Source organism: Pseudomonas sp. FP198, from assembly GCF_030687895.1.
Lineage (GTDB): Bacteria > Pseudomonadota > Gammaproteobacteria > Pseudomonadales > Pseudomonadaceae > Aquipseudomonas.
The window spans coordinates 5,075,001-5,130,893 of the sequence record NZ_CP117452.1 but is presented as its reverse complement, the minus strand read 5'-3'; the positions used below and the strand labels follow the sequence as shown (position 1 = coordinate 5,130,893).

General features: G+C 61.6%; 52 protein-coding genes (2 of these 52 running past the window's edge). 22 read left to right on the top strand and 30 right to left on the bottom strand.

The window, feature by feature from the left end:
- Together PSH78_RS23345 and PSH78_RS23340 are read left to right on the top strand one after the other, a co-directional pair.
- Positions 1-452: the 3' portion of a hypothetical protein gene (locus PSH78_RS23345; protein WP_305497085.1), read on the top strand. The gene continues 271 nt to the left of window position 1, outside the view; 452 of the gene's 723 nt are visible here — the last part of the coding sequence; its start codon lies beyond the left edge, outside the window; its stop codon occupies positions 450-452.
- Entirely contained in the window at positions 442-1,119 is a 678-nt protein-coding gene (locus PSH78_RS23340; RefSeq protein WP_305497084.1) for a hypothetical protein, read from the top strand. The genes PSH78_RS23345 and PSH78_RS23340 overlap by 11 nt, the downstream gene beginning before the upstream one ends.
- 37 nt (positions 1,120-1,156) lie before the next feature.
- Here PSH78_RS23340 and PSH78_RS23335 read toward each other — a convergent pair whose 3' ends face one another.
- The 14 genes from PSH78_RS23335 to PSH78_RS23270 form a co-directional block, all read right to left on the bottom strand.
- The gene (locus PSH78_RS23335) at positions 1,157-3,934 is read right to left on the bottom strand and encodes a hybrid sensor histidine kinase/response regulator (RefSeq protein ID WP_305497082.1); all 2,778 of its coding nucleotides are present in this window, start codon (positions 3,932-3,934) and stop codon (positions 1,157-1,159) included.
- A 99-nt stretch (positions 3,935-4,033) separates the two neighbouring features.
- A complete protein-coding gene (gene purD / locus PSH78_RS23330) occupies positions 4,034-5,329 on the bottom strand; it encodes a phosphoribosylamine--glycine ligase (RefSeq protein WP_305497081.1) in 1,296 nt (431 codons plus the stop codon).
- A 188-nt stretch (positions 5,330-5,517) separates the two neighbouring features.
- Complete coding sequence (gene purH, locus PSH78_RS23325; RefSeq protein ID WP_305497080.1) at positions 5,518-7,125, bottom strand: bifunctional phosphoribosylaminoimidazolecarboxamide formyltransferase/IMP cyclohydrolase; 1,608 nt, start codon at positions 7,123-7,125, stop codon at positions 5,518-5,520.
- An 83-nt stretch (positions 7,126-7,208) separates the two neighbouring features.
- Positions 7,209-7,529, bottom strand: a complete 321-nt coding sequence (gene fis, locus PSH78_RS23320) for a DNA-binding transcriptional regulator Fis (RefSeq protein ID WP_025211617.1) — start codon at positions 7,527-7,529, stop codon at positions 7,209-7,211.
- Positions 7,526-8,533 carry a tRNA dihydrouridine synthase DusB gene (gene dusB / locus PSH78_RS23315; RefSeq protein ID WP_305497079.1) on the bottom strand — a complete coding sequence of 336 codons (1,008 nt, stop codon included), beginning with the start codon at positions 8,531-8,533 and terminating at the stop codon, positions 7,526-7,528. Before dusB ends, fis begins: the two co-directional genes overlap by 4 nt.
- Before the next feature lie 184 nt (positions 8,534-8,717).
- Positions 8,718-9,947 carry a DUF3426 domain-containing protein gene (locus PSH78_RS23310; protein ID WP_305497078.1) on the bottom strand — a complete coding sequence of 410 codons (1,230 nt, stop codon included), beginning with the start codon at positions 9,945-9,947 and terminating at the stop codon, positions 8,718-8,720.
- A 30-nt stretch (positions 9,948-9,977) separates the two neighbouring features.
- On the bottom strand, positions 9,978-10,856 hold the full coding sequence (gene prmA / locus PSH78_RS23305; protein WP_305497077.1) for a 50S ribosomal protein L11 methyltransferase: 879 nt from the start codon (positions 10,854-10,856) through the stop codon (positions 9,978-9,980).
- 150 nt (positions 10,857-11,006) lie between these two features.
- Positions 11,007-12,365, bottom strand: a complete 1,359-nt coding sequence (gene accC / locus PSH78_RS23300) for an acetyl-CoA carboxylase biotin carboxylase subunit (protein WP_007971365.1) — start codon at positions 12,363-12,365, stop codon at positions 11,007-11,009.
- A gap of 17 nt (positions 12,366-12,382) precedes the next feature.
- Complete coding sequence (gene accB, locus PSH78_RS23295) at positions 12,383-12,847, bottom strand: acetyl-CoA carboxylase biotin carboxyl carrier protein (RefSeq protein ID WP_134922689.1); 465 nt, start codon at positions 12,845-12,847, stop codon at positions 12,383-12,385.
- Between the two features lie 48 nt (positions 12,848-12,895).
- Positions 12,896-13,348, bottom strand: coding sequence for a type II 3-dehydroquinate dehydratase (gene aroQ / locus PSH78_RS23290; protein ID WP_305497076.1), 453 nt, complete (start codon positions 13,346-13,348; stop codon positions 12,896-12,898).
- A gap of 260 nt (positions 13,349-13,608) precedes the next feature.
- On the bottom strand, positions 13,609-14,061 hold the full coding sequence (locus PSH78_RS23285; RefSeq protein WP_305497075.1) for a hypothetical protein: 453 nt from the start codon (positions 14,059-14,061) through the stop codon (positions 13,609-13,611).
- A complete protein-coding gene (locus PSH78_RS23280) occupies positions 14,039-14,422 on the bottom strand; it encodes a polymorphic toxin type 44 domain-containing protein (RefSeq protein WP_370871019.1) in 384 nt (127 codons plus the stop codon). Before PSH78_RS23280 ends, PSH78_RS23285 begins: the two co-directional genes overlap by 23 nt.
- Positions 14,423-14,646: 224 nt before the next feature.
- The gene (locus tag PSH78_RS26765) at positions 14,647-15,249 is read right to left on the bottom strand and encodes a methyl-accepting chemotaxis protein (protein WP_370871141.1); all 603 of its coding nucleotides are present in this window, start codon (positions 15,247-15,249) and stop codon (positions 14,647-14,649) included.
- 1,396 nt (positions 15,250-16,645) lie between these two features.
- Complete coding sequence (locus tag PSH78_RS23270) at positions 16,646-18,316, bottom strand: PleD family two-component system response regulator (protein WP_305497073.1); 1,671 nt, start codon at positions 18,314-18,316, stop codon at positions 16,646-16,648.
- 430 nt (positions 18,317-18,746) lie between these two features.
- Between PSH78_RS23270 and PSH78_RS23265 the strand changes: the two genes are divergently transcribed.
- The 6 genes from PSH78_RS23265 to PSH78_RS23240 all read left to right on the top strand — a co-directional run bounded on the left by PSH78_RS23265 (position 18,747) and on the right by PSH78_RS23240 (position 25,404).
- On the top strand, positions 18,747-19,814 hold the full coding sequence (locus tag PSH78_RS23265; RefSeq protein WP_305497072.1) for a DUF2333 family protein: 1,068 nt from the start codon (positions 18,747-18,749) through the stop codon (positions 19,812-19,814).
- Positions 19,815-19,817: 3 nt separating this feature from the next.
- Positions 19,818-20,375 carry an NUDIX hydrolase gene (locus PSH78_RS23260; RefSeq protein WP_305497071.1) on the top strand — a complete coding sequence of 186 codons (558 nt, stop codon included), beginning with the start codon at positions 19,818-19,820 and terminating at the stop codon, positions 20,373-20,375.
- A gap of 171 nt (positions 20,376-20,546) precedes the next feature.
- Positions 20,547-20,918: a translation initiation factor Sui1 gene (locus tag PSH78_RS23255; RefSeq protein WP_249876288.1), complete on the top strand. Its 372-nt coding sequence runs from the start codon at positions 20,547-20,549 to the stop codon at positions 20,916-20,918.
- A gap of 209 nt (positions 20,919-21,127) precedes the next feature.
- The gene (speA, locus tag PSH78_RS23250; protein ID WP_039593533.1) at positions 21,128-23,041 is read left to right on the top strand and encodes an arginine decarboxylase; all 1,914 of its coding nucleotides are present in this window, start codon (positions 21,128-21,130) and stop codon (positions 23,039-23,041) included.
- A 246-nt stretch (positions 23,042-23,287) separates the two neighbouring features.
- Positions 23,288-24,610 (top strand): type VI secretion system Vgr family protein, encoded by a 1,323-nt coding sequence (locus PSH78_RS23245; protein ID WP_305497068.1) that lies wholly within the window; start codon positions 23,288-23,290, stop codon positions 24,608-24,610.
- On the top strand, positions 24,607-25,404 hold the full coding sequence (locus PSH78_RS23240) for a DUF4123 domain-containing protein (RefSeq protein WP_305497067.1): 798 nt from the start codon (positions 24,607-24,609) through the stop codon (positions 25,402-25,404). The genes PSH78_RS23245 and PSH78_RS23240 overlap by 4 nt, the downstream gene beginning before the upstream one ends.
- 5 nt (positions 25,405-25,409) lie before the next feature.
- Here the strand turns inward: PSH78_RS23240 and PSH78_RS23235 are convergent, their stop codons facing one another.
- Together PSH78_RS23235 and PSH78_RS23230 are read right to left on the bottom strand one after the other, a co-directional pair.
- The gene (locus tag PSH78_RS23235; RefSeq protein ID WP_305497066.1) at positions 25,410-26,759 is read right to left on the bottom strand and encodes an MATE family efflux transporter; all 1,350 of its coding nucleotides are present in this window, start codon (positions 26,757-26,759) and stop codon (positions 25,410-25,412) included.
- A gap of 220 nt (positions 26,760-26,979) precedes the next feature.
- A complete protein-coding gene (locus PSH78_RS23230; protein WP_305497064.1) occupies positions 26,980-27,273 on the bottom strand; it encodes a hypothetical protein in 294 nt (97 codons plus the stop codon).
- A 163-nt stretch (positions 27,274-27,436) separates the two neighbouring features.
- Here PSH78_RS23230 and PSH78_RS23225 point away from each other — a divergent pair, with 163 nt between their 5' ends.
- From PSH78_RS23225 to PSH78_RS23210, 4 genes are read left to right on the top strand one after another with little or no spacing between them, the layout of a single operon-like run.
- Positions 27,437-27,742: a MazG-like family protein gene (locus PSH78_RS23225; protein ID WP_305497062.1), complete on the top strand. Its 306-nt coding sequence runs from the start codon at positions 27,437-27,439 to the stop codon at positions 27,740-27,742.
- Entirely contained in the window at positions 27,739-28,488 is a 750-nt protein-coding gene (locus tag PSH78_RS23220) for a methyltransferase (protein WP_305497060.1), read from the top strand. The genes PSH78_RS23225 and PSH78_RS23220 overlap by 4 nt, the downstream gene beginning before the upstream one ends.
- A gap of 24 nt (positions 28,489-28,512) precedes the next feature.
- Positions 28,513-29,121, top strand: coding sequence for a DUF4136 domain-containing protein (locus tag PSH78_RS23215; RefSeq protein ID WP_305497058.1), 609 nt, complete (start codon positions 28,513-28,515; stop codon positions 29,119-29,121).
- A gap of 20 nt (positions 29,122-29,141) precedes the next feature.
- On the top strand, positions 29,142-29,699 hold the full coding sequence (locus PSH78_RS23210) for a DUF4136 domain-containing protein (RefSeq protein WP_305497056.1): 558 nt from the start codon (positions 29,142-29,144) through the stop codon (positions 29,697-29,699).
- 117 nt (positions 29,700-29,816) lie between these two features.
- On the opposite strand, the gene PSH78_RS23205 is transcribed toward PSH78_RS23210, so the two are convergent.
- Both PSH78_RS23205 and PSH78_RS23200 read right to left on the bottom strand, forming a co-directional pair.
- A complete protein-coding gene (locus PSH78_RS23205) occupies positions 29,817-30,671 on the bottom strand; it encodes a MaoC family dehydratase (protein ID WP_305497054.1) in 855 nt (284 codons plus the stop codon).
- A gap of 2 nt (positions 30,672-30,673) precedes the next feature.
- A complete protein-coding gene (locus PSH78_RS23200; RefSeq protein ID WP_305497053.1) occupies positions 30,674-32,026 on the bottom strand; it encodes a 3-oxoacyl-ACP reductase in 1,353 nt (450 codons plus the stop codon).
- Between the two features lie 181 nt (positions 32,027-32,207).
- Here PSH78_RS23200 and PSH78_RS23195 point away from each other — a divergent pair, with 181 nt between their 5' ends.
- Positions 32,208-33,485 carry an acetyl-CoA C-acetyltransferase gene (locus PSH78_RS23195; RefSeq protein ID WP_305497051.1) on the top strand — a complete coding sequence of 426 codons (1,278 nt, stop codon included), beginning with the start codon at positions 32,208-32,210 and terminating at the stop codon, positions 33,483-33,485.
- Here PSH78_RS23195 and PSH78_RS23190 read toward each other — a convergent pair.
- Complete coding sequence (locus tag PSH78_RS23190) at positions 33,472-34,500, bottom strand: bile acid:sodium symporter family protein (protein WP_305497049.1); 1,029 nt, start codon at positions 34,498-34,500, stop codon at positions 33,472-33,474. The two genes, PSH78_RS23195 and PSH78_RS23190, sit on opposite strands and share 14 nt — an antisense overlap.
- Before the next feature lie 79 nt (positions 34,501-34,579).
- Between PSH78_RS23190 and PSH78_RS23185 the strand changes: the two genes are divergently transcribed.
- Positions 34,580-35,371, top strand: a complete 792-nt coding sequence (locus PSH78_RS23185; RefSeq protein ID WP_305497047.1) for a helix-turn-helix transcriptional regulator — start codon at positions 34,580-34,582, stop codon at positions 35,369-35,371.
- Positions 35,372-35,576: 205 nt separating this feature from the next.
- Entirely contained in the window at positions 35,577-36,470 is an 894-nt protein-coding gene (locus PSH78_RS23180; RefSeq protein ID WP_072410317.1) for a PA4780 family RIO1-like protein kinase, read from the top strand.
- A 283-nt stretch (positions 36,471-36,753) separates the two neighbouring features.
- On the opposite strand, the gene cueR is transcribed toward PSH78_RS23180, so the two are convergent.
- The 3 genes from cueR to PSH78_RS23165 all read right to left on the bottom strand — a co-directional run bounded on the left by cueR (position 36,754) and on the right by PSH78_RS23165 (position 40,118).
- Complete coding sequence (cueR, locus tag PSH78_RS23175; protein ID WP_305497044.1) at positions 36,754-37,143, bottom strand: Cu(I)-responsive transcriptional regulator; 390 nt, start codon at positions 37,141-37,143, stop codon at positions 36,754-36,756.
- Positions 37,140-39,533 (bottom strand): heavy metal translocating P-type ATPase, encoded by a 2,394-nt coding sequence (locus tag PSH78_RS23170; protein WP_305497042.1) that lies wholly within the window; start codon positions 39,531-39,533, stop codon positions 37,140-37,142. The genes cueR and PSH78_RS23170 overlap by 4 nt, the downstream gene beginning before the upstream one ends.
- 201 nt (positions 39,534-39,734) lie before the next feature.
- On the bottom strand, positions 39,735-40,118 hold the full coding sequence (locus tag PSH78_RS23165; protein ID WP_305497041.1) for a hypothetical protein: 384 nt from the start codon (positions 40,116-40,118) through the stop codon (positions 39,735-39,737).
- A gap of 148 nt (positions 40,119-40,266) precedes the next feature.
- Between PSH78_RS23165 and PSH78_RS23160 the strand changes: the two genes are divergently transcribed.
- Complete coding sequence (locus PSH78_RS23160; protein WP_305497039.1) at positions 40,267-40,464, top strand: heavy-metal-associated domain-containing protein; 198 nt, start codon at positions 40,267-40,269, stop codon at positions 40,462-40,464.
- Positions 40,465-40,558: 94 nt separating this feature from the next.
- Positions 40,559-41,761 (top strand): multidrug effflux MFS transporter, encoded by a 1,203-nt coding sequence (locus PSH78_RS23155; RefSeq protein ID WP_305497037.1) that lies wholly within the window; start codon positions 40,559-40,561, stop codon positions 41,759-41,761.
- Between the two features lies 1 nt (position 41,762).
- On the opposite strand, the gene PSH78_RS23150 is transcribed toward PSH78_RS23155, so the two are convergent.
- A complete protein-coding gene (locus PSH78_RS23150; protein ID WP_305497035.1) occupies positions 41,763-41,933 on the bottom strand; it encodes a hypothetical protein in 171 nt (56 codons plus the stop codon).
- 144 nt (positions 41,934-42,077) lie between these two features.
- Positions 42,078-43,091: a zinc-binding alcohol dehydrogenase family protein gene (locus tag PSH78_RS23145; RefSeq protein ID WP_305497033.1), complete on the bottom strand. Its 1,014-nt coding sequence runs from the start codon at positions 43,089-43,091 to the stop codon at positions 42,078-42,080.
- Between the two features lie 319 nt (positions 43,092-43,410).
- Here PSH78_RS23145 and PSH78_RS23140 point away from each other — a divergent pair, with 319 nt between their 5' ends.
- Positions 43,411-44,145, top strand: a complete 735-nt coding sequence (locus tag PSH78_RS23140; protein ID WP_305497032.1) for a helix-turn-helix transcriptional regulator — start codon at positions 43,411-43,413, stop codon at positions 44,143-44,145.
- A gap of 89 nt (positions 44,146-44,234) precedes the next feature.
- Complete coding sequence (locus PSH78_RS23135; protein ID WP_305497030.1) at positions 44,235-45,617, top strand: MFS transporter; 1,383 nt, start codon at positions 44,235-44,237, stop codon at positions 45,615-45,617.
- A gap of 117 nt (positions 45,618-45,734) precedes the next feature.
- Here PSH78_RS23135 and PSH78_RS23130 read toward each other — a convergent pair whose 3' ends face one another.
- Positions 45,735-46,688 (bottom strand): adenosine deaminase, encoded by a 954-nt coding sequence (locus PSH78_RS23130; RefSeq protein WP_305497029.1) that lies wholly within the window; start codon positions 46,686-46,688, stop codon positions 45,735-45,737.
- A 187-nt stretch (positions 46,689-46,875) separates the two neighbouring features.
- Between PSH78_RS23130 and PSH78_RS23125 the strand changes: the two genes are divergently transcribed.
- A complete protein-coding gene (locus tag PSH78_RS23125; RefSeq protein WP_305497028.1) occupies positions 46,876-47,967 on the top strand; it encodes a calcium:proton antiporter in 1,092 nt (363 codons plus the stop codon).
- Positions 47,968-48,085: 118 nt separating this feature from the next.
- Here the strand turns inward: PSH78_RS23125 and PSH78_RS23120 are convergent, their stop codons facing one another.
- From PSH78_RS23120 to PSH78_RS23100, 5 genes are all read right to left on the bottom strand, one after another.
- Entirely contained in the window at positions 48,086-49,444 is a 1,359-nt protein-coding gene (locus PSH78_RS23120) for an 8-oxoguanine deaminase (protein WP_305497026.1), read from the bottom strand.
- 172 nt (positions 49,445-49,616) lie between these two features.
- Entirely contained in the window at positions 49,617-50,303 is a 687-nt protein-coding gene (locus tag PSH78_RS23115) for an SDR family oxidoreductase (RefSeq protein ID WP_305497024.1), read from the bottom strand.
- 446 nt (positions 50,304-50,749) lie between these two features.
- Positions 50,750-51,343, bottom strand: coding sequence for a YigZ family protein (locus tag PSH78_RS23110; protein WP_305497022.1), 594 nt, complete (start codon positions 51,341-51,343; stop codon positions 50,750-50,752).
- A 6-nt stretch (positions 51,344-51,349) separates the two neighbouring features.
- Positions 51,350-52,000: a TetR/AcrR family transcriptional regulator gene (locus PSH78_RS23105; protein WP_305497021.1), complete on the bottom strand. Its 651-nt coding sequence runs from the start codon at positions 51,998-52,000 to the stop codon at positions 51,350-51,352.
- Between the two features lie 105 nt (positions 52,001-52,105).
- Complete coding sequence (locus PSH78_RS23100; protein WP_305497019.1) at positions 52,106-53,026, bottom strand: LysR family transcriptional regulator; 921 nt, start codon at positions 53,024-53,026, stop codon at positions 52,106-52,108.
- 121 nt (positions 53,027-53,147) lie between these two features.
- Between PSH78_RS23100 and PSH78_RS23095 the strand changes: the two genes are divergently transcribed.
- Both PSH78_RS23095 and PSH78_RS23090 read left to right on the top strand, forming a co-directional pair.
- Positions 53,148-54,497 carry an aspartate aminotransferase family protein gene (locus PSH78_RS23095; protein WP_305497018.1) on the top strand — a complete coding sequence of 450 codons (1,350 nt, stop codon included), beginning with the start codon at positions 53,148-53,150 and terminating at the stop codon, positions 54,495-54,497.
- Positions 54,498-54,560: 63 nt separating this feature from the next.
- Positions 54,561-55,893, top strand: partial view of a CoA-acylating methylmalonate-semialdehyde dehydrogenase gene (locus PSH78_RS23090; RefSeq protein WP_305497017.1) — the 5' portion only. It continues 161 nt past the right edge of the window; 1,333 of the gene's 1,494 nt are visible here — the first part of the coding sequence; its start codon is at positions 54,561-54,563; the stop codon falls past the right edge of the window.

Here is a 55,893-nt window from a genome sequence, read left to right as displayed (position 1 = left end):
GTCGGCTGGCGGGATCTATCGACCTCGCGGGCGCCGATGAAATCACTCGCTTGTTGAGCCGTATTGCGCAACTACCCGACACTCTGCCGGCCATCGAGCAGTTGCGCGAACAGGCCTGCAAGCGCAGCGAACCTGTACAGTTTCGTTCGACCGGTCAGGCTATAGGCAGGCTCTGCTTGCAAGTGATTCTGGCCCGACAAGGTCCGTTGCTGAGCAGCGTCTCCCTGAGCTATGAAACTACGCAACCGGCCGTTCAAAACCCGCTCGGGCAGTGCCTGTCCGTTGCCAACGTGGTGGGAAATCTTCAGTCCAGGTGCTTCCAGGCCCGCTTATCCCAAGAGCTATACAACCCTATGCGCAGTGCGATCGTACGAAAGCTCGGGGACAAGCCCGCGAAGCATGTTTTTGATGTTTCCGGCGACATTGAACAGGGACCCTGTAATGAATATTGAGCGCCTGCCAGCTGGCGAAGGTTTGCTTCACAGCAGCTCTGCGTCGAGGGCTGCCGTAGTGGGCTCAAGCATTGTGTCGTTCGAACGGGGGCTGTCTCCTCAGGATCGCGAAGACATTTATCTAAGCAACCTGTACGCGCAACTAGCCACCCGCTCGGCATACCGGGACGGCTTGGTAGGCAATTGGTTCGACTATTACAAGAATAAGCTCAGGTTTCTGGGGTGGGATACTGCGCGCCCTGTCCGACTCATGGAAGCTGGACAGGGATTGATGGCCGATAGCGTTTCCCGACAGCTGTCCCTGTCATTGGCCGGGCGCTTTTCGCAGCAGGCAAGTCAAGCGTTAGGGGCTTTGGAAAACAGCCCGGATGCGATTGAAATATTCGAAGGGGCCAGCCTGCGGCGCGATAGGGGTTTTTTCCAAGTGATTCCTTGTGTCCTGAAGTCTCCCGGAAAAATAGAGATCGCGCTCTACCACAAACAATTCAGTACTCGCAGGACCGTCTCGAAGTTTCTGTTCTGGCCCATGGAAGAAGTCGTCGCCACCAGTCTGGAGCAAATGGCACTCATCACCTTCAGTACGCTGCATTACGGGACGTTCAGGAAGAAAGTCGCGGCTGCGGTTTTGGATGAAACAGCGCGTAATATTCATGCATTGGAATTTTAATAGAGCTGCGAGCACCAGCCGATTGCCGTGCGACTCTTCAAGAAATATGCGTCGCGGTCTTGTTTTGATGATCACGCTGGGCCACCCAATGCTCGATCAGCTCGCGCAACTGTGACAGCTCCACCGGCTTGGCCATATGCCCGTCCATCCCGGCCTGGCGCGCGCGTTCCTTGTGTTCGGCCAGGATGTGCGCCGTCAGCGCGACCACCGGGGTGCGGGTCCGTTGGTTGCCGACTTCCCAGGCGCGTAGCTGCTGGGTGGCGGAGAAACCGTCGAGTATCGGCATCTCGCAATCCATCAGGACCAGGTCGTAGCGCTGCTCCTTCATGGCCTTGAGGGCTTCTTCGCCATTGCTGGCGGTATCGGGTTGCAGGTTGAGCTTGCCGAGCATGCCGCGGATGACTTTGGTGGAGATGCTGTTGTCTTCGGCTACCAGGATACGAAAGTCGCTGGGCACTTTCACCGGCAGGAGCGGGCCGGCATTCACCGGGGCAGTCGGAGCCTGGCCTTTATTGCGCTGGTTCAGTTCGTCCGCCAGGGTAGTCTTGAGCGTATAGCCGGCCACCGGTTTGGCGAGGATGCGCTTGACGCCACTGTTACGCGCCACGATCTTGCTCGGCGCGTTGCTGATACCGGTGAGCATGATCAACAGGATGTCGTGGTTCAGGCTCGGGTCTTCCTTGATCTTGGCCGCCAACTGCATGCCGGTCATGCCGGGCATGTTCTGGTCCAGCAGCACCACGTCGAAATAATCGCGCAGGTGCGCCTTGGTGCGCAGCAGCGCCAGGGCTTCCTTGCCCGACGGCACCGCACTGACGTTCAGGCCCCAGGCGCTGCACTGTTGCACCAGTACTTTGCGGCAGGTGTCGTTGTCGTCGACGACCAATACCCGCGCCCCTTGCAGCGGGCTGTCGAGGTCGGAAGTCGGGTGTTCGAGGCGGTCAGGGTCCAGTGGCAAGGTCAGCCACAAGGTGCTGCCCTGGCTGCTTCCACTCTTGATGCCGAACTCGCCGTGCATCAGCATGATCAACTGGCGGGCGATGACCAGGCCCAGGTTGCCCCCCAGTCGCGTGGCGGAGAGGAAATTCTTGCTGTGCAGCTCGGCGTGCATCAGCGTGTCGCGCTCCTCGGCGTCCATGGGCGAACCGCTGTCCTGCACCGCGATACGCAGGCGTGGCTGGTTGCTGCGTTCATCAAGGGCGACGACGATCAGCACTTCGCCCTCGTCGGTTTTCTTCAGGGCATTTTCCAGCAGGCTCAGCAGGGCCTGGCGCAGCCGCGTCGGATCACCACTGATGACACGTGGCACCTGGGGCTGGATAAAACTGATCAGCTCGACATTCTGCTGTTCAGCCTTGGCGCGGAAGATGCTCAGGCAGTCCTCGATCAGCGCATTCAGGTCGAATTGCACATCGTCCAGCTCGATCTGGCCCGATTCGAGACGGGAAATATCGAGGATTTCGTTGATCAGTGTGAGCAGTTCGTTGCCGGCGCTGTGGATCGTCTGCACGTAGTCACGCTGCTTGACCGACAATGGCGTGCCCAGCAGCAACTCGGTCATGCCCAGCACGCCGTTCATGGGGGTGCGGATCTCATGACTGATCTTGGCCAGGAACTCGGCCTTGGCGTTGATCTCGGCATTGCTTGCCGCCAGGTCGCGGCTGATGCTGAAGCGGCTCTCGTTGATCGACCGCTGGCGTTCGCCCAGGGCGACGCTCATCAACAGGCCGCTGATGCAGATGAAGACCAGCAGCGTGACGATCAGGCCTTGCGGCGCGACTTCCGTCAGCCCTTGCAAGGCCGGGAGGATAATCAGCGTGCCGAGGTTGAACACCACCATGGCGGCGACGAACAGGCGTGCCGGGCGGTAGCCTTTCTGCCAGTGCCAGGCGCTGACGAACAACATGCTCAGCCCGGCCAGCGCCACCAGTGCATAGGTGATGATGTTGAGCGGCAGCGTATTGACGAACAACAGCAGCAGGCTGCATAGCACGATGAAGACGATTTCCCCCACCAGCAGCCGGTTCAGCGGATGCTCGCCCAGCGGCGCGAAGAAACGAAAAGCGAACATCAAGCCGCAGGGCGCGGTCAGCAACAGCGCCAGGTACGCTCCCGGCGTCTGGATCGCCGGCCAGTCAGGCAGCCAGGCCCCGGCCAGGTTCAGCAAGAGGATCAGGCTGAGCATCAGCAGCCCTTCACAGGCTGCCAGCCACAGGCAACTGCGCGAGCGGGTATAGGCGTAACGGGTGAGGTTGTGCAGGATCAACATGGCGATGCAGCCGAACAGCAGGCCGTAGATCAGCGTCTGGTTCTGATTGGCCGCCGCCGTTATGGCCGGTTGCAGTGTGACGTAGGGGCGCAGTTCGTACCGGGAGGCCAATCGCAGGTAGACGTCGAGGGGCTTGTCACTGCGCGGCAGTGCCAGCATGAGATCACTGCTGGGAGCGGCCTGTTCGGTATCTGGCGTGGCATTGCCACTGATCTGTTGATCAATCAGCGTATCGCCGTCCAGCACATAAAGATTCAGGCGCGACAGGTCTGGTGCAAAGATGCGCAGAATCTGTTCATGCCGGTCAGGCGCCAGCCGGAAACGCAGCCATAATGCTCCGCCGGGTTCGGCCGCCTTGAGGTGGTCCAGGTCTATCGGGCTGAATTGATTGGTGTAGCGGGCGGAGCGGATATCGCTCAGCTTCAGGTTACCCTGTTCGTCGAGCAATATCGCCCAGCCACTGCCTGGCGCGGCCTGGGCCGGGAACATGCAGAGCAGTGTCAGCAGGGTAACGGTGAAGCCTATGGCAATCCTGAGCCAGCGCACGGCGAAATCCCTTCATAGGTTGATGCCAGATTATAACTATGCGCGGCGCCCCGGCAGCCAGGCAAGGGCCATGGGCCTCTGCCTGGCTGAACGGCCGGGTTATTCCTGGTTTTCGCCACGCTCACGGGCAATGGCTCGGTAGCCAATGTCGTTGCGGTAGAAGCAACCTTCCCAATCAATCTGTGCGGCAAGCCGGTAGGCCTGCTGCTGGGCAGCATCGACACTGGCGCCCATGGCCGTGGCGCAAAGCACGCGACCACCGGCGGTGACCACCTGTCCATCCTTCAATGCCGTGCCGGCGTGGAACACCTTGCCTTCCAATTGCGCGGCGGCGTCCAGGCCCTTGATGGCGCTGCCCTTGGCATAGTCGCCTGGATAACCACCCGCCGCCAGCACCACGCCAACGCTTGGACGCGGATCCCATTGGGCTTCAACCTTGTCCAGCGCCTGGGCCAGGGCCGCTTCGACCAGCAGCACCAGGCTCGATTGCAGGCGCAGCATTACCGGCTGGGTCTCAGGATCGCCGAAACGGCAGTTGAATTCGATGACTTTCGGGTTACCTGCCTTGTCGATCATCAGGCCGGCGTAGAGGAAACCGGTGTAGACGTTGCCTTCCTCGGCCATGCCGCGCACGGTCGGCCAGATCACCTGGTCCATCACGCGCTGGTGTACCTCGGCGGTGACTACCGGAGCGGGGGAGTAGGCGCCCATGCCGCCGGTGTTCGGGCCGCTGTCGCCGTCGCCGACACGTTTGTGGTCCTGGCTGGTGGCCATCGGCAAGACATTCCTGCCGTCGACCATGACGATGAAACTGGCTTCCTCGCCATCGAGGAATTCTTCGATGACAACCCGCGATCCGGCGTCACCAAAAGCGTTTCCGGCGAGCATGTCACGCACGGCGTCTTCGGCTTCGGCCAGGGTCATGGCAACGATCACGCCTTTGCCGGCGGCCAGGCCGTCGGCCTTGATCACGATCGGTGCGCCTTTTTCGCGCAGGTAAGCCAGTGCCGGTTCGATTTCGGTGAAGTTCTGGTAGTCGGCGGTCGGGATCTTGTGACGTGCCAGGAAATCCTTGGTAAACGCTTTCGAACCTTCCAGCTGTGCGGCCCCGGCGGTCGGGCCGAAGCAGTCCAGGCCGCGAGAGCGGAACAGGTCGACCACGCCAGCGACCAGCGGCACTTCCGGGCCGACGATAGTCAGCGAGACGTTCTTCTCGGCGAAGTCGGCCAGTTGCTCCAAGGCCAGTACGTCGATGGCAACGTTTTCGCACTTGGCTTCGATGGCGGTGCCGGCATTGCCCGGTGCGACAAAGACCTTCTGCACGCGCGGATCCTGAGCCACTTTCCAGGCCAGGGCGTGTTCACGGCCACCGCTGCCAATGATCAAAACATTCATTTCAAAAACCTCGGATGACGCTGATTCTGTTCGGAACCTAAGGCATTTTGCGCCGTAGGAGGTCGCAATGAAGTCGGTAGATGCAAGGCGGAGCCGACTTCGATGAGCGGAGTTGCCTTTTGGCAATGAGCATCATCGAGGTCGGCTCCAACGCAGCAGATATCGGCTTCAGTGCGGCCGTTGTCTTGTTAGTGACGGAAGTGGCGCATGCCGGTGAATACCATCGCAATGCCGGCTTCATCAGCCGCGGCAATCACTTCAGCGTCACGCATCGAACCACCCGGCTGGATCACCGCCGTGATGCCAACCTTGGCCGCGTTGTCGATGCCGTCGCGGAACGGGAAGAACGCATCGGAGGCCATGACGGCGCCCTGTACCTGCAAACCGGCGTGCTCAGCCTTGATCGCAGCGATGCGCGCCGAGTTGACGCGGCTCATCTGGCCGGCGCCGACGCCGATGGTCTGGCGGTTCTTGGCGTAGACGATGGCATTGGACTTGACGTACTTGGCGACTTTCCAGGCGAAGATCAGGTCGTTGATTTCCTGCTCGCTTGGCGCGCGCTGGGTCACGACCTTGAGGTCTTCGCTGCCGATCATGCCGATATCACGGCTCTGGACCAGCAGGCCGCCATTGACGCGCTTGTAGTCCCAGGCCGGCGCACGGTCGGCCGACCATTGACCGCAGGCGAGCAGGCGCACGTTGGCCTTGGCGGCAACAATGGCGCGGGCTTCATCGCTGACGGAAGGGGCAATGATCACTTCGACGAACTGGCGCTCGACGATGGCCTTGGCGGTCTCGGCGTCCAGCTCGCGGTTGAAGGCGATGATGCCGCCGAAGGCCGACTCGGTGTCGGTGGCGTAGGCCAGTTCGTAGGCCTGGCGGATGCCGCCCTCGGCGTCCGGGCTCACCGCGACGCCGCACGGGTTGGCATGCTTGACGATCACGCAGGCTGGCTTGACGAAGCTTTTCACGCATTCCAGCGCGGCGTCGGTGTCGGCCACGTTGTTGAACGAGAGTTCCTTGCCTTGCAATTGGGTCGCGGTAGCGATGCCGACTTCGGCGGGCTTGGCTTCCACGTAGAACGCCGCGCTCTGGTGCGGGTTCTCGCCGTAGCGCATTTCCTGGGCCTTGACGAACTGGGTGTTGAAGGTGCGCGGGAATTCGCTGCGGCCTTCGGTGCTCAGGGTCTCGGCTGCCTGGTTCACGGTGCCCATGTAGTTGGCGATCATGCCGTCGTAGGCGGCGGTGTGTTCGAAGGCCTTGAGCATCAGATCGAAGCGCTGGGCGTAGGTCAGGCCACCGGCCTTGAGGTTTTCCAGGACACTGGCGTAGTCGCTGGCATTGACCACGATCGCCACGTCCTTATGGTTCTTGGCCGCCGAGCGGACCATGGTCGGGCCACCGATGTCGATGTTCTCAATGGCGGTCGGCAGGTCGCAGCCGGGCTTGTTGATGGTCGCTTCGAACGGGTAGAGGTTGACCGCCACCAGGTCGATCGGCTTGATGCCGTGTTCGTTCATGATGGCGTCATCAATGCCGCGACGACCGAGGATCCCGCCGTGGATCTTCGGGTGCAGGGTCTTGACCCGACCGTCCATCATTTCCGCGAAGCCGGTGTAGTCCGCAACTTCCACTGCGGCGACGCCGTTGTCCTGCAGCAACTTGAAGGTCCCGCCGGTCGAGAGGATCTCGACGCCCAGCTGTTGCAGCTCGCGGGCGAATTCAAGGATCCCGGTCTTGTCGGAGACGCTGATCAAGGCGCGGCGGATCGGCAGGCGGGTGGTCTGGTCGGTCATTTCAATTTCCATCAAAAGCAAGGGAAGTCAGCAAAAAAGGCGACCGTTTTTTACGCGGGCGCCTTTCTGGTTTGATTGAATGCTTACAGCAGATCGTACTGCTTGAGTTTCTTGCGCAGGGTGCCGCGGTTCAGGCCCAGCAGCTCACTGGCCTTGGTCTGGTTGCCCTTGACGTAGTTCATCACGCTCTCGAGCAGCGGTGCCTCGACTTCGGAAAGCACCAGGTTGTACACATCCGTGACGGCAGCGCCCTCAAGGTGGGCGAAATAATTGTGCAGCGCCTTCTCGACGCTCCCGCGAAGGGTCTGGCCTTCTTCGCTGGGCGTGTTGAGGTGCTGTTTCAAATTCACGTTGTCGCTCACGGGTGTTATTCCACTCACTAAAGTCTCGGTCATCATCGTCATGCGGCCACCCCTTCGTCCCCTGTCAGGCTCTTGTAACGTTCGGCGAAAAACGCCTGAACGTCGGCGCATTGTGCTTGCGTACCATCCAAACGATTGAAACGGGCGCGAAACTCCCTGGCGCCCGGCAGGGTTGCGAGATACCAGCCCACATGCTTGCGAGCGATGCGTACGCCCATGACGTCGCCATAGAAGGCGTGCAGCGCGGCCAGATGCTCTAGCAGAATACGTTCCACCTCGGACAATTGCGGCGCAGCGAGCTTTTCACCGGTGCGCAGGAAATGTTCGATCTCACGAAAAATCCATGGCCGCCCCTGGGCGGCCCGGCCGATCAACAGGCCGTCGGCACCGGTCGCGTCCAGCACGTACCGGGCCTTTTCGGGCGAATCGACATCGCCGTTGGCAAACACCGGAATGGACACCGCCTGCTTGATCGCGGCAATGGTGTCGTACTCGGCTTCGCCGGTGTACAGGTCGGCACGGGTGCGGCCATGCACCGCCAGCGCCGTGATACCTGCCTGTTCGGCGATCTTCGCCACCGTCAGGCCGTTCTTGTTGTCCCGGTCCCAGCCGGTGCGGATCTTCAGGGTCACCGGCACATCGACTGCGGCGACAACCGCCTGCAGGATCTCGGTGACCAGGGCTTCATCCTTCAACAGCGCCGAGCCTGCGGCCTTGTTACAGACCTTCTTCGCCGGGCAGCCCATGTTGATGTCAATGATCTGCGCCCCCAGCTCGACATTCGCCCGGGCCGCCTCCGCCAGCATCTGTGCGTCGCCACCGGCGATCTGTACCGAGCGGGGCTCGGGATCGCCTTCGTGGATCATGCGCAGACGCGATTTGCGGGTGTTCCACAGACTCATGTCGCTGGTGACCATTTCCGAGACCACGAGGCCGGCGCCCAATCGTTTGCACAACTGACGAAAGGGCTGATCGGTAACGCCCGCCATCGGGGCGAGGACCAGACCGTTCTGCAATGTATATGGGCCGATGCGTACCGCCGACATAGGACTTCCCTGAAGTGGGGCCGGATCATGAGACTTCGAAAAAGGGTTGGCATGATACCCGCTCTCGATGACTGGATAAAGGTCGAATTGGATAAAATCTGAACAGCTATTTTGTTATCGCCAGCGGTTTGGTCTGGGTGGGTCGAGTCAGAAAGCTGCCGTCAATCAATCGGCCCTGGTGGCTTCATTCGGGTGAATGAAAGCTCAGGCTGTAGTTCACCGCTTTCGGCCCCGGATCGAGGATATCCAGGGCGATATGGATCGGCGTCTGCGGCGGCATTTCCCCCCGGCCTTCGAGATCGCCGCCCAGGTACTCGCCTGGCTTGAAGCGACGGCTGGCGATCAGGTGACCGTTGAGGTCGGCAAAACGCAACTCCAGCAGGGGGAACGGCTGGGAGAAGGGCGCGCGATTGTAGATGATCGCGTCCACCACCAGGGCGCCGCTGAATTCCGGATGGCTGCGCACCACCAGGTTGCTGCTCTTGATCTTGGCGATGTCCACTTTAGACGGGACATCGCAGCCGATGACCGGGCAGATTTGCAGGAACCACGGACGGTACTGGTCCTGGCGGGCCAGTTCTTCGAAATGGTAGGCGATGTACTGGCCGGCCAGCGCTGCCGCGCCGAGCAATATCAACAGGCTCCAGAGCAGGCGACGGCCCCAGGGCGAGCGGCGTTTGCGCCAGTCCAGTTGCAGTGGGTCGTCGTCCAGGTCCTGCAGCGCTTCGGCGCGTATCCCCGGCTCATGGCGCTCGCGCTTCTTGCGCGGCGTTGTCGCAGGCTCCGGTTCGTCATCCAGGTCGTCGGTGGCGGACAGGCGCTCAAGGTGTTCGTGCGGCTCGTCGTCCGGCGTGAGGCTGAGCGGGGCGACAAGTTCGTCGTCCGGCTCCAGGGGCTCAAGGGCCAGGGACAAGGAGGGTTCGGTCCGTGGCGGCCGGGCGGGCTCATGAGGCTCGAACGGCTCGACCGGTATTTGCAGAGCGCCTTCGGCGCGTTCGCTGGGGGATTCGCTGTAGAGGCTGTCGGACCAGGCTTCCGGCTCGTCCGGAAGCTGCTCGCGCTGGGCGCTCAGGTTGTCTTCGCGACGCCGGCCAAAGCTGTCCGGGGCGCGCTTTTCAAGGCGCTCCAGGCGCGCGAGCTCCTTGTCCAGGTCATCGAGGTCGAGCTCGGCGGCGCTCCATTGTTTCTGGCTGATGGCGCGGGGCGGCGGTGTATCGACGACTGGCGCGGCGAGCGGCGCGAGTGGGGGCGCAACGGTCTTGGCCGTGCGCTGCTCGAGCAATTGTCGCGCGGCGTTGAACACCTGCAGGCACGAGCCGCAGCGAACCACCCCGCGTGCCACGCTCAATTGAGCATGGCTGACACGAAAACTGGTGTGGCAATGCGGGCACTGGGTGACGAAGCTGTCGGTCATGCGGCAATCCGGTCGATACAGGCGGCCATTCTAGCGCCGACGTCCAGTGATGCGCACCCAGCCATCGCGATTGGCAATCGGGTCCAGGTCGAAATCCCCGGCATAGGCGGCGGCGACTTCTTCGCCCTGTTCCGCCAGGATGCCCGACAGCGCCAGGCGTCCGCCCGGCTTGACCAGGCTGGACAGCTGCGGTGCCAGCGACACCAGCGGGCCGGCGAGGATGTTGGCCACCAGTACGTCGGCCTGTACTTGGGGCAGGTCTTGGGGCAGGTACAGCGGGAAAAGTGCTTCGGCAATGTTGTTGCGTCCGGCGTTGTCGCGGGACGCTTCCAGGGCCTGGACATCAATATCGGTGCCGACCGCTTCCTTGGCGCCCAGCAGCAGCGCGGCAATGGCCAGGATCCCCGAACCGCAGCCGAAGTCCAGTACGTGGCAGTCCTTCAGGTCCTGGCCGTCGAGCCACTCCAGGCACAGCGCGGTGGTCGGATGGGTGCCGGTGCCGAACGCCAGGCCCGGGTCCAGCAGCAGGTTGACCGCGTCCGGCTCCGGTGCGGCATGCCAGCTCGGCACGATCCACAAGCGCTGGCCGAAGCGCATCGGCTGGAAGTTGTCCATCCAGCTGCGTTCCCAATCCTGGTCCTCGATCACTTCGCTGTGGTGCTCGGGTAGCGGGCCGCCGGTCAGCAGCTCCAGGTGAGCAAGCACGCTGGTGGCTTCGGTGCCACCCTCGAACAGGGCCAGCAGGTGGGTGTGCGACCACAGCGGGGTGGTGTTGAGTTCCGGCTCGAAGATCGGCTGGTCCTCGGCATCCATGAAGGTGACCGAAACGGCGCCAACTTCAAGAAAGGCGTCTTCATAGGTTTCGGCTTGTTCCGGGCTGATGGCCAGACGTACTTGCAGCCAAGGCATGGCGGGCACCTTTGAAAAATGATGATTGCAGCCTAGCGGCCAGCGAAGCGCGCAAGTTTACGCGAGCGCAAAGCTTTTGTGGGAGGGTTTGCGAAACCTGCAGGAACGACAAAGCCGCCCGAAGGCGGCTTTGTCTGGTGCGGTTGAAGCTTAGTGCTTTTCGCCCGCCAGCTTGTGCTCGAGGTAGTGAATGTTCACGCCCCCTTTGCAGAAGCCTTCGTCGCGGGTGAGGTCGCGGTGCAGCGGGATGTTGGTCTTGATCCCGTCCACCACGATCTCGTCCAGCGCATTGCGCATGCGCGCCATGGCTTCGTCGCGGGTTGCCCCGTAAGTGATCAGCTTGCCGATCAACGAGTCGTAGTTCGGCGGAACGGCATAACCGCTGTACAGGTGCGAATCGACGCGAACGCCGTTGCCGCCCGGGGCATGGAAATGCTTGACCGTGCCTGGGCTTGGCATGAAGGTTTTCGGGTCTTCGGCGTTGATCCGGCATTCCAGCGCGTGACCGCGGATGACCACGTCATCCTGGGTGAACGACAGCTTGTTACCAGCGGCGATGCTGAGCATCTCCTTGACGATGTCGATACCGGTGACCATTTCCGAAACCGGATGCTCCACCTGAACGCGCGTGTTCATTTCGATGAAGTAGAAACGACCGTTCTCGTACAGGAACTCGAAAGTACCCGCGCCGCGGTAACCGATATCGATGCAGGCCTTGACGCAGCGGGCCAGGACTTCCTGGCGAGCCTGCTCGTCGATGCCTGGTGCCGGCGCTTCTTCGAGGACCTTCTGGTGACGACGTTGCAGCGAGCAATCGCGGTCGCCGAGATGAATCGCCTGGCCTTGGCCGTCGGACAGTACCTGGACCTCGACGTGACGTGGGTTGGTGAGGAACTTTTCCAGATAGACCATCGGGTTGCCGAACGCCGCGCCTGCTTCGGAGCGGGTCAGTTTTGCCGAGGAAATCAGGTCTTCTTCCTTGTGCACCACACGCATGCCGCGACCACCACCGCCGCCGGCGGCCTTGATGATCACCGGATAACCGACTTCGCGACCGATGCGCAGAGCGGTTTCTTCGTCTTCAGGCAGCGGGCCGTCGGAGCCTGGAACGGTTGGCACGCCGGCAGCGATCATGGCGTGCTTGGCCGAAACCTTGTCGCCCATCAGGCGAATGGTTTCGGCTTTCGGACCGATGAAGGCAAAACCGGAGTTTTCCACCTGTTCGGCGAAGTCGGCGTTTTCCGCGAGGAAACCGTAGCCAGGGTGAATGGCGGTAGCGCCGGTCACTTCGGCGGCGGCGATGATCGCCGGGATATGCAGGTAGGAGTGCGCAGCCGACGCCGGACCGATGCAGACGGATTCGTCCGCCAGGCCCAGGTGCATCAGTTCTTTGTCGGCCTTGGAGTAAACGGCGACGGTCTTGATGCCCATCTCTTTGCAGGCACGCAGAATCCGCAGGGCGATCTCACCGCGGTTAGCGATCAGAACTTTTTCCAACTTCGCAGTCATCAAAGGCTCTCCGCGGTTCAAACGATGGTGAACAGCGGTTGGTCGTACTCAACCGGCTGGCCGTCTTCGACGAGGATGGACTCGATCACACCGCTGGTTTCAGCTTCGATGTGGTTCATCATCTTCATGGCTTCGACGATGCACAAGGTGTCGCCTTTCTTCACTGTCTGGCCAACTTCAACGAAGGACGGTGAGGTCGGGGAAGACTTGCGATAGAACGTGCCGACCATCGGCGAGCGAGCAACAGTGCCGTTGAGCGTCGGCGCGGCCGGTGCGGCTGGTGCCGCGGCGGCAACTGGAGCAGCTGCCGGAGCAGGAGCAGCGGCGGGCGCTTGCATCGGTGCCGGTGCATAGAACTGCTGGGCCGGGGTCTTGCTGTGGCGGCTGATGCGTACGGACTCTTCGCCTTCCTTGATCTCGAGCTCGTCGATGCCGGACTCTTCCAGCAATTCGATCAGTTTCTTAACTTTACGGATATCCATGAATCATCAACTCCCAAGGGTCGGTCAGGGGCGTTTAACGCTTGTTGTTCAAGCTGTTGCCTGTTTTTCAAGCTGCTCTAGAGCGGCCTCCAGGGCCAGTCGGTAACCGCTGGCGCCAAGGCCGCAGATCACGCCTACTGCTACATCGGAGAAGTAGGAGTGATGGCGGAAAGGTTCGCGTTTGTGCACGTTGGACAAATGCACTTCGATGAATGGGATGCTCACTGCCAGCAGCGCGTCACGTAATGCGACGCTTGTATGTGTAAAAGCCGCGGGATTGATCAGAATGAAGTCCACGCCTTCGCCACGCGCGGCATGGATGCGGTCGATCAATTCATATTCGGCATTGCTTTGCAGGTAGAGCAAATGATGGCCGGCGCTACGGGCCCGTTGCTCCAGGTCCTGGTTGATCTGGGCCAGTGTCACGGCGCCATAGACGCCCGGTTCACGGGTGCCCAGCAGGTTCAGGTTGGGTCCGTGCAGGACCAGAAGGGTCGCCATCTGCTGTTCCTTGTTGTCTGTGAGCAGGTGTCAGAACCCGGAGACTATGCCGCAAAGTCTTTGTGACTGTCCAGTTCCCGGCAATAGCCGGCACGTTGACCGATGTTTGCGCGAAGTTTGTGACCATGTATCTGGATTCGGTCATCACTGGCATGAGACTGCAGTTGAGCACTGTGGGAGCGAGCTTGCTCGCGATGACGATGGCACATTCAGCGATGACGCAAGCTGCGCCACCGCTATCGTGAACGAGCTCTCGGCCCTTACTCAGCTGGAGCTGAACGCAAATAGATATTCACCGTCGTGTAGTCTTCGCCATCGGCGTTTCGGTAGAGGGTATTGCTGTGGTAGGCGTAGATTTCCTTGTCAACCAATACCGTAATCGTCTGTTCCTGGATGTCTATGGTTATCGAGTCATCCCGGGTGACAAGAAATGGCGTCGCGGTTTTCAGTTCGGAAAGTATGTCACCGTCCGCTGCCAGGGTCCGATAGACGTAGTAGCGGTAACTGAAAGGAACCGTCGCTCCGCCACGCTCAACCTTCACGCCGTAGATAAATGCACCCTGAGACAAGGGTTTTCGTAATACGACCTCTGTCAACTCAGGCGTATTTTGACGGAAGAAGCATGTCCAACTGGTGTAAGCCAGCACGAGGGCAAGCACTGTGCACAAGACAGCGAGAAGGGCCGGTTTTTTAGTAGTTTCTGAATTTGGCATATTTCACCCCTTCCTTGATCCATCGCTGGTCTCCCGGATCGTCGCCGAAAGGGGCTTGCCCCCACCATGTCCCGAATTCTGCCGTGGTTGTTCCTGCTCGACTTTGGGCCAGACCTGCTGCCCGTAAAAGAACGTCTTCGCTGAAGCCTGCCGCGGTTCCGGTGGCGCCGTAGTTGAAATTTCCAAAGGCTTCATATTCCGCGGATAGTTTCTTGTAGTCCCAAGGGCCACGATTTCTTACTTGGGTATAAAACCAAGAGTAGATAAAAGCCGATCCGGCTTTCAGAACATTTTTCTTATGGTGTGCCACGGCCATGTTTTCTTCGACAGAAACACCGGGTGGCGACGAAGGTACCCTCATTGCATGTTCCTTTTGCAATTTCTTGAAGGGCCGGGAGCCTAGCATGAGGGGGGGGTGTCAAAAAATCCGTAACCTTTTCATGCGACAACATCTATCAGGGCCCGCCCAAGGAGCCCTGTGACTTTCAACATGGCGCATCGAAAGAAACGCTGGCGGGTTCTACGGCAGATGCACGACCCAGCGGGAGCAAGCTCCCTCGCCGCAGGTTCAGTGGGCTTCTGAAATCACACCCGGAACGCCTGCACCGCCGTGTGCAACCGCCCGCCCAGGAGCAGCAGGTTGTCGCCCTGTTCCCGGCCCTGGCCGATGCGCTGCAGGTTATCCCCGCCCAGTTGGTGGATCCGCTCGCTGTGATCGCGGATTTCGCTGACGGCGCCGCTTTGCTGGGCGGTGACATCGGCGATGCGCACTGCGGTATCGGCGATGGTCTGGATCGCCTCGACGATTTTATCCAGTGCACCATCGGCCGCCTGGGCCTGGCTGGCGGTGGCTTCGGCGTGTTCGACCTGGGCGCGCATGCCTTCCACGGACTGGCGTGCAGCCTGCTGCAAACGGGCAATGAGCGCCTGGATCTCGGCCGTGGCGCCTGCGGTGCGTTGAGCCAGGGAGCGGACCTCCTCGGCCACAACCGCAAAGCCGCGGCCCATTTCCCCAGCGCGGGCGGCTTCGATGGCGGCGTTGAGTGCCAACAGGTTGGTCTGGTCGGCAATCGAGCGGATGACGGTCAGCACGCCGCCGATGGTCGCCGACTCCTCAGCCAGCTGTTCGATCATTTGCGCATTGCCCTGCACTTCGCCGACGAGCGAGTGCAAGCCGGCGAGGCTCATGCCGATCACTTTCTGGCCTTGCTCCACGGCATGCCCCGCACTGCGACTGGCATCCGCGGCCTGGCTGGCATCGCCGGCCACTTGCTGGATGGTCGCTTCGAGCTCACTGAGGGAGTCGCGGATCAATGCCGTGTCACCGGCCTGGTCTTCGGCACCGCTGTGCAGTTCGCCACTGAGCTCGGCCAGGGTCCGGCTGCTGCCGGCCACCTGTTCGGCGTTCAGGCGGATGGTACCGACCAGATCTACCAGATAGGCGCGCAGGCGATTGAGCGAGGCTTCGATGTCCTGCAGTTCACGGTTGCTGGCGCCGACACGGATATCGCCACTGAAATCGCCTTCGGCCCAAGTGGAAAGGGCCGGCGCCAGGCGGGTCAAGGTCCTGGCCAGGCGTCGCTGCAAGGTATCGATAAGAAGGGCGATCAGCAGAATCAGACCGATCATCACCCCTTGGATGACCCGCACTTCGCCCTGGATCTGCCCATGTTGGGCGCGGACCGCAGGCTCCATGGCGTCGATTGCCCGTTGCACATCGGTGGTTTTCAAGTGCGTGGCATCGGCCAGCTCGGTGCGTTTCTGGATCAGTTCGCGCGTGCGCGCCAGTTCGGCGGGATAACGCCCGAGCAGGCTGTTGAGTTCGCGCTTGAGGGCAATCCCGGCGTCTTCGGCGGCGGCCTTTTCCTCGGTTTCCAGACCCATCAACGCGGCAAAGTCATCGCTGCCCGATTCGTTGCTGGCGGTGACGCCGAGCAGCGGCAGGCTGTCCAGCTGCTGGGCCTGGGTGCGGATGTTGGCCAGTTCCCGTTCGACATCGGCGGCCAGTTCACTGCGGCCGCTGCTGACCAGTTTGTCCCGGGCGAGGGACAACCGGCCCAAATGCTGTGAGGCCGCAAACAGCGGCGGCAGATAAGCCGGCGCGCCGTTGGCGTACTGGGCAAGTTGGTCCAGGCTGGCGCTCAGCTCACGTTCAGCCTGCAACAACAGGGCCTGTGGATCAGCCGCCAGTTTGCCCGCGGCCAGCAGGTCGGTCTTGCTGAAACCGTCAAGGTTCGACAGGCTCGGGCTTAGCGTCCTGGCCAGGTCCGGCGGGAACTGGTGCAGATCTTTTTGCAGGGTTTCCAAGGCCTGGGTGGCTGCGCTGAGGCGCAAGGCGTCGCCGCTGGCCAGGTAATCTTCGATGTTGCGCGCCACTTCGCCCTGGAACTGCCGCGAAAGGCCCAGGTAGCGTTCCATCAGCAGATATGGACGCTCCAAGGCGATCTGCGACCACCACAGGGTGGCGCCGAGGCCAAGGCATACGGCAACTAAAAGAACAGTGTTGAGGTTGGTCAGCAGCTTCAGGCGCATCAAGGGTCTACCGGGGGCAGAATCGTAAGTGCCTGAAGTTATTGCGTTTGCGTTACACGTTTATGACCGAATCAGTCGATTCCGATGAAAAAGTGGCACTTTGCTTTGATTGCCTGGCGCTCTGCACCCGATTGCGCCCGGCGTGCTTGGCACGGTACAGCGCCTCGTCCGCCTGGCTGGCCATCATCAGGCTGTCGGATTCTTCGCTCATCTCCACCACCCCGGCGCTGAAGGTGCACCACAAGTCCTGAGGTTGGGCGGGGTAGTGAATCTCGGCAAAGCGCTGGCGGATTTCGTCCAGCACTGTGCAGGCGGCATCAATATCGGTGTCGGGCATGACGATGGCGAACTCTTCGCCGCCGTACCGGCCGATGAAATCGGTCTTGCGCAAGCGTTGCTTGAGAAACAGCGCCAGGCTTTTGATCACCCGGTCGCCCATGGGGTGGCCGTGGCTGTCGTTGACCCGTTTGAAATGGTCGATATCGAGCATGGCGAAGCTCAAGGGCTTGCCCTCACGGCGGGCGCGGAAGCTGCAGTCTTCGAGCAGTTGCAGGATATGGGTGTGGTTGTACAGGCCGGTGAGGCTGTCGCGCACCATCCGTGCCTTGAGATTGCGGGCCCGGGCCGCACGGTTGCGCACGGTGGTGATCAGGTGCCGGGGCTTGATCGGTTTGGTCAGGAAGTCATCACCGCCCTCGCTCATGGCGTCGAGCTGTTTGTCCAGGTCGTCTTCGGCGGACAGGTAAATGATCGGCACGCTGACGTAGCGGTCGTTGTGGCGGATCACCTTGGCCAGTTCCGTACCGGTGCAGGCAGGCATGTACATGTCGAGGATGATCAGGTCGGGCTGGAAGTCCGCCAGCTCGGCCATGGCCTGGATCGGCTCGATCAGCGTGCGCGTGACAATGCCGGCGCTGTTGAGCAGGCGTTCGGTGTGCAGGGCCTGGGCGCGGGAGTCATCGATGATCAACACTTTGTAGGGTTCGTACTGGGCGACGCAGGTCAGCACTTCGATTTTTTCCAGCAGGCTCGAGGCCTCCAGCGTGCCGGTGAGAAACTCCTGCCCGCCGGCGCGCACGGCGGCCAGCCGCGTTGGTGTATCGGTTTCCAGCAAACTGAAAAACAATAGCGGCAGGGGTTGATCCAGGCCTTCCTGGGCTTGGGCCGCCAGCTTCAGGCCCACGCCCGGGCCGCTGAAATCCACGTCCATGACAATGGCCGCAGGCAGACGCTCGACCATCGCGGCCCGGAATGCAGCGACGCTGTCCAGGGACAGGGCGCTGAGGCCGAAGAATTCCAGTTGCTTGGCCAGCCGTTCGGCACGGTCATGGTCTTGCAGCAATATGTAGATGGGCTTGCGTAGCGGCGGCAGGAAGGTTTGCTCGAGCTGGTCGCCATGGCGCAAGCCGGTGCGGGACAGGCGTTGCATCAAGCGATTGATCTCGGTGATCAGCTGGCTGCTCAAGCGCCCGCGATTGGCGTCCACCGCTTGCAACGATTGACCGATACCTTGGGCAAGCTGGCAATGCTCAGGTTGCTCGAAGCGCTCGGCAAAGCGCAGCAGGCGCAGATTGGCTTCACTGAGCTCCGACAGATCGGTACTGGACCATTCGCTGCGTTGCAGGCGCTGCCATATCTCCAGGATCTGGCGAGCCTGATGAATTACCCGCTGGGCAAAGTGGTGCTTGAGGCGCTCGCGGCTGGGGTCTTCTGGCTCGGTCATATCCTGACTACTAGTTAGGGGGCATGCTGAGATCGACTGGTGGCTCTATGCTAGCACCTCTTTTCCCTTACATGAGTGTTCTACATCAATAATCTGCCAGGAGGCGCCATTCAGTTTCTGACCTGTCGGTCTGGAATTGCCTTTGCGGACCGGGTCTCGGCTCATATAAATAAAGGGCTACAGTGATATCCAACAGCCGATACAGGCTTTTCCGGTACGGCGTAACGACGCCGCTTGCGTGGCGTTATCTTCGCTTCTAACGACGCGGTTTCTTCGATTTTCCAGCCGATGAGGTTCAGGGATTCCCCTAGGCGGGGCGTTGTCTCGTGGCGGTAATTCTCCGATAAGCCCAACGACGGATGCCGGCCAAGGCACGTTGATGTAAGGTTGTGGTCGAACCGTGAACTCAAGTGATTGAAGGGACATCGCCATGCTGGACTGGAAGAACCGCGCGGGCAGCGCGCCTGAACGCGCCGCCGAACCGAAATCGGACACCCGCAGCTATCTGGGTGGGCTGTTTTTCAGTCGGGCGCTGGCCACGCTCATTGGCCTGTACCTGCTGGCGACTATTGCAGTCGGCTGGTATTGGAGTCAGGAGCCCGAGCTGTTTCCGGTACAGCAGAACGCCCAGGCAGCGGCCGAGAAGGATGGCCGGCAGATGGTGGTCGGCTACACCACTGTGGAAACCCTCAAGACCGTCGCCGGAACCTTGCTGACCAAGCAGGGCGGCTACATTTCCAACGACCGCTTTCCGCCAGGCCTGTGGATGGACAACATGCCCAGTTGGGAATACGGCGTGCTGGTGCAGGTCCGCGACCTGAGCCGTGCCCTGCGCAAGGACTTCGCCCGTTCCCAGTCGCAGTCCGCCGAAGACGCCGACCTGGCCAAGGCCGAGCCGCGCTTCAACTTCGACAACCGCAGCTGGGTGCTCCCGTCCAGCGAATCGGAATACCAGGAAGGCATCAATTCCTTGAGCCGTTATCAGGCGCGCCTGTCCGATCCAAGTCAGAAAAGCGCGTTGTTCTACGCCCGCGCCGACAACCTGAACAACTGGCTGGGGGATGTCGGTACGCGCCTGGGGTCGCTGTCCCAGCGCCTGTCCGCCAGCGTCGGCCGGGTCAAGCTCAACACCTCGCTGAAGACCGAGGTCCCGGCGCCGGGGCAGGTGCCGCAGGTTGACGAAGAAGTTGTCGAGACACCTTGGCTGCAAATCGACAACGTGTTCTACGAGGCTCGTGGCCAAGCCTGGGCGCTGTCTCACTTGCTGCGCGCCATCGAGGTGGATTTCGCAGACGTGCTGGCGAAGAAGAACGCGACGGTCAGCGTGCGGCAGATCATTCGCGAACTGGAGGCTTCACAGGAGCCGATCTGGAGCCCGATGATTCTCAACGGCAGCGGCTTCGGGGTGTTGGCGAACCACTCGCTGGTCATGGCCAACTATATTTCTCGGGCCAATGCGGCGGTGATTGACCTGCGGCAATTGCTCAATCAGGGCTGAAGGATGGACGAAAGCACCCGGGAGGACGCTCACCGAGTGGCCTCGGATGCCGAGCTGATCGCTTGGGTCGACGAAGACGACAATCTGCTCGGCAGCCTGGTGCGCTCGGATCTGCGCGAGCGAGGCCTGATCGGACGCGGCACCTACATCATGCTGTTCAATTCGGCGGGCGAGCTTTGCGTTCATCGAAGAACCTTGAGCAAGGCTATTTACCCCGGCTATTGGGATGTCGCGGCAGGGGGAATGGTCCAGGCCCACGAGACGTACGCCGAGTCGGCCGCACGCGAGCTGGCCGAAGAATTAGGCGTGAGCGGCGTCGAACTGGTCGCCCACGATCATTTCTATTTCGAGGACACCGGCAGTCGCCTGTGGTGCGCGGCGTTTTCCGCCGTGTGGGACGGGCCGTTGGTCCTGCAACCGGAAGAAGTGCTGGAAGCACGCTTTCTGCCCGTCGAGCAGGTGCTCGATGAAATCCGCCACAAACCGTATTGCCCGGACTCCCTGGCGGCGCTTGGGCGCTATTTGCGCGCCCGTGACCGCGGTGTCGCAAAGAAGCTGTAAATTGGCGCTGATTGGCCCTTAGCAAGTGGGCTTTTTGTCGTTACACTGCGCGACTTTTCAAGCTTGGCCGACTTCGTTCGGTCCAGCTGCGCTGCCCCTGCCTGAGTGGGGCTTCGCGGTCGAGGCACTTTCGCCCCTCGACCAGTCTTTGTCCTCCGAAGAGGATTGCCGGTGGCCAAAAAAGCCGCATCCTTCGCCGCCCTGGGCGGCCTGGTATTTTCTACCGACGCCGGTCGTCATTGCCCTGATTGCCGCCAGCCGGTGGATGCCTGCATCTGCAAACAGACAGCCATTCCCGCCGGGGACGGCATTGCTCGCGTACGCCGCGAAAGCAAAGGTCGAGGTGGCAAGACGGTGACCACAATCACCGGCGTGCCGCTGGCCGAGGACGCGCTCAAAGAGCTGGCAACGACGCTGAAAAAACGCTGTGGTACCGGTGGCGCGTTGAAGGACGGCGTCATCGAGATCCAGGGCGATCATGTCGAGCTCTTGCTGGCGGAACTTACCCGACACGGTTTCAAGGCAAAGAAATCCGGCGGCTAGCAGCTTCTGTGAAACCCACCCTGGCTTGATCCGGACCTCGGTTTGCGATCGCCCACATGGTTTTCACAGAACCTGTTCTGAACGGGGTTCTAAACTCAGCGCTGCGGGCAGGGTCTACCTTGCTTACAGGCAAATCGTCATTTCCATTCTCTAGACTGCGCCAGCCTCCGACCGGATGGTGCATTTTGACTTCTTTATAGGGGACTTCGATGTCCGTACGACGCACACGCAAAGACGATGGCAGCCAATGGACAGTTGCGGACAGCCGCAGCGTTTACGGGATCCGCCATTGGGGGGCCGGGTATTTCGCGATCAATGAAGCCGGTCGCGTCGAAGTCCGTCCGAACGGCCCCGACAGTTCGCCGATCGATTTGTACGAGCAAGTCGACCAGTTGCGCCAGAGTGGCCTTTCGTTGCCGCTGTTGGTGCGCTTCCCCGATATCCTGCAAGATCGGGTGCGTCAGCTCACCGGCGCGTTCGACAGCAACATTGCACGCCTGGAATACCAGAGCCAGTACACCGCGCTTTACCCGATCAAGGTAAACCAGCAGGAAGCGGTGATCGAAAACATCATCGCCACCCAGAATGTCTCCATCGGCCTGGAAGCCGGTTCCAAGCCCGAGTTGCTGGCGGTGCTGGCCCTGGCGCCAAAGGGCGGGACCATCGTCTGCAATGGCTACAAGGACCGCGAGTTCATCCGCCTGGCGCTGATGGGCCAGAAGCTGGGCCACAACGTCTTCATCGTGATCGAGAAGGAGTCCGAAGTCGGCCTGGTGATCGAAGAGGCTGCGTCGCTCAAGGTCAAGCCGCAGGTCGGTCTGCGGGTGCGCCTGTCGTCCCTGGCATCGAGCAAATGGGCCGATACCGGCGGCGAAAAATCCAAGTTCGGCTTATCTGCCGCGCAGCTGTTGTCGGTGGTCGAGCGCTTCCGCGGCGCCGGCCTGGACCAAGGCATCCGCCTGCTGCACTTCCACATGGGCTCGCAGATCGCCAACCTGGCGGACTACCAGCATGGTTTCAAGGAAGCGATCCGTTACTACGGTGAGCTGCGCAACCTCGGCCTGCCGGTGGATCACATCGATGTCGGCGGCGGTCTGGGCGTCGACTACGACGGTACGCACTCGCGCAACGCCAGCTCGATCAACTACGACATGGACGATTACGCCGGGGTCGTGGTGGGGATGCTCAAGGAGTTCTGCGATGCCCAGAGCCTGCCGCACCCGCACATCTTTTCCGAGAGCGGCCGCTCGTTGACCGCCCATCACGCGATGCTGGTGGTCCAGGTCACCGACGTCGAGAAGCACCATGACGATGTGCCGGTGATCGAAAACAAGGAAAGCCTGCCGGAAACCGTGCAATGGCTGGTGGACCTGCTGGGTCCGACCGATATCGAGATGGTCACCGAGACCTACTGGCGTGCCACCCACTACATGAGCGACGTGGCTGCGCAGTACGCCGATGGCAAGCTGACCCTGGCGGAGAAAGCCCTGGCCGAGCAGTGCTACTTCGCCGTTTGCCGTCGTCTGCACAACTCGCTGAAGGCCCGTCAGCGCTCGCACCGTCAAGTGCTCGATGAGCTCAACGACAAGCTGGCCGACAAGTACATCTGCAACTTCTCGGTGTTCCAGAGCTTGCCGGACACCTGGGCGATCGGCCAGGTGTTGCCGATCCTGCCGTTGCATCGTCTCGATGAAGAGCCACTGCGCCGCGCCGTGCTGCAAGACCTGACCTGCGATTCCGACGGCAAGATCAAGCAATACGTCGATGAGCAGAGCATCGAGACCAGCCTGCCGGTCCATTCGCTCAATCCGGGCGAAGACTATCTGCTGGGCATTTTCCTGGTGGGTGCCTACCAGGAGATCCTCGGTGACATGCACAACCTGTTTGGTGACACCGATTCGGTGAACATCTACCAGAACGCCGACGGCAGCGTGTACCACGCCGGTATCGAAACCCACGACACCATCGAGGACATGTTGCGCTACGTGCACCTGTCGCCGGAGGAACTGATGACTCATTACCGTGACAAGTGCGCCAGCGCCCGGATCACGGCGGCCGAACGCACCCAGTTCCTGGATGCCCTGCGTCTCGGGTTGACTCGTTCTTCCTACCTGTCTTCCTGACAGGGCAATAGCGCCAAGCGCAACGCCCTCCGGGACTGTCAGAAAATACGCCGCATGCCGCGGGTATTTTCGGACAGTTCCGGAGGGCGTTTTGATTTGCGCTGTGGAAATTTCCTCACTCGGGGGCAGCTAATCGGAAAGGTCCTTATTTCGTGTAGTCCCGTTCCTTACTTGTACTTGGCCCCTCTACTCGACCCGGGCTCTCGGCCAGAATGCCCGGTCGCCCCCTCCTGTAGAGAAACGCCGATGTCCTGTCCAGCCCGCGAGTCAGCATTTCGTCTGGAGATAACCGGTCTGCCCGAGTCCTTTGTTGTCGTGGCCTTCACCGGCAATGAAAGCATCAGCGAACCCTTCCTGTTCGAGGTGGAACTGGTGACCAGTGACACGCCGCTGGACCTGGCGGGCCTGCTGTACCGCAGCGTCTGGTTGAGTTTCGGGAGCTGCGGCCGGGGCATTCACGGACAGCTCCACGAAGTTGTGCAGCACCGTCATGGCGGCAATTGCGATGTGCGCATCGAGCCGAAGCTTGCCTACCTGGCGCAGCGCTTCAGCCAGCGGGTATTCAGTGGCCGCTCGATACCGCAGATCATTCGCCAGGTCTTGAGCGGGCACGGCATCGGCGGGCGCGGGCTGTGCCTGGACTTGAGCGGTGATTTTCCGACGCGGGATGTCTGTAGCCAATATCGGGAATCCGACCTGCAATTTCTGCAAAGGATATGCTTCCAGGCTGGCATCCGGTTCCATTTCGAGCATGCCCGGGATGGGCACTGCCTGGTTTTCTCCGATGCGCCGGGCAGTGTCTTTTCCGCTGGCGAAGTCATCTACGGCGGTGACGGCCAGGCTGACGCCGTGCACGCCTTCAGCGTTCAGGCTGGCTCCGAGGGCATCGGCATACAGGCCGCCGAGGGCCAGAGCGATCTGATGCACTTGCACAGCGGCCAGACCCTGACCCTGACCGCTCACTCTTTCAAGGACTGGAACCGGCGCTGGTTATTGACCAGGGTCGAGCATCGTGGCCAGTCAGGTCGATATGCCAACCGGTTCCGGGCCATTCCCTTCGGGCTGTCGTTTGTGGCAGAAAAGGTGCCTGCGAAGCCGGTCATGGTGAGCCGGCAACGCGGATGGGTGGTAGACGTGGATGAGCCTGCGGACCAGGTGCCTGGGCGAGTGGCGGTGCAGTTCGACTGGGTCTATCAAGGGGAAGGGGCCAGCGCCAGCCATTGCTGGCTGCCGTTGGCGCCTGAGCTGGCGGCCTGCGCAGGCGATCGGATTCGTGAGGGCACCGAGGTCCTGGTGAGCTTTATCGAGGGTGACCCGGATCGCCCGCTTATCTGCGCCTTTCTCGGCCCACCGCCGCTCATTGGCACACAGCCAGCGCCAGCCAGCGCGAGCTTGTCAGAAACACCCGGGACGCCTGGCGTCGATGACCACCTGTTGTCTGCAGTGCGCGGTGGCGAGCCGCTGTTCCTGCTGTGCCTGTTGCCCGGCGGAGGGGCGTTCAACCCCTGCACCCGGGCGGTGTGCGTCTGCCGCCTGGTGACGCAACGTGGTGCGGGCGCAGCGCCATGAACGCTGCCGCCATGCCTGGGGTCACGCCGCAATGGCTGCTGCTCGACGCGCCGGACGCCTCCGGAGCCGCGCAGCGCCTGCGGGAGCAATTTGCCGAGGCACGGCGCTTTCTTCTGTTCGAAGACACCGATCTTCACGAATTGAGGGACGATGGCCCGCTGTTGGTGGATCTGCAGCGATCGCCAGCGCTGGCCAGCCTGTGCCATCTCGATAGCCGGTCCTGGCCGGGGTTGTTGATCGTGAGCGCTGCGCCTGTCGAGGCGCTGCTGACGCATTTGCGGCGGATGCTGACGGTCACGCTGGGCCTGCACTACAAGGCTTTGTTGAGCTATTACAACCCGCACACCGCGAGTTATTTTTTTGATGGTTGCGACCCTCGCGAACTCAGTTGCTGGATGGGGCCGATCAGCATTCTGCGCTGGTTCGGAGGCACCTGGGCTGATCGGACCATGGGCTCGGAGGGCTGGCAACAGCTCGCCAATCCCGGCTTGCCGGTGTCGGCGCTGGAGAACGAGCCGGGCCTCAGTGACAGGCAACAAAGCCAGTTGCAGGCGTGTGTATTGGAGCGTCATGTCTGGCGTTGGTCCTGCTCCATTGGGCATGACTACTGGTCGCTCTGGGAATATTTGCAGCAAGGGTTGGCGCTGGGGTTCAGCGAACAGAGCGCACTCGACGGCTGGTTGTGGCTACGCTTGCAATACCCTGATGCTCAGCCAGCGCCGGGGCTGGCTGGCGGCTCGCAACACGAACGTCTGGAGCAGTTGCGGCAGCTATGGCAAGGCAACCAGGATTGAAGGCCTCACCGGGCATTGCCACCGAGCCAGCTGTCGTGTCGTTGCAAACGCCAGGCGAAGGTACCGAGCGTCAGGCTGCGCAAGGCCATGAACAGCAGGAAAGTGATCCACAGGCCGTGATTGCCCAATCCTTGCAGGACCCAGGCGAACGGCAACGTCAGTAGCAGGGTCAGGAGCATGCCGTTGCGCATTTCCCGGGCGCGGGTGGCGCCGATGAACAGGCCATCGAGCAGATAGCTCGATACCGCAATCAACGGTAACGCCGCCAGATAAGGCAAGTAGTCGTATGCGGTGTTCCGCACTTCGGCGATGTCGGTCTGCATGTCGATGAACAAATGCCCAGCAAGAAGGAACAGCAGGGCAAACCCGAGGCTGGCAATCAATGACCAGCCGCTGGCAACGACCAGCGCACGGCGCAGGGCCAGGCGGTCGCGAGCACCAATGGCGTGGCCGCACAGTGCTTCCACGGCGTGGGCCAGGCCGTCCAGGGCGTGGGCGGTCAGCAGCAGGCCGTTGAGCAGCAGGGCATTGGCGGCCACGGTCGCATCGCCCAGGCGCGCGCCTTGCACCGTGATCAGGAAAAACACCGATTGCAGCACCAGGCTGCGGATGAAAATGTCCCGGTTCACCGCCAGCAACGGTCGCCAGTTCTGCCACAAGCCCAGCGCCGCCCAGGCTATCTGCCCAGGCCAGTTGCGCAGGGTGTTGCGCGCCAGGGCCAGGCCTACCAGCGCTCCCGTCCATTCGGCGATGACCGACGCCCGGGCCGAACCGGTCACGCCCCAGTCCAGGCCGATCACGAACCAGAGGTTCAAGGCGATGTTCACCAGGTTGGTCACCAGCAGGATCGCCAGCGGCGCGCGGGCGTTCTGGGCGCCGAGGAACCAGCCGACCAGCGCATAGCTGGCCAGCGCCGCCGGCAAGCCGAAAAGGCGAGTGTGGAAGAAATCGCGGGTCAACTGGTTGAGTTCGGCGGACGGTTGCATGAAGTGCAGCGCCACGTCGCTCAAGGGAATACCGATGGCACCGAGCAGCACCGCCAGCCCCATCGCCAACAGCAGGCCCTGCAACAACACCTGGCGCAACGCCGCGCCGTCGGCACGCCCGGCCGCCTGGGCGGCGAACCCGGTGGTGCCCATGCGCAGGAAACCCATGGCCCATGCCAGCACCGTATACAGACTCGCTCCGACCGCCACTGCGCCTAACTGATGGGCATGGGGCAAATGGCCGATGACGGTGCTGTCCACCAGCGCCACCAGCGGCACGGAAATGTTCGAGAGAATCATCGGCGCAGCCAGCGCCCAGACCCGGCGATGAGTAAGGCGGTCGCGCCAGTCGGTAATCAGCTTGGGCATGCGGGCTCCTTGAAGGAGCGCGATTGTAGCGGGTTCCTGATAATCGTTCTCTCAGCGTTCGGATTCATCGTGGCGAGGGGATTCATCCCCGCTGGGCTGCGCAGCGGCCCCAGAACCAGGCACTGCGCTACATCAGTTGAACCGTGCCGCCCGGTCTGCGACTGCTACGCAGCCGAACGGGGATAAATCCCCTCGCCACAGGTGTCTGGCGGTGAATGCCTTAATGAATAATCCAGCTCAACAGCCACAACCCCAGCACCAGCCAGATGATGCCCATGACGATTGACGCCCGCATGAAGGCGCGGATCGCCGAGTACAACAGCATCAGCCCGAGGATCAGCGCAATGATGCTGATGATTGAAGTATCCATTCCCAGCGTCCGGGACAGGCCTTCGACAAAATTGCCGCCGGCATTGGCCAGGGTGTTGAACAGGCCACTGAGCAGATCGACGATAAAACGGATCACCGAACCGAGCGCCTGACCGAGCCATTCGAAAAAGCTTTCTACCTGCATGTGTGCGTCCTGATGAGAGGGATCTACGTTGAGCCTTTTGCTCCTGAATGTAGGAGCGGTCCGGGCCGGGATCGTTCGATTATGGGGCAAACCGGCGCTTTGTATCGAGACTCTTGCCTTACCTCGTCATCCCCTCGAAGCTATGCGCATCCAGGAGAGCCCGATGAACCTTGTTGAACTGACCGAACGCCTGCATGCCATCCGTGATCGTAACGATTGGCGGCAATTTCACAGCCCGAAAAACCTGGCCATGGCCGCCAGCGTCGAAATGGCTGAATTGGTGGAGATTTTCCAGTGGTTGACCGAGGAGCAGTCACGCCAGTTGCCCGTGGAAAAACTTGCCCACGCCGGGCAGGAAATCGGTGACATCGTCTTGTACCTGTTGCTGCTGTGCAGCGAGCTGGGCCTGGACATGGACGCCGTGGTGCGCAACAAGTTGGCCGACAGCGAACGGCGGTTCGGCCAATGAGCGATCGCCATTTCGATCAACTCGCCACGCGTTTTGCCGAAAAAATCTACGGAGGTGCCAAGGGGGCGATTCGGCTTGCCGTGCTTCAGGCCGATCTCCTTGAAGCGTTGCCGGACCGCCCCTTGCGAGTGCTGGATATTGGCGCGGGGCTGGGCCACATGTCGCTGTGGCTGGCCGAGCGCGGGCATCAGGTCACCCTGGCCGAACCGGCCGAGCCGATGCTCGAAGGCGCTCGCCAACGCTTTGCCGCGGCGGGCCAGGCCGCAACGTTCATCCAGGCGCCGTGGCAGGATCTGCTCGGCCAGCTCACCGAACCTTACGATCTGGTGCTGTGCCACGCGGTGCTCGAATGGCTGGCCGAGCCCCATGCGATCCTGCCGGTGCTGCATCAGTTGACGGTGCCTGGCGGCTGGTTGTCCCTGGCGTTCTACAACCGCGATGCGCTGGTCTATCGCAACCTGCTCAAGGGGCACTTTCGCAAACTGCGTAAAAACGACATGGCCGGCGAGAAACAAAGCCTGACCCCTCAGCAACCGCTTGATCCAAGAGAATTGGCGGCGCAACTTGAAGGCCTGTGGCAGGTCGAAACCCAGAGTGGGGTGCGAGTTTTTCACGACTATATGCCGGTGGAGTTCCAGGGTCGTGCAGAGCTTGCGCAACTGCTGGAGATGGAACTGGCCCACCGTCGCCATCCGGCCTTTGCCGGCTTGGGACGTTATCTGCACTGGGTTTGCCGTCCCCTCTGATCCGCAAAGCAATCGGAGAGCGAAATGAAAGGTCGTTCAGGGTTAATGGTGTTGTGCCTGGGGCTGGCGGCCTGTCAGGGCAGCAACCCTTATGTCGCGACATCCAGGCCGCTGCCGCCAGCCCCACCCGAGGCCGCCACGGTATTCGATCGCAGCGCCTATCCCGCACCGCCCCGGGATTATGGACGCTATCGCAGCTGGGCCTGGCTCAATGGCCGATTGCCACCGGGCACGGCCTGGGCGGACTCGGCGCAGGTGGCAGAAGCGGTGAGCAATGCCCTGGACCAGCGCGGCCTGCGCCCGCTGCATGACAATCGGCCGGCGGACCTCTTCGTCAGTGCCGACCTGCGCCTGGAGACCCGCGTACGCCAGGTTCGCGACGATTATGATTCAGGCTACTACGGCGGTTACAACCGATACGGGCCGGGTTATGGCATGTACAACAGCGTCCCCGTGGTACGCACTTACCGGGAGCAGGTCGTGGTGGTTCGGGTTGATCTGTTCGATGCCCGCAACAACCAGCCGGTATGGAGTGCCAGCGCCGAGACCAGCCAGCGAGGCAGTCAGAGCGAACGTAGCGATGCCATTCGTGAGGCGGTGGAAAAGGCTCTTTCGGCTTATCCTCCCAGTTGATTACGCAACGGAGAAAAACCATGTTTCGCCGTATCGCCCCATTTGCCCTGGCCTCGTTGCTTGGCGCCTGTACGTCCAATCAGGTCAATCATGACTTCGACACCACCCGCGATTTCGCGGCGTACCGCAGTTGGAGTTGGAAAGAGCCAGCGTTGCAGTACCGTCCGGATGACCCCCGCATCAAGAGCGACCTGACCGAACAGCGGATCCGCCAGGCCGTCGCCGATCAGCTTGACCAGCGCGGCTTGCGCCCGGCTCCGTCCGGTACCCGCAGCGATGTGCAAGTCCAGGCCTACCTGATCGTCGAAGACCGTCAGCAACAGGTGACGACAAACTACGGCGGCGGCTGGGGCGGCCCCTGGAATGGCTATTGGGGCGGGCCGATGTACAACGAAACCCGCAACGTCAGCTATAAGGTCGCCACGGTGCAGATCGACCTGCTCGACAGCAAGGACGGCAAGCTGGTGTGGCGTGGCAGCGATGAGCAGCTGCTCAGCGAGTCGCCCAACCCGACGGAGCGCAGCACCAAGGTGCGCGAGACGGTGGGGCGGATCCTGTCGAATTATCCCCCGCGTTGACGAATGGCCCTTGTGGGAGCGAGCCTGCTCGCGAAGAGGCCGTCCCATTCAGCAGCAGCGCAGGCAGGACCATCGCCTTCGCGAGCAGGCTCGCTCTCACAGGGACGGCGTTTTTATTCAGGCAACCGGCTGCCAACTGCCGAGCATGTGCTCCAGTTCTCCAGCCCCCACCAGCCGCAGTTTTCCACTGGACCCCGCGGCACTCGCCAGCAGCGTAACCTCGCTGGGCAGGCGCACCGGTTTCCTGAAGTTCACTTCGATCTCGATGTTGGCCTCGGGCAAATGGTCGTCCAGCGCCGCTAACGTCCGGGCCTTGTTCCACAGGCCGTGGGCGATGGCGGTGGGAAAGCCGAACAGCCGGGCGCTGGCGGCGCTCAGGTGGATCGGGTTGTAGTCGCCGGACACCTTGGCGTATTGCCGGCCGATGTCCGCAGGTGCTGTCCAGTGTGCCACTTCCGTCAACTCGAGGACGGCGCTCGCCGGTTCCTCCACCAGCGCCCCATCAAGCTGGACGCCTTTGCACAGCATCTGGCTTTCGGCCTCCCACAGCGGTCCCAACTGATCTTCAATGCGGGTCACGAGATCGAACACCGCGCCCTTGGCGTGTGGCTGGAGCTTCTCGACATTGACGCTGGCGCGCACCTGGCTGACCCCGCCCATGGGCCGCAGTATGCGGATGCGATTGCTGAGATGGATCAACCCCAGCAGCGGGAACGGGAAATCCCGATCCGTCAGCAGCTGCATTTGCAGGGCGAACGCCAGCACATGGGGATAGGTCGGTGGCAACAGACCGTTTTCGGTAAAGCCGCAGACCTTGCGATAGGCCGCCAGGCGTTGCTGATCGACCTGGATCACTTGGCGCAGCCCAACGTCCGGCAACGTAGTGCCGGTGATCTTGCGGCGTGTCGCGGCCTTGGCGTACAGCCCGGACATCGACGGCGAGGCGTGTATTTCATGCCATTGGATCGTCATGATCAGGCCCCCAGCAGGCTTTGTCCACACACGCGCAGCGCCTGTCCGGTCACGGCGCCGGTGCCCGGTTGCGCGAGCCAGGCCACGGCTTCGGCGACATCCTGGGGCAGGCCGCCCTGGCCCAGCGAGCTCATGCGTCGCCCGGCTTCGCGCAGGGCGAAAGGAATATCTGCGGTCATGCGGGTTTCGATGAAGCCTGGCGCCACGGCGTTGATGCTGATGCCTCGGGCCTGCAGGGTTGGCGCCCAGGCTTGAGCCAGGCCGATCAGCCCGGCCTTGCTCGCGGCGTAGTTGGTCTGGCCGCGATTGCCGGCGATGCCACTGATGGATGCCAGCAGGATGACCCGGCCGTTATCGCGCAGGGTGCCGCTGTCGAGCAGGGCCTTGGTCAGCACTTGCGGCGCATTGAGGTTGACTGCCAGCACCGCGTCCCAGAATTCCGGGGTCATGTTGGCGAGGGTCTTGTCCCGGGTGATGCCAGCGTTATGTACAACGATGTCGACGCCGTCGGGCAGGTGTTCGATCAACTGCGCGGCTGCGTCTTCTGCGCAGATGTCCAGCGTCAGGCTGCGCCCGCTCAGGCGTGCGGCCAAGGCATCGAGGTCGGCCTTGGCTGGCGGTACGTCCAGCAGGATCACATGGGCGCCATCGCGGGCCAGTGTTTCGGCAATGGAGGCGCCGATGCCACGGGCAGCGCCGGTGACCAGTGCCTTGAGCCCCGTCAACGGACGGGTCCAGTCCTGGACCTGGGTTGCACAGGCCTTGAGACGAATCACTTGCCCGGAAACGTAGGCACTCTTGGGCGACAGGAAAAACCGTAGGGCGCCTTCCAACTGGGTTTCGGCGCCTTCGCCAACGTACAGCAACTGCAGCGTCCCGCCATGGCGCAGCTCCTTGGCCAGGGAACGGCTGAAACCCTCCAAAGCCCGCTGGGCGCTGGCGGCGAACGGGTCGTCGAGGTTTTCCGGAGCGCGGCCGAGGATGACGACATGAGCGCTGTGGTCGAGATTTTTCATCAGCGGTTGGAAAAACTCGCGCAACTGCTTGAGCTGGTCGACCTGCGCCAGGTGGCTGGCGTCGTACACCACGGCCTTGATTTTCGGGCCGTGCCCGGGGATCCATTCGGTGGCGAGCGTCGGTTCGCCACCGTAGATGAAAATGGCGTCGGTCAGGCGCTTGGCGAATGTGCCGACCTGTTCGGTCAGCGGCCCGCCGCCCAGCAGCAAGGCACCCTCGATTGGCCGCAGGCGCCCGGCCTGCCAACGCTCCAGGCGTACCGGTGATGGCAAGCCGAGAGCGCCAACCAGACGCAGGCCAATGGGCGAATTGGCAAAGTCTATGTAACGGTCTGACATGGAACACACTCCGGCTGATGAGGTTCCAAGTGTGGACCATGTTTGGCAATCAGTCGTTCGATCGGCGGGATAAAGCCTAAGCTGTGTTCCAGAGCACCGCCTTCACATGGGAACAAGCCTGCTCCCGTGGGTGATGGGTCAACGCTGACGGCACATTTGGACATACAAAGGGGAGTTCTACATGGCACAGCTACGCCGCGTCGCGATCATCGGCGGTAACCGCATTCCTTTCGCCCGCTCCAACGGGCCCTATGCCACCGCCAGCAACCAGGCGATGCTCACCGCTGCGCTTGAAGGCTTGATCGAGCGCTACAACCTGCACGGCGTGCATATCGGGGAGATGGCCGCGGGGGCGGTGCTGAAATTTTCCCGGGACATGAACCTGACCCGCGAGTGCGTGCTCGGCTCGCGGCTGTCGCCCAGCACACCCGCCTATGATGTGCAGCAGGCCTGCGGCACGGGGCTTGAGACGGTGCTGCTGGTGGCCAACAAGATCGCCCTCGGGCAGATCGACAGCGCCATCGCCGGCGGCGTGGACACCACCTCCGACGCACCGATCGGCGTCAACGAAGGGCTGCGCAGGATCCTGCTGCAAGCCAATCGCGCGAAAACTACCGCCGATAAAATCAAGACGTTCCTGCAACTGCGCCCCCAACACCTGGTACCTGCCCTGCCGCGCATCAACGAGCCGCGTACCGGCCTGAGCATGGGTGAGCACTGCGAATTGATGGCGCAAACCTGGCAGATTCCAAGGCCAGAGCAGGATCAGTTGGCCTTGGAGAGTCATCAAAAGATGGCCGCCGCTTACGCCGAAGGCTGGCACAACGACCTGATGACGCCGTTTCTCGGCCTGACCCGCGACAACAACCTGCGCCCGGACCTGACCCTGGAGAAACTCGCTTCCCTGAAACCGGCCTTCGAAAAAACCGCCAAGGGCACGCTGACGGCGGGCAATTCCACGCCACTGACCGATGGCGCCTCGCTGGTGTTGTTGGCGAGCGAGGAGTGGGCCAAGGCTCGTGGGCTGCCGATTCTGGCTTACCTGCGTGACGGCGAAACGGCGGCAGTGGACTTCGTCAACGGCGCCGAAGGTCTGCTGATGGCGCCGGTCTATGCCGTGCCGCGGCTGTTGGCGCGCAACGGCCTGACCTTGCAGGACTTCGACTATTACGAGATTCACGAGGCGTTCGCCGCCCAGGTGCTGTGCACCTTGAAAGCCTGGGAAGACCCGGATTACTGCAAGGCCCGCCTGGGCCTTGATGCGCCGCTGGGGACTCTCGACCGCAGCCGGCTGAACGTGAAGGGCAGCTCACTGGCCGCCGGACATCCATTTGCCGCAACTGGCGGGCGCATTGTCGCCAACCTGGCCAAACTGCTGGACGCGGCAGGGAAGGGCCGGGGGCTGATTTCCATCTGCGCAGCCGCCGGCCAAGGGGTGACGGCGATTATCGAGCGCTGACGATGGCCTCGCTCTTTTGCGATGCCTGCGCCCGTTGTCGGCTTGCATAACGTTCGGCGAGGATCGAGCAGACGATCAGTTGCAGCGGGTGATAGATCATGATCGGCAGCAGGATCAGCCCGAGGCCGGGGTTGTTGCCGAAAATCAGCGCCGCCATCGGCACTCCGGCGGCCAGGGATTTCTTGCTCGCGCAAAATACCGCGGCGACTTCATCGGCGTTGTTGAAACGCAGGGCGCGAGCGGTGCGGGTGGTCATCCACAGAATGACAACCAGCAACACCGCACTGCCCAGCACGGCGCTGAGCAGCACGCCATGACCTTGTTGTTGCCAGATCCCGGAAATCATCGAATTGCAGAATGCCGCGTAGACCAGCAGCAGGATGACCAGTTTGTCGATGATGCTGGTATAGCGCTTGTAGCGCGCGAAAAAGCCGGCCAGCCAGCGCCGCAGAAACTGCCCAAGCACCAGCGGCAACAGCAACATCATGCACAGGTCGAGCAGCGTCGAGCCCAGGTCGATGCCATCGGCACCGCGGCCGACCACCAGGCTCACCAGCAGCGGCGTCAGGAGAACCCCCAGCACGCTGGACAAGCTGGCGTTGAGAATCGCCGCGGGCACGTTGCCGCCGGCGCTGCCGGTCAGGGCCACCGAGGACGAAATGGTCGAAGGCAACGCGCACAGGTAAAAGAACCCCAGCATCAACAAGGACGGCACATGGCTGCCCAGTGTCCAGTTGCCGAGTAGCCAGATCAATGGAAACACCACAAAGGTAAAGCCTTGCACCATCAGGTGCAGCCGGATGTTTTTCAGGCCATGGCGGATCTGCTCGCCGGACAGGTTGACACCGTGGAGGAAAAACACCACGAAAATGCCGATGTTGACGACCCATTCGGCATGCATGGCGCCGCCGGTCGCGCCGAAGCGGGGGAAGAAATATGCCAGCAGCGTGGCGAGCAACATGCCGCACAGGAACCAGTCGGTCGCCATGCGCTTGAGGTGTCTGAGGATGTGCATAGGGCACCGCGGATTGTAAGAAGAGTCGTCTTAGCCTAACGTCGGCCTACCCAGTCGTCTTGCGACATAAGGCCAATCAATGCCGACTAACGGACACCAACAGCTCGAACGACGCATTCCGGACCTGACGGAGCTGCCTCGGCCGCTTTATGCCCGGGTCGAAAGTCTGAATGCCGGTTCGTGGACCCAGGCTCATCGCCACGATTGGGTGCAATTTTCCTACGCGATCAGTGGCGTGCTAGGCGTCCATACGGCCGAAGGCAGCTTCTTCGCGCCACCGCAATGGGGCATCTGGATCCCGGCCGACCTAGAGCATCAAGTCGTGACGTCCATGCGCGCGGAAATGCGCAGTCTTTACGTCCATCGCCAGGCGTGCCCGTGGGCCGAAGATCGTTGCCGGGTGCTCGAAGTTACACCGCTGGCGCGGGAGCTGATCAAAGTGTTCTGCCAGTTTCCCGCCACTTACCCACAGGGCGAGACCCAGGAAACACGCTTGGTCCAGGTGCTGCTGGACCAACTGGCGGCGCTGCCGGAAGTGGGCTTTTCCCTGCCATTGCCCCGTCATGCTCGTTTGCTGGAACTGTGCAACGAATTGATCGAGCAACCCGAAGGCAGCGTGACCCTGCAAGCCTGGGCCGAGCGCCTGGGCACGTCGGAAAAAACCTTGATGCGCCTGTTCCAGCGTGAAACCGGCTTGAGCTTCCGTGCGTGGCGCCAGCGTATGCGCCTGTTGTCTTCCCTGGAATCGCTGGAACGGGGCGATAGCGTGACCGGCGCGGCTTTGTCCTGTGGGTATGATTCGACGTCCGCTTTCATTGCGGCATTCAAGGGGCTGTTCGGTTTTACGCCGGGGGAGCTGTTCAAGCGCTGACTCGCTTGGCTGTTGTCGCAACTGCTTGCCATTCACTGAGCAACCCACGCTCGGTCTCGACTATGATTTGGCTCGGTTGTTCTGACCCGGCACAGTGTGTGCATTCAGGGTTCATAGGTCGGACCCCCTCCCCGTGGAGGGAGGATTGCCGTATAACGACCTGTCATTCGCGTGTTTGGTAATAAAGGACCCAGAATAAAAGCTGATGAAGACTCCAAAACGCATTGAACCCCTGATCGAGGACGGTCTGGTCGACGAGGTGCTGCGCCCACTCATGAGTGGTAAAGAAGCAGCTGTTTATGTGGTGCGCTGCGGCAACGAGCTACGTTGCGCCAAAGTCTACAAGGAGGCGAACAAGCGAAGTTTTCGCCAGGCGGCCGAGTACCAGGAAGGCCGCAAGGTGCGCAACAGCCGTCAGGCCCGGGCCATGGCGAAAGGCTCGAAGTTTGGCCGCAAGGAAACCGAAGACGCCTGGCAGAACGCCGAAGTGGCCGCGCTATTCCGACTGGCCAGCGCGGGTGTGCGAGTTCCCAAACCGTATGACTTCCTCGAGGGCGTGCTGCTGATGGAATTGGTGGCCGACGAGTACGGCGATGCGGCGCCGCGTCTCAACGACGTGGTGCTGGAGCCGGATCAGGCCCGCGAGTATCACGCCTTTCTGATTTCCCAGATTGTGTTGATGTTGTGTACCGGTCTGGTGCACGGCGACCTGTCGGAGTTCAACGTGCTGCTGACGCCGACGGGGCCGGTCATCATTGATCTGCCGCAAGCGGTGGACGCTGCCGGGAACAACCACGCGTTCAGCATGCTGGAGCGGGACGTCGGCAATATGGCCTCCTACTTCGGTCGGTTTGCCCCGGAGCTGAAACGCACCAAATACGCCAAGGAAATGTGGGCCCTGTATGAAGCAGGCACCCTGCACCCGGCGAGCGTGCTGACCGGTGAGTTCGACGAGCCGGAAGAACTGGCGGATGTCGGCGGGATCATGCGCGAAATCGAGGCCGCGCGCCTGGATGAAGAGCGCCGCCAGGCCGTACGCGCCGCCGACGATGCGCCACCCGGCAAGACCGAAGAGCCGCCTCCGCCGTGGATGCAGTGATCGGTTGACCTGAAACCCGGCCATGGCCGAAATGCGGTCCACATAGAAAGTGATGGCCCTGTGGCGAGGGAGCTTGCTCCCGCTCGGCTGCGAAGCAGCCGTGAATCTGCGGGTGCGGTGTATCTGATGCTCCGCATTTGGCAGGTTTTTGGGGCCGCTTCGCGGCCCAGCGGGAGCAAGCTCCCTCGCCACGGGTTTGTCGATGCCTTGAGTGAATCGCATCAGGCCGAGGCCGGGCTTTTGATGATCAGCCTGAATCCTTGTGGGAGCATCAGTTCCTACATCACCCCGACGCCAATTTCCTGAGGATCGGGCAGTCCGGGCGATGATCGCCCTGGCAGTGCTCCACCAGGTCCTGGAGCGTGTCGCGCAGTTCGGCCAGTTCGCGGATTTTCTGGTTCAGTTCTTCGATATGTTGCCGGGCCAGGGCCTTTACGTCGGCGCTGGCACGTTGACGGTCCTGCCATAAGGTCAGCAACTTGCCGACCTCTTCCAGGGAAAACCCCAGATCCCGGGAGCGCTTGATGAATGCCAATGTGTGCAAGTCATCGGCGCCATAGATCCGATAGCCACTCTCCGTGCGATGGGCTGCCCTGAGCAGGCCGATGGATTCGTAGTACCGGATCATCTTTGCGCTGAGGCCGCTCTGGCGGGCTGCCTGGCCAATGTTCATCGCTTGTCCTCCAGATGCGCGGGTGTCCAGAACTTCAACAACAATGCATTGCTCACCACGCTGACGCTCGACAGCGCCATGGCTGCGCCGGCCAACACCGGGTTGAGCAAACCGAACGCCGCCAGCGGAATGCCGATCAGGTTATAGACGAACGCCCAGAACAGATTCTGACGGATTTTTGCGTAGGTCTTGCGGCTGATGTCCAGCGCCGCCGGTACCAGGCGCGGATCGCCGCGCATCAGGGTGATGCTGGCGGCCTGCATCGCCACGTCGGTGCCGCCGCCCATGGCAATGCCGATGTCGGCGGCGGCCAGGGCCGGAGCGTCGTTGATGCCATCGCCGACCATCGCCACCACCGAGTCGGCTTTCAATTGTTGAACGATGGCGGACTTGTCGCCCGGCAACACTTCGGCGTGGACGTTGGCGATTCCCAATGCCTGGGCAACGACCCGAGCGCTGCCCCGGTTGTCGCCCGTGAGCAGGTGGCTGGCGATGTGGCGTTGCTTCAAGGCCTCGACCGCCGCCAGAGCGCCGGGCTTGAGGGTATCGCCGAAGGCGAACAGGCCCAGGACCCGAGGCGTTGCGCCTTGCTCGACGAGCCAGGACAGGGTTCGGCCTTCGGTTTCCCAGGCTTGCGCCGACTCGGCCAGCGAACCGGGGTCCAGGCCCAGCTCTTCCAGCAGGCGACGATTGCCCAAGGCCAGGCGGCGCCCGTCGAGGCTACCGGCGATACCGCGTCCGGTCAGGGACTGGCTATCGCTGGCATCCGCTACGCTCAGGCCGCGTTCGGCGCAAGCGTCCAGCACCGCTTTGGCCAGCGGGTGTTCGCTGCCGCGTTGCAAGGCGCCGGCCATGTTCAGCAGCGTGTTCTCATCACCATCAAGCGCGGCCAGATGAGCGATGCGTGGCGTGCCGGACGTCAGGGTGCCGGTCTTGTCGAACACCACCGTGCCGACTTCATGGGCGCGCTCCAGCGCCTCGGCGTCCTTGATCAGAATGCCATGACGGGCGGCCACGCCAGTGCCGGCCATGATTGCCGTCGGCGTCGCCAGGCCCAGGGCACAGGGGCAGGCGATCACCAGCACGGCGACGGCGTTGATCAGCGCTGTCTCCAACGGCGCACCGTAGAGCCACCAGCCAAGCAACGTTGCGAGTGCCAGGATCAATACGACCGGCACGAAAACCTGGCTGACTTTGTCCACCAGCTTCTGAATCGGCGCCTTGGCGGCCTGTGCGTCTTCCACCAGGCGAATGATGCGTGCCAGCACGGTCTCGGCCCCCAGGGCCCGGGTGCGCACCAGCAGGCGCCCTTCGCCATTGATCGCGCCGCCAGTGACCTGATCACCGGGCTGCTTCGGCACGGGCAGGCTTTCGCCGCTGATCAACGCCTCGTCGGCGTGACTCTGGCCCTCGAGCACTTCACCGTCCACCGGGAAGCGCTCGCCGGGCTTGACCAGCACCAGGTCATTCAAGCGCAGCGCACTGATAGCGACGTCCCGTTCCTGACCGTCGATCAGTTGGATCGCCCGCTCCGGTCGCAAGGCTTCGAGGGCGCGGATGGCGCTGGCGGTCTGTCGTTTGGCGTGGCTTTCCAGGTACTTGCCCAGCAGCACCAGGGCTATCACCACGGCCGATGCCTCGAAATACAGGTGCGGCATGCTCCCCGGTCTGGCCATCGCCCACTCATAGAGACTCAAGCCATAGCCGGCGCTGGTGCCCAGGGCAACGAGCAGGTCCATGTTTCCGGCACCGGCGCGGACGGCTTTAAACGCCGCGACGTAAAACCGCGCACCGAAGATGAATTGCACTGGCGTCGCCAGCGCGAATTGCGCCCAGGCCGGCAGCATCCAATGCACGCCGAACGGCTGCAACAGCATCGGCAATACCAGCGGGATCGACAGCACAATCGCCAGCACCAGGGCGACGCGCTCGCGGCTCAACTGATCGGTTCGGGTTTTTCGAGGCTGCTCGAGTTGCCAGACACTGGCGTCGTAACCGGCGCGCTTGACTGCATCGATCAGACTTTGCGGATCGACCTGCCCGAGCAATTCGAGGTGGGCTCGCTCATTGGCGAGATTGACACTGGCGCGGTTCACCCCGGCAACTTTCCCCAGCGCCCGTTCGACCCGGCCAACGCAAGAGGCGCAGGTCATGCCCTCGATGCTCAACTCCAGGGTCTGGACGGGAACGCTGTAACCTGCCTGCTCGACGGCCTGCACCAACGCAGGCAGGCTTCCCTGCGGGGCCTGGATCCGCGCCTGTTCCGTTGCCAGGTTGACGCTGACGGCGCTGGCGCCAGCGACCTTGACCAAGGCTCGCTCGACTCGCCCGGCACAGCTTGCGCAGGTCATGCCGGAAATCGGCAGATCGAAGGTGGTGGACTCGGACATCGGACAGGCTCCCTGTAGTGAGTGACTACAGGATCAACCTTGCCACGCGGGCAAGGTCAAGCACCAATGCAAAAGCTTGCGAAGACCCTTGCCCCTTGTGGGAGCGAGCCCGCTCGCGAAGAGGCCGGGAAAGCGCCGATATTTTCATCGACTATCACACCGCTTTCGCGAGCAGGCTCGCTCCCACACGGGTTCGCAGTGTCAATAACCGAGATCAGCCTGCTTGAGGTACATGCCCTCATGCGTCATGGCGATGCGGTACTTCAGGATGTCGCCGGCCTTGAGCGTGATGTCCTGTGAGCCGGGGGCGAGCATGCCCGGACTGCAACCCGGCGCCTGGCCTGGCAGCAATTTCAAGCGCAAGGAGAACTGGCCCGGCGGCAGATTGAACGAGGTGGTCTGCTCCTGGAACAGCCTGGCCGCGAGCTGGTCCTGAATGTAGATGCCGATTTCGCAGCTGGTCGGCACTTCCAGGCGCTCGCGGGAAATGATCAACACCCCGTAGTCTTCGCCAACAGCCGATGCCGGGGGGACCAGTGCTGAAAAACCGAGCATGCAAAACAGGCTGAACGCTGACCAGCGCATGGCTGAACCTCCGGTGTGAAATCCTTGATAGGTGAAGCTTGGCCGAGCGCGACGCCAATTGCCAGCCCGGCAGTTTCTGTCAGAACTTGACCTTGCCATGATGGCAAGCTTGAAACTGCGCACAACCTCAAACCAAGGAGTCATTCTCATGCAGATCTTCAATGTTCAGGGCATGTCCTGCGGTCATTGTGTAAAGGCTGTCACCCAGGCTCTTCAAGCCAAGGACCCGAACGCCGAGGTAAAGGTCGATCTGGGCGCCAAGACTGTTGAGGTCCAAAGCAATTTGTCGTCCGAGACCGTGATCAGGGCAATCAGGGAAGAGGGATACGAAGCCAGCCCTGCTTGAAACTTTTCAATCGTTAGCGACCTATCGGAATGTTCAAGAGCGCCCAGCCCGGCTAGACTGTCGGGCTGCCGACTGACGCCTGAGCTGGACGCCCATGAACCTCCGTACCATTCTGATTCTTGGCGCCTTGAGCGCTTTTGGTCCCTTGGCGATCGATTTCTATTTGCCGGCGTTCCCGGCAATGGCGATTGCCTTCGGCACCGATGAAAACCATGTCCAATTGACCCTGGCCGCTTATTTCCTCGGGCTGTCCCTCGGGCAACTGGCCTACGGGCCGGTGGCGGATCGCTTTGGACGGCGTATCCCGTTGCTGACAGGCGTCGGCTTGTTCACCGTGGCATCGCTGGCCTGTGCCTATGCGCCCAGTCTCGAATGGCTGATTGGCGCGCGCTTCGTCCAGGCGTTGGGCGGCTGTGCCGGGATGGTGATCTCCCGGGCGGTAGTCAGCGACAAATGCGACGCGGTGGGCTCGGCCAAGGTGTTCTCGCAACTGATGCTGGTGATGGGCCTGGCGCCGATCCTCGCGCCGATGCTCGGCGGCTTGCTGGTGAACCTGTACGGCTGGCAATCGATTTTCATCGGCCTGACCCTGTTCAGCGCGCTCGCGGCGACAGCCGTCGCGTTGTGGCTCCCGGAAAGCCTGCCGGCCCACGTACCTCGGCAACCGTTATCCGGCGCGTTGCGTCAGTACGGTCGGCTTCTCACAGACCGAATCTTCCTGGGGCATGCCCTGACGGGGGGCATCGCGATTGCCGGGATGTTTGCCTACATCGCCGGTTCGCCATTTGTCTTCATCAAGCTTTACGGCGTACCGGCCGAACACTTCGGCTGGTTGTTCGGTACCAATGCGGCGGGTTTCATTCTGGTAGCCCAGGTCAATGCCCGCTTGTTGTCCAGGCGAGGCCCGGCATTTTTGCTGGCTCGCGCCGTCTGGGTCTACTGGATAGCCGGGCTCAGTTTACTGGCTGTCAGCGCCTTGCAGCCGGAGCGTTTGTGGCCGTTACTGATCCCATTGTTCATCTGCATCGCCAGCCTTGGCTGCATCCTTCCCAATGCATCGGCTTGCGCCATGAACGGGCAGGGGGCCCGGGCCGGTAGCGCTTCGGCGATGCTGGGGTGCCTGCAGTTTTCCGTGGCCGCCGGGGCCGCCGCACTGGTGGCGGCGCTGCATGACGGCACGGCCGTGCCGATGGCGATGGTAATCAGCCTGTGCGGACTATTGGTGGTGGGGGCAGCGTTGCTGACCCGTCGGCTGCAGAACGCCCGGGCGCTCGCTCAGGCGGGCCAGCAGAGCTGAGTCAGCTGGCGGCACGCTGCTGATGTTCAGGAAATTGATGCGGCGCATGGATGCGCGCTTGCAGGGTCGCGGCGAAAGCCTGGGCTTCGGCTTCGGAGCGAAAGGTCACGACGTGCTGGTCAAGACGCACTTGCCATTGGGATTTTGCCACTTCTTTTATCAGGATCTTCATTGCTGACCTCCTCACGTAAAAGATTGCGTTGCAAAGGCCTCGAGTGTAGACCCGAATGCCAGCGCAGTTGTGACGACGGTCAATTGTCGGACTAACGGTGCAGTTGCCCCCACAAGATTGCCTGCGGGGCAACTGCCCGGGCAGTCAGAATCCCTCTAAGACGATCTTGCCCTTGGACTTGCCGCTTTCCAGCAATGCGTGAGCCCGGCGCAGGTTCTCGGCATTGATGACGCCGAAGTGTTCGCCGACCGTGGTCTTCAACGTGCCAGTATCGATCAGTCGGGCCACGCGATTGAGCAGTTTGTGTTGTTCGAGCATGTCGGCGGTCTCGAACAGTGAACGGGTGTACATGAACTCCCAATGCAACGACAGGCTCTTGCGCTTGAGCTTGGTCACGTCCAGCGATTTGGGATCATCGATCAGTGCCAGTTTGCCTTGGGGCGCCAGGGCTTCGACCAGTTGGTCGAGGTGCTGATCGGTCTGCGTCAGACTGGCAACGTGGGTCACTTGGGCCTGGCCCGCCTCCTTGAGTGCATCGCTCAGCGGTTGGCTGTGATCCACCACGAGGTGGGCGCCCAGGTCTCGCACCCATTCCTGGGTCTGCGGCCGGGAAGCGCTGCCGATGACGTGCAGTCCGGTGAGTTGGCGGGCCAGTTGTGTCAGGATCGAACCCACACCCCCGGCGGCGCCGACGATCAGCAGGCTCTGGCCCAGATCGTTCTGGCCTTCCTTGATCTGCAGTCGATCAAAGAGCAATTCCCAGGCGGTGATAGCGGTCAGCGGCAGTGCGGCGGCTTCGGCGAAACCGAGGGTCTGCGGCATATGACCGACGATGCGCTCGTCGACGACGTGCAACTCGCTGTTGCCTCCGGCGCGGGCGATCGAACCGGCGTAGAACACCTTGTCTCCGGCCTTGAACAGCGTGACTTCGCTGCCTACGGCCTTGACCACGCCGGCCACGTCCCAACCCAGCACCTTGGCCGCGCCGGCTTCGGGCTGGACGTTCTGGCGGACCTTGGTGTCGACGGGGTTGACCGAAATGGCCTTGACCTCCACCAGCAGGTCTCGGGGACCCGCAACCGGTTCGGGCAGCTCGATGTCCTGCAGCGACTGTGGGTGGGTGATAGGCAGCGATTGGTAATACGCGATGGCTTTCATACAGCAGCTCCGTAGGTGGTTCGAGAAGTCCATGTTTGGCTATTCAGGCGCGAGATTAAAGCGGCTTGAGCGACAGGCTCTTTCAATGATTTTTTGATAATGGCCATAGTCGCGGATAAATAGAGACTTTTCCCTCACGAACAATCGCCTCCAAAGGTTTCCGGAGGACAGGCAACCGTGATCCGCGCGCTTATACTAGCGGCCGAGTGTATCGGCATGGCATCGAGCACGGCTGCAACCGGCCAGGAACCGGCCGGCACCTCATTACGGCTCAGTACGCCCAGAGCTGTAGACGAACGATTCAACAGGGAGTGAATACATGGAACATGCACCTTGCATCAGCCAGATCGCCACGCTGCTGGCCGACCCCAAGCGCAGCGCAATGATGTGGGCGTTGATGGACGGTACGGCCCGGCAAGCTGAAGAGTTGGCTCTGCTGGCCGGGCTTTCGCCATCCTCGGCCAATGCCCATCTGGGACGTCTGTCTGCCGGTGGCCTGGTGAAGGTCGAAATCCGTGGCCGCAAGCGGTTTTTTCGCCTGGCGGCACCCGAGATCGGCGCTGCCGTCGATGCATTGGCGAGCGCAACCCTGGCCAGCACGCCGCGACAGGTTCCGGAAGTCTTCAAGCGCAGCCTCATGCCTAACAGGACGCCGCCGGCACCCGCTTCGTTGATGCGGGCCAGGCTTTGCGATGACCACTTGGGAGGCACACTGGCGGCGGACCTGTATCAGCGGCTGCTGGAGGCCGGCTGGCTCGAACAGCTTGAGCATCGGCTGGTCGTCACTCATAAAGGTGCCAGCCAACTGGCCGGGCGAGGTCTGTTCATCCAGGCACTGGCTCATCGCGAGACGCGTATGGCCTGCGCCTGCCTCGACTGGAGCGAACGCCGTCCGCATCTGGGGGGCGCGCTGGGGGCGGCATTGTTGCAATTGTTCATGCAGTCCGGCTGGCTCAGCCTGCCCAACGACTCCAGGGCGTTGCAGGTAACCGCGCTTGGCCAACAGGAAATCCATCGATTCGCCAGGCAAGAGGCTCTGGAAATGGCGCTCTAGGGCGGTACACAGGTCGTTATCAGCAATAGCTGCCCGTGAGGTTCGCGCACACTCGGTCCGGGGTTCTATCGGATGGGGGGAACGCAATAATGGACACTCACGTTTACAGTGCAGCGGAACGCCTTGAGCGGTTGCCCATGAGCGGCTATCACCGGGTCATCTTCATTATTATCGCGCTGGCTTTTTTCTTTGATTCCATGGATCTGGCCATGATGACGTTCCTGCTGGGCTCGATCAGAACCGAGTTCGGCTTGAGCGCCGCCGAGGCCGGCTTGTTGGCCAGTTCAAGCTTTTTCAGCATGGTGCTGGGCGCCTCGTTGTCGGGACTGCTTGCCGATCGCTTCGGACGCAAACCGGTGTTCCAGTGGAGCATCGTCTTGTGGGGGCTCGCCAGTTACCTGTGTTCCACCGCCCAGGACGTGGAGACGCTGACGCTGTTTCGCATCCTGCTGGGCGTCGGCATGGGCATGGAGTTTCCGATTGCCCAGTCGATGCTCTCGGAGCTGATCCCGGCGAGGCAGCGCGGACGCTACATCGCCTTGATGGATGGCTTCTGGCCGCTGGGCTTCGTGGCAGCGGGGGTGCTGTCGTATTTCCTGCTGCCGTTGATCGGCTGGCGCGACATCTTCCTGGTGTTGGCGGTGCCGGCGGTGTTCGTCCTGGTGATTCGCTTCTTCATTCCAGAGTCGCCACGTTGGCTGGAGCAGGCGGGGCGGGGCGCCGAGGCGGATGCCGTACTCAAGCGGATCGAAGACAAGGTCCGGGCCTCGCTGGGTCGCCAGGACCTGCCCGAACCGATTCGCCTGCCGACGCTGTCGACGGCGCCCGGCAATTTCTTTTCGGCCCTGGCGCAGATCTGGTCACCGTTGTACCGCCAGCGCACGATGATGATCTGGAGCGTCTGGTTTTTTGCGTTGCTCGGGTTCTACGGGCTGACGTCCTGGCTCGGCGCGCTGCTGCAGCAGTCGGGATTTGCAGTGACCCAGTCGGTTTATTACACCGTGCTGATTTCCCTCGGCGGGATTCCCGGCTTCCTGATGGCGGCCTGGCTGGTGGAGCGCTGGGGGCGTAAGCCGGTGTGTGTCATCACGCTGCTGGGCGGCGGGGTCATGGCGTTTCTTTATGGCCAGAGCGCGGTGTTTGGCGGGAATGTCACGCTGCTGATCGGTTCCGGGCTGCTGATGCAGTTTTTTCTGTTCGGCATGTGGGCAGTGCTCTACACCTACACCCCGGAACTGTATCCCACCTCGGCGCGAGCCACGGGATCGGGCTTTGCCTCGGCGGTCGGTCGCATCGGTTCGCTGCTTGGACCGTTGGTGACCGGCTTGGTCTTTCCGATCACCGGGCAGGGCGGAGTGTTCGCCCTTGGCGCCCTGTGTTTTGCCGTGGCGGCGGGCGTGGTCTGGTTGTTTGGAATGGAGACGCGGGGCAAGACGCTGGAGGAGTTGAGCGAGGGTACGGCCGTCGATTGAACCTCATCCAGGTGGAAGCGAGCCTGCTCGCGAAGGCGGTCCGACAATCGAAAATGATGTCGACTGACTCACCGCTTTCGCGAGCAGGCTCGCTCCCACAAAGGATCATCGCCAGTCTTAAGGTTTCACCAACCGCGCATCCAGGCTGTTCTGCGCCAACCGCCTGGCCTGGTCCTGGGTCATGCCCAGATGTGTGTGCAGCGCGTGGAAGTTCTCGGTGACATAGCCGCCGAAGTAAGCCGGGTCATCGGAGTTCACCGTCACCTTCACACCGCGTTCGAGCATGTCGAGGATGTTGTGCTGCGACATATCATCGAACACGCATAGCTTGGTGTTGGACAGCGGGCAAACCGTCAACGGGATCTGTTCGTCGATGATCCGCTGCATCAACCGCTCGTCTTCGATGGCCCGCACGCCATGGTCGATGCGCTGGATCTTGAGCAGATCCAAGGCTTCCCAGATGTACTCGGGAGGGCCTTCTTCGCCGGCGTGGGCGACGGTCAGGAAGCCTTCATTGCGCGCCCTCTCGAACACCCGCTGGAACTTGCTCGGTGGGTGGCCCATCTCCGAGCTGTCCAGGCCCACGGCCACGAACGCGTCGCGGAAGGGCAGCGCCTGGTCGAGGGTTTTTTCCGCCTGCTCTTCGCTCAGGTGACGCAGGAAGCTCAGGATCAGGCCGCTGGTGATGCCCAGTTGTTGCTCACCGTCCTTGAGGGCGGCGGCGATACCGTTGAGCACCACTTCGAATGGAATGCCCCGGTCGGTGTGGGTCTGCGGATCGAAGAACGGTTCGGTGTGTATCACGTTCTGTGCCTTGCAGCGCAGCAGGTAGGCCCAGGTCAGGTCATAAAAATCCTGGGAAGTGCGCAGCACGTCGGCGCCCTGGTAATACAGGTCGAGAAACTCCTGCAGATTGTTGAAAGCGTAGGCCTGGCGCAGGCTGTCCACGTCGTTCCATGGCAGGGCAATCTTGTTGCGCTCGGCCAGGGCAAACAGCAACTCGGGCTCCAGCGAGCCTTCCAGGTGCAGGTGCAGTTCAGCCTTGGGCAAGGCGTTAAGCCAGTCGTACATGGTTTTTTCTCATCAGCGAATCAATGGCGGGCATTCTACAGCTGTGGACGCCGATGTCGGCTAAAACCTGACCGGCTGATCCACTAACCGCGCAAGCCTGAACACCAGATACGGCACATCCGAAGGAAACGTTCCCGGCACGTCACAGTCTAGTAGCTCATGACCCGTCCATGGCGATAGGCCCACGATGCTGACGTTGATCAAGCAAGAAAAACTGTTGTTGCTGGCCCTGCTTGCCGCTTTTGTCGCCTATCCGCTGGAGCATTGGCTGCTGGGCAGCGGGCAGGTCGTGGCGTTGGTTGGCGGCCTGGTGCTGATCGGCTTCATCGTCGCCGCCTCCATGCGCGTGGCCCATCACGCCGAGTTGCTGGCGGAAAAGGTCGGCGATCCTTACGGCACCATGATCCTGACTTTGTCGGCGGTGCTGGTGGAAGTGGTGATCCTGGCGATCATGATGAGTAACGAGGCGTCGCCGACCCTGGTACGGGACACGATCTATTCGGCGGTGATGCTCGATATCAACGGTATTCTCGGGCTAGCGGCGCTGATGGGTGGGCTCAAGCACGGCGAGCAGGTCTATAACGACGATTCGGCGCGTACCTACAGCGTGATGATCCTCACCGCCATGGGCGTGTCGATGGTAGTGCCGGAATTTATTCCGCAGGAAAACTGGAAGCATTATTCGGCATTCACCATCGGTGCGATGATCGTCTTGTATACGTTGTTTCTGCGCATGCAGGTGGGGCCGCACAGCTATTTCTTCAGCTACAGCTACCCGGAAAAACGCCGCAGGAAAGAACCGGTGGAGGCCGAGCCGAAACCCATCAGCCTGGCGTTTTCCATCGGCGCACTGGTGTTCGGCGTGGTGGTCATCGGTGCGCTGGCCGAAGTCATGTCCAAGGCTATCGACCTCGGGCTGGAAGGCTCCGGCGCGCCGCCGGTGGTCACGGCAATTCTGGTGGCAGTCATCTCCGCTGCGCCGGAAATTCTTACCGCCCTGCGCGCAGCCTTGGCCAATCGCATGCAGTCGGTGGTAAACATCGCCTTGGGCGCCTCGCTGTCCACCGTGATCCTGACGGTGCCGGTGATGGAAGCCATGGCGCTTTACACCGGCCAGCCTTTCCAGATGGCGATGACCCCGGTGCAGACGGTGATGATCTTCATCACCCTGATCGTCAGCGCCATCAACCTCAATGATGGCGAAACCAACGCCATCGAAGGCATGACCCACTTTGTGCTGTTTGCCACGTTTATCATGTTGTCGTTGCTCGGTCTTTGAACCTGTCACAGTCCCTGTGGGAGCGAGCTTGCTCGCGATTGGGCCAGGTCAGTCAATATCAATGCCGGATATGAAACCGCATCGCGAGCAGGCTCGCTCCCACAGTTTTTTGGTTGGTTCAGGTACCCGCGATCAGCTCCCGCGCCGCCTGGCTGTGGTCGGCAATCAACCCTTGGACATCGAGCCCTTCGACCTGTCCATCGATCACTCTCCACTGACCCGCGACCATCACCCGATCCGCCCGATCGGCGCCGCACAGCAGCAGGGCCGAGATCGGATCGTGGCTGCCGGAAAAGCGCAACTCATCAAGCTTGAACATCGCCAGGTCGGCTTGTTTGCCCTCTGCCAGTTCGCCGATGTCGCTGCGTCCCAGCAATTGTGCCGAGCCCCGGGTCGCCCAGCCCAGCACCTTTTCCGGCGTGATCGCTTGCGCGCCATAGCGCAAGCGCTGGATGTACAGCGCCTGACGGGTTTCCAGCAGCATGTTCGACGCATCGTTGGACGCTGAGCCGTCCACCCCAAGGCCCAATGGCGCGCCGGCTGCGGTCAGTTCAAGCGTCGGACAAATGCCCGAGGCCAGGCGCATGTTCGAACTGGGGCAATGGCAGATGCCGGTTCCGGCGGCGCCGAGACGGGTGATTTCGTCAGGATTGAAATGAATGCCGTGGGCCAGCCAGGTACGTGGGCCCAGCCAGCCGACGCTGTCGAGGTAGTCCACGGTGCGCAGGCCGAAGCGCTGCAGGCAGAAGTCCTCCTCGTCGAGGGTTTCGGCCAGGTGGGTATGCAGGCGTACGTCGAGCTTTTCCGCAAGCTCGGCGCTGGCGCGCATGATCTCGGGCGTGACCGAAAACGGCGAGCAAGGCGCCAGCGCAATCTGGATTTTCGCGCCGGCACCGCGCTCATGGTATCGGGCGATCAGTCGCTGGCTGTCGTCGAGAATCACCTGGCCCTGCTGCACGGTCTGCTGCGGCGGCAGGCCACCGTCGGCCTCGCCCAGGCTCATGGAACCACGGGTCAGCATTGCGCGCATGCCCAGCTCACCGACGCATTGCACCTGCACATCGATGGCGTTTTCCAAACCTTCGGGAAACAGGTAGTGGTGATCGGCCGCCGTGGTGCAGCCCGACAACAGCAGTTCGGCCAACGCGACTTTACTCGCCAGCGCGAGTTTCTCCGGAGTCAGCCGAGCCCACACCGGATAAAGGGTTTTCAGCCATGGGAACAACGGTTCGTTTACCACCGGCGCCCAGGCGCGGGTCAGGGTCTGGTAGAAGTGATGATGGGTGTTGATCAGACCTGGCAGGATCACATGTTCTCGAGCATCGAACACGGTGTCACAAGGCTGTGTGGGCTGTTGCCCGGCGCTGAGCAGCTCAACGATCACACCGTCCTGCAGGACGAGACCGCCACGGGCATCGAGACCGTTGGCGGTGAAAATGGCGAGGGGATTTTTTAACCAGGTACGGGTCGCAGGCATGGTGGCCGGCTCCTCTGAAAGTGGGTTCAGGTTAGCCAGCTCAGTGATGCCCTGTCTGCTGATCCAGGGGCGCCTTGGAGGGCGCGGTTCGGAGTGTACTCAGGTTGCCGGACACATTTCCAGTGCCCGACAAAAGTCCTGCAGGATGGATGCTCCAAGGATACCGGGTTGATTACCAGGGAATCGTCTCGCCTTTGTAATTGACGAAGTGATGCCCACCCTTGCCGGCAAAGGCATTGACCTGATCGATCAGCCCACGGGTGCTGGTCTCGACATCGATGGCCGCGCCTTCGCCGCCCATGTCGGTCTTTACCCAGCCCGGATGCAGCGACAGCACGGTCAATACCTGCTCGCCCAGTTGGCTGACAAAACTGTTGGTCATGGAGTTGAGCGCGGCTTTGCTGGCCTTGTACAGCGCCAGTTCGGGGGCGTCGGGCATGGTCACGCTGCCCAGCACCGAGCTCATGAAGGCCAGCACGCCGCTGCCGTCGCGGATCTGCCCGACGAAGCGTTGGGCGAGGTTGATCGGTGCCACGGCATTGGTGAAGAACAGCTGACCGACCTCAGCCAGCGTTGCGCCGCCCGGGCTCTGGTTGTCGGGGCCTTTGACGCCGGCATTGACGAACAACAGGTCGAAGGTCTGGTCCCTGAGCTGCTGGCTCAAGGCGATGACGGCTTGCTGGTCGTCCATGTCGAGCTGTTCGATTCGCACCGGCCCCAGCGCCTTCAAGGCCTCGGCGTTCTGCGGGTTACGCACCGTGGCGATCACGTTCCAGCCATCACTCAGAAGCGTCTTCACCAAGCCGAGGCCCAGTCCCCGAGAGGCGCCGATGATCAATGCGGTTTTTGCCGAATTCATGAATGCTTCCTTGAAAGAAAAGTCACGGAGTCAATGGGACAACGTTGCCCGGGCGGTTGTTTCAGCCTGCGGCACAACGCGTCGGGAGCGGTCATGCGGTTTCGATCAGGTTCAGGTCCTTATAAATGTCTGGTTAAAAAATGATCAGGCGGCTGCAAGCCATGCTGTTCTTGGGGCCGCTGGAGCCATGAACGGGTTATCCACAGGTTGCTCCACAGTTATTGTGCGCAAGCCTGAAACTCGGGCATAAGCCCTGTGCGGCTTTCTTCTAAAGGTGATAAAGCATCGCAACCATTTGTTTTTTGATGGATTCGCGGTATCGGCGAATTTTTGTACGAAAAGCGAGCAATGCTTGAAAACCCGCATGACAGAAGGGTTACAGCAGGATGCGCCCAGGTTATCCACAGGCAGGTGCACAGCGCATGTGGGCAAAGCTGTGCCTTTTTTCATAAGGGTGCCGGGCGCTCAAGTCGTATCTGTCCGCGACTCAAGTCGGCCAGTCGCGTTTGCAGGCTCTCGATGTGTTCTTCACCGACTGCCAATTGAAGTTCCACGCCGTTGGCGGTGAAATCCTCGGCGAGGACCAGACCGCCGCATTCAGCTATCCGCAGTTTCACCAGGGCCAGCTCGGCGAAACCGCACAGGCAACGCAGCGCTACGCGGCTGATCAATTCGACCTTCTCGGCGGTTTGCAGGCATTTGTTCGCACCGCCGCCATAGGCGCGGGCCAAACCGCCGGTACCCAGCTGGATGCCGCCGTACCAGCGTATGACCAGCACCACCACCTGATCGCAATCCTGGGCCTGGATGGCCGCGAGTATCGGGCGCCCGGCGGTGCCACCCGGCTCGCCATCGTCGCTGCTGCGATATTGGTCGCCCAGTTTCCATGCCCAGCAATTATGCGTGGCGTCCAGGTCGCTGTGCCGCTCGATAAAGGCCTGGGCCTCGGCGGGGCTGGTGATGGGGGCGGCGAAGGTGATGAAACGGCTTTTGCGGATTTCTTCACGGTATTCGCAAAAGCCGGCAAGGGTATAAGGCATGGAGTCCTAGAGGTCTGGTGTCAGGCCGCAGCCTTTGAGAATGATGCGGATGAGATTGTCGCCGGCGTCGATCATGTCTTGCCTGGTCAATTTGCTACGCCCGGTCACGCGGCAGATCTGGGTGGCGAAATCGGCGTAATGCTGGGTGCTGCCCCACAGCAGAAAAATCAGGTGGACCGGATCGACCGGGTCCATTTTGCCCGCATCGATCCAGGCCTGGAACACGGCCGCGCGGCCCTTGAACCAGGCGCGATAATCCTGGTTGAAATACTCGCTCAGGCATTCGCCGCCGCTGATCACTTCCATGGCGAAAATTCGCGATGCCTGGGGCTGGCGCCGTGAGAATTCCATCTTGGCGCGGATGTAGCGGGTCAATGCCTGCGCTGGATCGTCCTCGGCGGTCAGGGAGTTGAAAGTGCTGTCCCACAACTCGATGATGTTGCTCAGCACGGCGACGTAAAGGCCGAGCTTGTTGGTGAAATAGTAATGCAGGTTCGCCTTGGGCAGTCCGGCCTTCAAGGCGATGGCGTTCATGCTGGTGCCCTTGAAGCCGTGACGGGCGAACTCATCCTCGGCGGCCCTGAGGATGGTTTCCTCGTTTTTCTGACGAATACGGCCGGTAGGCTTGCCACCATGGGCAGGAACTTCAAAGGTCATGGACGTTTCCGGGCTGGGTCTGTGGGGGCGGGCAAGTGCGTTCATAGCGCACCGGCGCGCATCCGACAAGTGCTGCTGCCATAAAAGCCGTGTACTGCAAAAATGTCAGCGGGTTGCCGCCAGGTTTTCGAGAAAACTTTCCAGCACCAGGTGCGGGCGGCGACCCTTGCGTGTGACCGACGCCAGGCTCAGATCATAAAAGCGTGCCAAGGGCTTGAGGGCTCGCAGCCGTCCCTGCTGAACCCATAGATTGGCGTAGTGATCCGGCAGATAACCAATGTAACGTCCGGTGAGAATCAGGAACGCCATGCCTTCGCGATCCGAGGCGCTGGCGGTGCAGTTGAGTGCCTGGTAGTGAGCCTGGATGTCGGCGGGCAGGCGAAAGGTTGGCGCGATGGCGTCCTGGCTGTTGAGCCGAGCGTCTTCAAGCTGTTGGTCGTCCACATAAAACAGCGGATGTCCCACCGCGCAATACAGCAGCGAGCGTTCACTGTAGAGCGGTTGGTATTCGAGTCCGGAAAGGGCGCTGGCCTGGGGCACTACGCCGACATGCAGGCGCCCGTCGAGTACGCCTTGTTCGACTTCGTTGGGAGCGATCATGCGAATCTGGATCTGCACGTCCGGCCCGCGTTCTTTCAACTGGGCCAAGGCGTGCGTGATCCGCATGTGGGGCAGGGTGACAAGATTGTCCGTCAGGCCGATGGTCAACTCACCGCGCAAATGCTGGTGCAGGCCGTTGACCTCGGTGCGAAAGCTCTCCAGCGCGCTCAATAACTGCAATGCCGATTGATAGACTTCGCGCCCTTCCTCCGTCAGTGAAAAACCCGCGCGCCCACGCTGGCACAAACGCAGGCCAAGACGCTGTTCCAGATCGTTCATCTGCTGGCTGATAGCCGAGCGGCCGATGCCAAGCACGGTTTCCGCAGCCGAAAATCCGCCGCATTCCACCACGCTGCGAAAAATACGCAGCAAGCGGATATCGAAGTCGCTGACTTGGGCCAGTGGATCGGGACGACGAGCGCTCATAGTTTAGTGATCCGCTGACTGAAGGTTAGAAAAGCTGGATTTCACCGACTTTATCGTCGTGGCAACGTAGCCGCAAGAACGCCTTGGCTTCATGCCGCTCATACCCTGCGAGGTTTTGTCGATGAACATGCCCGAACACGCTGTCGGTTCCCTGGCCAGCCAGCTCAAGCTGGATGCCCACTGGATGCCCTACACGGCCAATCGTAATTTCCAACGCGATCCCCGCTTGATCGTCGCCGCCGAGGGTAGCTGGCTGACGGATGACAAGGGGCGCAAGGTCTACGATTCGTTATCGGGCTTGTGGACCTGTGGCGCCGGGCACACCCGCAAGGAAATCCAGGAGGCGGTCGCCAAGCAGTTGGGCACCCTCGATTATTCCCCGGGATTCCAGTACGGCCATCCGCTGTCGTTCCAGCTGGCGGAAAAGATCACCAGCCTGACCCCGGGCAACCTCAACCATGTGTTTTTCACCGACTCCGGTTCCGAGTGCGCCGATACGGCAGTGAAGATGGTCCGTGCCTACTGGCGCCTCAAGGGGCAGGCCACCAAGACCAAGATGATCGGCCGTGCCCGTGGTTATCACGGCGTGAACATCGCCGGCACCAGCCTGGGCGGCGTCAGTGGCAACCGTAAATTGTTCGGCCAGGCCATGATGGACGTCGATCATCTACCCCACACCTTGCTGGCCAGCAATGCCTATTCCCGTGGCATGCCGAAGGAAGGTGGCATCGCCTTGGCCGATGAGCTGCTGAAATTGATCGAGCTGCACGACGCGTCCAACATTGCGGCCGTATTTGTCGAGCCGATGGCCGGATCCGCCGGGGTCCTGGTCCCGCCTGAGGGATATCTCACGCGTCTGCGGCAGATCTGCGACCAGCACAACATCCTGCTGGTGTTTGACGAGGTCATTACCGGTTTCGGTCGCACCGGCTCGATGTTCGGCGCGGATAGCTTTGGCGTGGTTCCGGACCTGATGTGCATTGCCAAGCAGGTCACCAACGGCGCCATCCCCATGGGCGCGGTGATTGCCAGTTCGGAAATCTACCAGACGTTCATGAACCAGCCGACGCCCGAATATGCGGTGGAGTTTCCCCACGGCTATACCTATTCGGCGCACCCGGTGGCCTGTGCGGCTGGCCTGGCGGCACTGGATCTGTTGCAGAAGGAAAACCTGGTGCAAAGCGTGGCCGAGGTCGCGCCGCATTTAGAGAATGCCTTGCATGGATTGAAAGGCTCGAAGAACGTCATCGACATTCGCAACTTCGGCCTGGCCGGGGCGATCCAGATTGCCCCGCGCGACGGCGACGCCATCGTGCGTCCGTTCGAGGCCGGGATGGCCCTGTGGAAAGCCGGGTTCTATGTGCGATTCGGCGGCGACACCCTGCAGTTCGGGCCAACGTTCAACAGCAAGCCGCAGGATCTGGATCGTCTGTTCGATGCGGTCGGTGACGTGCTGAATAAAATCGACTGATTTCTTTCTTATATAGAGACGCTCGTTCAAGAGCGTCTGGCGAGCGAATTGTCTGGAGTCCCCATGAGCCTCATCCCGCATCTGATCAATGGCGAATTGCTGAGCGACAACGCACGCACGGCCGACGTGTTCAACCCATCCACCGGGCAAGCGATCCACAAGGTTCCGCTGGCGGATCGCGCAACTGTCCAGCAGGCCATCGATGCCGCCAAGGCTGCTTTCCCGGCCTGGCGCAACACGCCGCCGGCCAAGCGTGCCCAGGTGATGTTTCGTTTCAAGCAGTTGCTGGAGCAGAACGAGTCGCGCATTGCCCAGTTGATCAGCGAAGAACATGGCAAGACCCTCGAAGACGCCGCCGGTGAGCTCAAGCGCGGTATCGAAAACGTCGAGTTTGCCTGTGCGGCGCCGGAAATACTGAAGGGCGAATACAGCCGTAACGTAGGACCGAACATCGACGCCTGGTCAGACTTTCAACCGTTGGGCGTGGTGGCAGGCATTACGCCGTTCAACTTCCCGGCGATGGTGCCGCTGTGGATGTATCCGCTGGCGATCGTCTGCGGCAACTGCTTCATCCTCAAGCCATCCGAGCGTGATCCGAGTTCGACGCTGCTGATCGCCCAGCTGCTGCTGGAAGCCGGTCTGCCCAGGGGGGTGTTGAGTGTGGTCCATGGCGACAAGGCAGCCGTGGATGCACTGATCGAAGCGCCGGAAGTGAAGGCGCTGAGTTTTGTTGGCTCGACGCCGATTGCCGAGTACATCTATGCCGAAGGTACACGTCGCGGCAAACGCGTTCAGGCGCTAGGCGGTGCCAAGAACCATGCGGTGTTGATGCCGGATGCCGACCTGGACAATGCCGTCAGCGCGCTGATGGGTGCAGCTTACGGTTCATGCGGTGAGCGTTGCATGGCAATTTCGGTGGCGGTGTGTGTCGGTGATCAGGTGGCGGATGCGCTGGTGGCCAAGTTGGTGCCGCAGATCCAGGCGCTGAAAATCGGTGCCGGTACGTCTTGCGGTTTGGACATGGGGCCGTTGGTGACCGGCCAGCATCGGGACAAAGTCAGCGGCTATATAGAAGAGGGTGTGGCGGCAGGCGCCTCGCTGATTGTCGACGGTCGCGGCTTGAGTGTGGCTGGGCATGAAGAAGGGTTTTTCCTGGGCGGTTGCCTGTTTGATCGCGTAACGCCCGAGATGCGTATCTATAAGGAGGAAATCTTTGGGCCGGTGCTGTGTATCGTCCGGGTCAACAGCCTGGAAGAGGCGATGCAACTGATCAATGATCACGAGTATGGCAACGGTACTTGTATCTTTACCCGCGACGGGGAGGCGGCACGGTTGTTCTGCGATGAGATCGAAGTCGGGATGGTCGGTGTAAACGTTCCATTGCCGGTGCCTGTTG

What these genes read in the sequence shown, in the direction of transcription:
- PSH78_RS23340 (WP_305497084.1), top strand. Translation starts at nt 442, where the DNA reads ATGAATATTGAGCGCCTGCCAGCTGGCGAAGGTTTGCTTCACAGCAGC.
- purD (WP_305497081.1), bottom strand. Translation starts at nt 5,329, where the DNA reads ATGAATGTTTTGATCATTGGCAGCGGTGGCCGTGAACACGCCCTGGCC.
- purH (WP_305497080.1), bottom strand. Translation starts at nt 7,125, where the DNA reads ATGACCGACCAGACCACCCGCCTGCCGATCCGCCGCGCCTTGATCAGC.
- fis (WP_025211617.1), bottom strand. Translation starts at nt 7,529, where the DNA reads ATGACGATGATGACCGAGACTTTAGTGAGTGGAATAACACCCGTGAGC.
- dusB (WP_305497079.1), bottom strand. Translation starts at nt 8,533, where the DNA reads ATGTCGGCGGTACGCATCGGCCCATATACATTGCAGAACGGTCTGGTC.
- PSH78_RS23310 (WP_305497078.1), bottom strand. Translation starts at nt 9,947, where the DNA reads ATGACCGACAGCTTCGTCACCCAGTGCCCGCATTGCCACACCAGTTTT.
- prmA (WP_305497077.1), bottom strand. Translation starts at nt 10,856, where the DNA reads ATGCCTTGGCTGCAAGTACGTCTGGCCATCAGCCCGGAACAAGCCGAA.
- accC (WP_007971365.1), bottom strand. Translation starts at nt 12,365, where the DNA reads ATGACTGCGAAGTTGGAAAAAGTTCTGATCGCTAACCGCGGTGAGATC.
- accB (WP_134922689.1), bottom strand. Translation starts at nt 12,847, where the DNA reads ATGGATATCCGTAAAGTTAAGAAACTGATCGAATTGCTGGAAGAGTCC.
- aroQ (WP_305497076.1), bottom strand. Translation starts at nt 13,348, where the DNA reads ATGGCGACCCTTCTGGTCCTGCACGGACCCAACCTGAACCTGCTGGGC.
- PSH78_RS23285 (WP_305497075.1), bottom strand. Translation starts at nt 14,061, where the DNA reads ATGCCAAATTCAGAAACTACTAAAAAACCGGCCCTTCTCGCTGTCTTG.
- PSH78_RS23280 (WP_370871019.1), bottom strand. Translation starts at nt 14,422, where the DNA reads ATGAGGGTACCTTCGTCGCCACCCGGTGTTTCTGTCGAAGAAAACATG.
- PSH78_RS26765 (WP_370871141.1), bottom strand. Translation starts at nt 15,249, where the DNA reads ATGAGCCTCGCCGGCTTGCACTCGCTCGTCGGCGAAGTGCAGGGCAAT.
- PSH78_RS23270 (WP_305497073.1), bottom strand. Translation starts at nt 18,316, where the DNA reads ATGACCGAGCCAGAAGACCCCAGCCGCGAGCGCCTCAAGCACCACTTT.
- PSH78_RS23265 (WP_305497072.1), top strand. Translation starts at nt 18,747, where the DNA reads ATGCTGGACTGGAAGAACCGCGCGGGCAGCGCGCCTGAACGCGCCGCC.
- PSH78_RS23260 (WP_305497071.1), top strand. Translation starts at nt 19,818, where the DNA reads ATGGACGAAAGCACCCGGGAGGACGCTCACCGAGTGGCCTCGGATGCC.
- speA (WP_039593533.1), top strand. Translation starts at nt 21,128, where the DNA reads ATGTCCGTACGACGCACACGCAAAGACGATGGCAGCCAATGGACAGTT.
- PSH78_RS23245 (WP_305497068.1), top strand. Translation starts at nt 23,288, where the DNA reads ATGTCCTGTCCAGCCCGCGAGTCAGCATTTCGTCTGGAGATAACCGGT.
- PSH78_RS23240 (WP_305497067.1), top strand. Translation starts at nt 24,607, where the DNA reads ATGAACGCTGCCGCCATGCCTGGGGTCACGCCGCAATGGCTGCTGCTC.
- PSH78_RS23235 (WP_305497066.1), bottom strand. Translation starts at nt 26,759, where the DNA reads ATGCCCAAGCTGATTACCGACTGGCGCGACCGCCTTACTCATCGCCGG.
- PSH78_RS23230 (WP_305497064.1), bottom strand. Translation starts at nt 27,273, where the DNA reads ATGCAGGTAGAAAGCTTTTTCGAATGGCTCGGTCAGGCGCTCGGTTCG.
- PSH78_RS23225 (WP_305497062.1), top strand. Translation starts at nt 27,437, where the DNA reads ATGAACCTTGTTGAACTGACCGAACGCCTGCATGCCATCCGTGATCGT.
- PSH78_RS23220 (WP_305497060.1), top strand. Translation starts at nt 27,739, where the DNA reads ATGAGCGATCGCCATTTCGATCAACTCGCCACGCGTTTTGCCGAAAAA.
- PSH78_RS23215 (WP_305497058.1), top strand. Translation starts at nt 28,513, where the DNA reads ATGAAAGGTCGTTCAGGGTTAATGGTGTTGTGCCTGGGGCTGGCGGCC.
- PSH78_RS23210 (WP_305497056.1), top strand. Translation starts at nt 29,142, where the DNA reads ATGTTTCGCCGTATCGCCCCATTTGCCCTGGCCTCGTTGCTTGGCGCC.
- PSH78_RS23205 (WP_305497054.1), bottom strand. Translation starts at nt 30,671, where the DNA reads ATGACGATCCAATGGCATGAAATACACGCCTCGCCGTCGATGTCCGGG.
- PSH78_RS23200 (WP_305497053.1), bottom strand. Translation starts at nt 32,026, where the DNA reads ATGTCAGACCGTTACATAGACTTTGCCAATTCGCCCATTGGCCTGCGT.
- PSH78_RS23195 (WP_305497051.1), top strand. Translation starts at nt 32,208, where the DNA reads ATGGCACAGCTACGCCGCGTCGCGATCATCGGCGGTAACCGCATTCCT.
- PSH78_RS23190 (WP_305497049.1), bottom strand. Translation starts at nt 34,500, where the DNA reads ATGCACATCCTCAGACACCTCAAGCGCATGGCGACCGACTGGTTCCTG.
- PSH78_RS23185 (WP_305497047.1), top strand. Translation starts at nt 34,580, where the DNA reads ATGCCGACTAACGGACACCAACAGCTCGAACGACGCATTCCGGACCTG.
- PSH78_RS23180 (WP_072410317.1), top strand. Translation starts at nt 35,577, where the DNA reads ATGAAGACTCCAAAACGCATTGAACCCCTGATCGAGGACGGTCTGGTC.
- cueR (WP_305497044.1), bottom strand. Translation starts at nt 37,143, where the DNA reads ATGAACATTGGCCAGGCAGCCCGCCAGAGCGGCCTCAGCGCAAAGATG.
- PSH78_RS23170 (WP_305497042.1), bottom strand. Translation starts at nt 39,533, where the DNA reads ATGTCCGAGTCCACCACCTTCGATCTGCCGATTTCCGGCATGACCTGC.
- PSH78_RS23165 (WP_305497041.1), bottom strand. Translation starts at nt 40,118, where the DNA reads ATGCGCTGGTCAGCGTTCAGCCTGTTTTGCATGCTCGGTTTTTCAGCA.
- PSH78_RS23160 (WP_305497039.1), top strand. Translation starts at nt 40,267, where the DNA reads ATGCAGATCTTCAATGTTCAGGGCATGTCCTGCGGTCATTGTGTAAAG.
- PSH78_RS23155 (WP_305497037.1), top strand. Translation starts at nt 40,559, where the DNA reads ATGAACCTCCGTACCATTCTGATTCTTGGCGCCTTGAGCGCTTTTGGT.
- PSH78_RS23150 (WP_305497035.1), bottom strand. Translation starts at nt 41,933, where the DNA reads ATGAAGATCCTGATAAAAGAAGTGGCAAAATCCCAATGGCAAGTGCGT.
- PSH78_RS23145 (WP_305497033.1), bottom strand. Translation starts at nt 43,091, where the DNA reads ATGAAAGCCATCGCGTATTACCAATCGCTGCCTATCACCCACCCACAG.
- PSH78_RS23140 (WP_305497032.1), top strand. Translation starts at nt 43,411, where the DNA reads ATGGAACATGCACCTTGCATCAGCCAGATCGCCACGCTGCTGGCCGAC.
- PSH78_RS23135 (WP_305497030.1), top strand. Translation starts at nt 44,235, where the DNA reads ATGGACACTCACGTTTACAGTGCAGCGGAACGCCTTGAGCGGTTGCCC.
- PSH78_RS23130 (WP_305497029.1), bottom strand. Translation starts at nt 46,688, where the DNA reads ATGTACGACTGGCTTAACGCCTTGCCCAAGGCTGAACTGCACCTGCAC.
- PSH78_RS23125 (WP_305497028.1), top strand. Translation starts at nt 46,876, where the DNA reads ATGCTGACGTTGATCAAGCAAGAAAAACTGTTGTTGCTGGCCCTGCTT.
- PSH78_RS23120 (WP_305497026.1), bottom strand. Translation starts at nt 49,444, where the DNA reads ATGCCTGCGACCCGTACCTGGTTAAAAAATCCCCTCGCCATTTTCACC.
- PSH78_RS23115 (WP_305497024.1), bottom strand. Translation starts at nt 50,303, where the DNA reads ATGAATTCGGCAAAAACCGCATTGATCATCGGCGCCTCTCGGGGACTG.
- PSH78_RS23110 (WP_305497022.1), bottom strand. Translation starts at nt 51,343, where the DNA reads ATGCCTTATACCCTTGCCGGCTTTTGCGAATACCGTGAAGAAATCCGC.
- PSH78_RS23105 (WP_305497021.1), bottom strand. Translation starts at nt 52,000, where the DNA reads ATGACCTTTGAAGTTCCTGCCCATGGTGGCAAGCCTACCGGCCGTATT.
- PSH78_RS23100 (WP_305497019.1), bottom strand. Translation starts at nt 53,026, where the DNA reads ATGAGCGCTCGTCGTCCCGATCCACTGGCCCAAGTCAGCGACTTCGAT.
- PSH78_RS23095 (WP_305497018.1), top strand. Translation starts at nt 53,148, where the DNA reads ATGAACATGCCCGAACACGCTGTCGGTTCCCTGGCCAGCCAGCTCAAG.